Source organism: Coriobacteriia bacterium (genome assembly GCA_014859305.1).
Taxonomy (GTDB): Bacteria; Actinomycetota; Coriobacteriia; order Anaerosomatales; family Kmv31; genus Kmv31.
In genome coordinates this window covers 1-42732 of record JACUUM010000015.1, presented here as the reverse complement: position 1 = coordinate 42732, position 42732 = coordinate 1, and the positions used below count along the sequence as shown (strand labels likewise).

41 protein-coding genes and 1 riboswitch are annotated in these 42732 nt (G+C 72.2%); of the genes, 38 read left to right on the top strand and 3 right to left on the bottom strand.

Features of this window, described 5'->3' with window-relative positions; all coding sequences use genetic code 11:
- The coding region (locus IBX62_04105; protein ID MBE0476267.1) for a hypothetical protein at positions 1 to 229 on the bottom strand (229 nt) is incomplete at its 3' end.
- Here IBX62_04105 and IBX62_04100 point away from each other — a divergent pair.
- The 7 genes from IBX62_04100 (at position 228) to glpX (ending at position 9986) form a co-directional block, all read left to right on the top strand.
- The gene (locus tag IBX62_04100) at positions 228 to 2111 is read left to right on the top strand and encodes a cell wall-binding repeat-containing protein (GenBank protein ID MBE0476266.1); all 1884 of its coding nucleotides are present in this window, start codon (positions 228 to 230) and stop codon (positions 2109 to 2111) included. The genes IBX62_04105 and IBX62_04100 overlap by 2 nt on opposite strands.
- Before the next feature lie 57 nt (positions 2112 to 2168).
- Positions 2169 to 2300: riboswitch (SAM riboswitch) on the top strand.
- Positions 2301 to 2401: 101 nt separating this feature from the next.
- Entirely contained in the window at positions 2402 to 3661 is a 1260-nt protein-coding gene (locus IBX62_04095) for a methionine adenosyltransferase (GenBank protein ID MBE0476265.1), read from the top strand.
- Between the two features lie 96 nt (positions 3662 to 3757).
- The gene (priA, locus tag IBX62_04090; protein ID MBE0476264.1) at positions 3758 to 5989 is read left to right on the top strand and encodes a primosomal protein N'; all 2232 of its coding nucleotides are present in this window, start codon (positions 3758 to 3760) and stop codon (positions 5987 to 5989) included.
- Between the two features lie 96 nt (positions 5990 to 6085).
- Positions 6086 to 6595: a peptide deformylase gene (def, locus tag IBX62_04085; GenBank protein MBE0476263.1), complete on the top strand. Its 510-nt coding sequence runs from the start codon at positions 6086 to 6088 to the stop codon at positions 6593 to 6595.
- A gap of 53 nt (positions 6596 to 6648) precedes the next feature.
- On the top strand, positions 6649 to 7572 hold the full coding sequence (locus IBX62_04080) for a methionyl-tRNA formyltransferase (protein ID MBE0476262.1): 924 nt from the start codon (positions 6649 to 6651) through the stop codon (positions 7570 to 7572).
- The gene (locus IBX62_04075) at positions 7569 to 8930 is read left to right on the top strand and encodes an antitermination protein NusB (GenBank protein MBE0476261.1); all 1362 of its coding nucleotides are present in this window, start codon (positions 7569 to 7571) and stop codon (positions 8928 to 8930) included. The genes IBX62_04080 and IBX62_04075 overlap by 4 nt, the downstream gene beginning before the upstream one ends.
- Before the next feature lie 84 nt (positions 8931 to 9014).
- Complete coding sequence (gene glpX, locus IBX62_04070) at positions 9015 to 9986, top strand: class II fructose-bisphosphatase (protein MBE0476260.1); 972 nt, start codon at positions 9015 to 9017, stop codon at positions 9984 to 9986.
- Positions 9987 to 10044: 58 nt separating this feature from the next.
- Here the strand turns inward: glpX and IBX62_04065 are convergent, their stop codons facing one another.
- Complete coding sequence (locus tag IBX62_04065) at positions 10045 to 10323, bottom strand: hypothetical protein (GenBank protein MBE0476259.1); 279 nt, start codon at positions 10321 to 10323, stop codon at positions 10045 to 10047.
- A 126-nt stretch (positions 10324 to 10449) separates the two neighbouring features.
- On the opposite strand from IBX62_04065, the gene IBX62_04060 reads away from it, so the two are divergent.
- From IBX62_04060 to IBX62_04040, 5 genes are all read left to right on the top strand, one after another.
- Entirely contained in the window at positions 10450 to 11634 is a 1185-nt protein-coding gene (locus IBX62_04060; GenBank protein MBE0476258.1) for a PASTA domain-containing protein, read from the top strand.
- Positions 11631 to 12665 (top strand): peptidoglycan DD-metalloendopeptidase family protein, encoded by a 1035-nt coding sequence (locus tag IBX62_04055; protein ID MBE0476257.1) that lies wholly within the window; start codon positions 11631 to 11633, stop codon positions 12663 to 12665. Before IBX62_04060 ends, IBX62_04055 begins: the two co-directional genes overlap by 4 nt.
- Positions 12666 to 12944: 279 nt before the next feature.
- Positions 12945 to 13526 (top strand): energy-coupled thiamine transporter ThiT, encoded by a 582-nt coding sequence (thiT, locus tag IBX62_04050; GenBank protein ID MBE0476256.1) that lies wholly within the window; start codon positions 12945 to 12947, stop codon positions 13524 to 13526.
- Positions 13523 to 14197, top strand: a complete 675-nt coding sequence (locus IBX62_04045) for a thiamine diphosphokinase (protein MBE0476255.1) — start codon at positions 13523 to 13525, stop codon at positions 14195 to 14197. The genes thiT and IBX62_04045 overlap by 4 nt, the downstream gene beginning before the upstream one ends.
- A 112-nt stretch (positions 14198 to 14309) precedes the next feature.
- Positions 14310 to 16112, top strand: coding sequence for a GAF domain-containing protein (locus IBX62_04040; GenBank protein ID MBE0476254.1), 1803 nt, complete (start codon positions 14310 to 14312; stop codon positions 16110 to 16112).
- 66 nt (positions 16113 to 16178) lie between these two features.
- Here the strand turns inward: IBX62_04040 and IBX62_04035 are convergent, their stop codons facing one another.
- Positions 16179 to 16370, bottom strand: a complete 192-nt coding sequence (locus IBX62_04035) for a 50S ribosomal protein L28 (protein ID MBE0476253.1) — start codon at positions 16368 to 16370, stop codon at positions 16179 to 16181.
- 194 nt (positions 16371 to 16564) lie between these two features.
- Between IBX62_04035 and IBX62_04030 the strand changes: the two genes are divergently transcribed.
- The 26 genes from IBX62_04030 to rpsP form a co-directional block, all read left to right on the top strand.
- On the top strand, positions 16565 to 16783 hold the full coding sequence (locus tag IBX62_04030; protein ID MBE0476252.1) for a DUF1858 domain-containing protein: 219 nt from the start codon (positions 16565 to 16567) through the stop codon (positions 16781 to 16783).
- Positions 16762 to 17124, top strand: coding sequence for an Asp23/Gls24 family envelope stress response protein (locus IBX62_04025; protein MBE0476251.1), 363 nt, complete (start codon positions 16762 to 16764; stop codon positions 17122 to 17124). The genes IBX62_04030 and IBX62_04025 overlap by 22 nt, the downstream gene beginning before the upstream one ends.
- Positions 17125 to 17138: 14 nt before the next feature.
- On the top strand, positions 17139 to 18761 hold the full coding sequence (locus IBX62_04020) for a DAK2 domain-containing protein (GenBank protein ID MBE0476250.1): 1623 nt from the start codon (positions 17139 to 17141) through the stop codon (positions 18759 to 18761).
- Positions 18762 to 18798: 37 nt separating this feature from the next.
- The gene (locus IBX62_04015; GenBank protein MBE0476249.1) at positions 18799 to 19647 is read left to right on the top strand and encodes a DegV family protein; all 849 of its coding nucleotides are present in this window, start codon (positions 18799 to 18801) and stop codon (positions 19645 to 19647) included.
- 5 nt (positions 19648 to 19652) lie between these two features.
- A complete protein-coding gene (gene recG, locus IBX62_04010; GenBank protein ID MBE0476248.1) occupies positions 19653 to 21749 on the top strand; it encodes an ATP-dependent DNA helicase RecG in 2097 nt (698 codons plus the stop codon).
- Complete coding sequence (gene rsmD, locus IBX62_04005) at positions 21746 to 22330, top strand: 16S rRNA (guanine(966)-N(2))-methyltransferase RsmD (GenBank protein MBE0476247.1); 585 nt, start codon at positions 21746 to 21748, stop codon at positions 22328 to 22330. Before recG ends, rsmD begins: the two co-directional genes overlap by 4 nt.
- Positions 22327 to 22818 carry a pantetheine-phosphate adenylyltransferase gene (gene coaD / locus IBX62_04000; protein MBE0476246.1) on the top strand — a complete coding sequence of 164 codons (492 nt, stop codon included), beginning with the start codon at positions 22327 to 22329 and terminating at the stop codon, positions 22816 to 22818. The genes rsmD and coaD overlap by 4 nt, the downstream gene beginning before the upstream one ends.
- A gap of 12 nt (positions 22819 to 22830) precedes the next feature.
- Complete coding sequence (locus tag IBX62_03995) at positions 22831 to 23307, top strand: ATPase (GenBank protein ID MBE0476245.1); 477 nt, start codon at positions 22831 to 22833, stop codon at positions 23305 to 23307.
- A complete protein-coding gene (locus IBX62_03990; protein MBE0476244.1) occupies positions 23304 to 23891 on the top strand; it encodes a DUF177 domain-containing protein in 588 nt (195 codons plus the stop codon). The genes IBX62_03995 and IBX62_03990 overlap by 4 nt, the downstream gene beginning before the upstream one ends.
- 134 nt (positions 23892 to 24025) lie before the next feature.
- Positions 24026 to 24202 (top strand): 50S ribosomal protein L32, encoded by a 177-nt coding sequence (gene rpmF / locus IBX62_03985; protein ID MBE0476243.1) that lies wholly within the window; start codon positions 24026 to 24028, stop codon positions 24200 to 24202.
- A 50-nt stretch (positions 24203 to 24252) separates the two neighbouring features.
- Complete coding sequence (locus IBX62_03980; GenBank protein MBE0476242.1) at positions 24253 to 26361, top strand: acetate--CoA ligase family protein; 2109 nt, start codon at positions 24253 to 24255, stop codon at positions 26359 to 26361.
- Entirely contained in the window at positions 26358 to 27422 is a 1065-nt protein-coding gene (locus IBX62_03975) for a phosphotransacetylase family protein (GenBank protein MBE0476241.1), read from the top strand. Before IBX62_03980 ends, IBX62_03975 begins: the two co-directional genes overlap by 4 nt.
- A gap of 61 nt (positions 27423 to 27483) precedes the next feature.
- Positions 27484 to 28485 carry a phosphate acyltransferase PlsX gene (gene plsX / locus IBX62_03970; GenBank protein ID MBE0476240.1) on the top strand — a complete coding sequence of 334 codons (1002 nt, stop codon included), beginning with the start codon at positions 27484 to 27486 and terminating at the stop codon, positions 28483 to 28485.
- Between the two features lie 121 nt (positions 28486 to 28606).
- Positions 28607 to 29674: a ketoacyl-ACP synthase III gene (locus IBX62_03965; GenBank protein ID MBE0476239.1), complete on the top strand. Its 1068-nt coding sequence runs from the start codon at positions 28607 to 28609 to the stop codon at positions 29672 to 29674.
- 5 nt (positions 29675 to 29679) lie between these two features.
- The gene (gene fabK / locus IBX62_03960; GenBank protein MBE0476238.1) at positions 29680 to 30624 is read left to right on the top strand and encodes an enoyl-[acyl-carrier-protein] reductase FabK; all 945 of its coding nucleotides are present in this window, start codon (positions 29680 to 29682) and stop codon (positions 30622 to 30624) included.
- A gap of 10 nt (positions 30625 to 30634) precedes the next feature.
- Positions 30635 to 31558, top strand: a complete 924-nt coding sequence (gene fabD, locus IBX62_03955) for an ACP S-malonyltransferase (GenBank protein ID MBE0476237.1) — start codon at positions 30635 to 30637, stop codon at positions 31556 to 31558.
- On the top strand, positions 31555 to 32343 hold the full coding sequence (gene fabG, locus IBX62_03950; GenBank protein MBE0476236.1) for a 3-oxoacyl-[acyl-carrier-protein] reductase: 789 nt from the start codon (positions 31555 to 31557) through the stop codon (positions 32341 to 32343). The genes fabD and fabG overlap by 4 nt, the downstream gene beginning before the upstream one ends.
- 48 nt (positions 32344 to 32391) lie before the next feature.
- A complete protein-coding gene (acpP, locus tag IBX62_03945; protein ID MBE0476235.1) occupies positions 32392 to 32631 on the top strand; it encodes an acyl carrier protein in 240 nt (79 codons plus the stop codon).
- Between the two features lie 76 nt (positions 32632 to 32707).
- A complete protein-coding gene (locus IBX62_03940) occupies positions 32708 to 33685 on the top strand; it encodes a nitronate monooxygenase (protein MBE0476234.1) in 978 nt (325 codons plus the stop codon).
- Complete coding sequence (gene fabF, locus IBX62_03935; GenBank protein ID MBE0476233.1) at positions 33686 to 34912, top strand: beta-ketoacyl-ACP synthase II; 1227 nt, start codon at positions 33686 to 33688, stop codon at positions 34910 to 34912.
- Position 34913: 1 nt separating this feature from the next.
- Positions 34914 to 35645, top strand: a complete 732-nt coding sequence (rnc, locus tag IBX62_03930; protein MBE0476232.1) for a ribonuclease III — start codon at positions 34914 to 34916, stop codon at positions 35643 to 35645.
- A gap of 90 nt (positions 35646 to 35735) precedes the next feature.
- Positions 35736 to 39290, top strand: coding sequence for a chromosome segregation protein SMC (smc, locus tag IBX62_03925; protein MBE0476231.1), 3555 nt, complete (start codon positions 35736 to 35738; stop codon positions 39288 to 39290).
- A complete protein-coding gene (ftsY, locus tag IBX62_03920) occupies positions 39271 to 40191 on the top strand; it encodes a signal recognition particle-docking protein FtsY (GenBank protein ID MBE0476230.1) in 921 nt (306 codons plus the stop codon). The genes smc and ftsY overlap by 20 nt, the downstream gene beginning before the upstream one ends.
- A complete protein-coding gene (lepB, locus tag IBX62_03915) occupies positions 40188 to 40733 on the top strand; it encodes a signal peptidase I (GenBank protein ID MBE0476229.1) in 546 nt (181 codons plus the stop codon). The genes ftsY and lepB overlap by 4 nt, the downstream gene beginning before the upstream one ends.
- A gap of 114 nt (positions 40734 to 40847) precedes the next feature.
- Positions 40848 to 42239: a signal recognition particle protein gene (ffh, locus tag IBX62_03910; protein MBE0476228.1), complete on the top strand. Its 1392-nt coding sequence runs from the start codon at positions 40848 to 40850 to the stop codon at positions 42237 to 42239.
- A gap of 156 nt (positions 42240 to 42395) precedes the next feature.
- A partial coding sequence (gene rpsP, locus IBX62_03905) for a 30S ribosomal protein S16 (GenBank protein ID MBE0476227.1) occupies positions 42396 to 42732 on the top strand: 337 nt, incomplete at its 3' end.

Here is a 42732-nt window from a genome sequence, read left to right as displayed (position 1 = left end):
CGTCGATGCGAAGGACGAACGTCCCCTCGTGCCGCCGGGCGAACGCCCAGTTGTAGATCGCGGTACGGGCGCCGCCGATGTGCAGGTGGCCTGTGGGGCTCGGCGCGAAACGGACACGGACGGTCACTGCGGGGTCTCCTCCTCCTGTGGACGCGGCCGGTGACGCATATCCTACCCCGACATCGCGGTCGGCGGTATGATAGGGCGTCCGGCCACGGAGGGGGGACATGGGCCCGGAACCGACGCAACGACCCGTGAGGACGGCCGCGCTCGCGCTGCTCGCGGCGCTCCTCACGGTCACCCCGGCGTTCGCCGCCATGACCGCCGTCGTCTCACAGGCAGGCCCTTCGGTCACGGTACTGCTCGACCCGGCGCTTCCCGACGGTGCCGACGGGTGGTACGTCACGCCTCCCGAGTCGTGGGTGCGCGCCGACCAGGCGTGCGACCTCGGGTGGGGATGGGATGCGATCGAGTCCACCGTCACGCTGGTGGGCGGGCTGCAGGAGTACCTTTCCGACGCCCCCGAGGGCCGGCACGACCTGGTCTTCAAAGCCGTCTTGGGTTCAGGGACCTCTTACGGTACGGTGCCGCTGAAGGTGGACTCGGGCCTCCCGTCCCGGCCCGAGCTGCTCCACCGCGTAGCACTCACGCAGGGGGTCTCGCTCGCTTGGGCGCCATCCTCCGACGCCGTCTCGGGCTTGCGGCTCTACCGCGTGTACCGCAACCGCACCGACGGCACGATGACCGACGAAGACCTGATCGGCACCACCGCACTGCCCGCGTTCGTCGACACGACCTCGGGTGGGCACGACACGATCAAGCCGGATCCACCCGAACGCGTGACCGCCTGGCACGACGGGTACGAGCGTCTGCGCATCACGTGGAGCCAGGGCGCCGACCCGGTCTTCTACGCCGTCTCCGCCCTCGACGTGGCAGGTAACGCGTCCCAGCTCACGGAGCGCCTCCGCGTCCTCACGCCGCCGGAGGGCTACCTCGTGGAGCGCTCCTCGGACGGCGGGCCGGCGAGCGTCGTGGCCACGCTGCCAGGAGCGGCGGATTCCTTCGACCGAAGGGGGCCCGCCGCCTCCGACGGCGAGTCGTACTCCCTTCGCGCGATCGACGCCGCCGGCCTCGTCTCAGAGCCCACCACGGCCGCGGTCCGCCGCATCGACAGGGTCGCAGGGCGCGACCGGGTCGCCACCGCTCTGGCGGCCAGCCGCGCAGCGTTCCCTTCGGCGAGAACGGTGGTCGTGGCGAGCGCGATGGACTTCCCCGACGCGCTCTCGGCGTCCGCGCTGGCCGGCGCCGTACGGGGACCCGTCCTGCTCGTCAAGCGGGGTCCACTGCCCTCGGCCACCCTCGCGGAACTGCGGCGGCTGGGCGCCACGGAGGCGTATGTCGTCGGCGGAGCCGCGGCCGTCGAGCGGAGCACCGCGGTGTCGCTCGGGACGGCGCTGGCCGGCAAGGTCATCCGGCTGGGCGGTCGCGATCGTTACGATACCGCGCGCCTCGTCGCGGAGCGCATCCGGCGGTTGCGCGGCACGCCGCCGCGCGCCTACGTCGTCTCCGGCGTCAACTTCCCTGACGCGCTCTCCGCGGGCCCAGCGGCGTATGCGGAAGCCGCGCCTGTGCTGTACGCCAAGCCGGACTCCATCCCCTCGCCGACTCTGTCCGCCATCCGCTCCCTCGGGGTGAAGCGCACGGTCGTGCTCGGCAGCGAGCGGGCCGTGACCGGCGCCGCCGAGACGCGCCTGCCCTCACCGCGCCGCGTCGCGGGGCGCGACCGATACGAGACGTCCACACGCTTCTCGAACTGGGCCATCGCCGAGGGCATACTCGGCGCGACCCGCCCGGTCGTCGCCACGGGCGCGGCCTTCCCCGACGGCCTGACGGCGGCGCCGCTGGCCGGCGGACGCGCCAGCCCGGTCGTCCTGGAGGCCCCGGACGGCGGCAGCTTCGGAGCCCTGTGGCTCTTCACGCATGGCGACGGACTCGAAGGTGTGACGTTGATGGGCAGCGAGGCGGCCTTGCCCAAGACGGTACAGACGCACATCTGGACCCTCCTTGCCGGACCTGCCGCGGGTGCCCGCCATCTCCAGAGAGCCCCGTGACCCGCTGACGGAGAGCTCCGCCCTTGGCAGTGCGAACCGGGCGTGGTACGGTCTGCGTGCTCATCACGAGGCAGCCGCGCGAGCGGCTGCAGAGGGCAGAGGGACCGCGCCCTGTGAAGCCCCGGCAACCGGCGTGAATACGACGCACGGTGCCAAGTCGCGGCAGGCACGACGCCTGGAAGATGAGGGAATAGCTGCGCTGCCGGCACGCGCGCGAAGACCCTCGTCCGACCGGGCGAGGGTGTTTTCGTCGACGGGGGCCGCGGCTCCCTTCGGGACAAGGAGGCCCCATGCCGGAGCGAGACTACCTGTTCACCTCCGAGTCGGTGACCGAAGGTCATCCCGACAAGATGTGCGACCAGATATCGGACGCCATCCTCGACGCGATCATCGCCCGCGAGGCGAAGCTCGCCGAGGAGGGCTACGTCACCGACTCCGGCTCCGGGGCCTCCGCCGAGTACGTGCGGGTCGCTTGCGAGACGCTCGCGACCACCGGCCTCGTGGTCGTCTCGGGCGAGATCAGGACGCACGCCTACATCGACATCCCAGCGGTCGTGCGCAGCGTCGTGAAGGACATCGGCTACACGCGCGCCAAGTACGGGTTCGACTACGAGACGTGCGGGGTGATCACGGCCATCCACGAGCAGTCGCCCGACATCGCGATGGGGGTGGACCAGTCCTACGAGGTGCAGCACGGTGAGAACGGCGACCCGCTGGACCTCGAGGGCGCCGGCGACCAGGGGATGATGTTCGGCTACGCGGTCAACGAGACGAGCCAGCTCATGCCGATGCCGATATACCTCGCGCACCGCCTCGCCGAACGTCTGACCGCGGTCCGCAAGGCGGAGGTGCTGGACTACCTGCGCCCCGACGGCAAGACGCAGGTGACGGTCCGCTACGTCGACGACAGGCCCGTGTCGGTGGAGAAGATCGTGATCGCCGCCCAGCATGCCGACGGCGTGGACATCGACGGCTTGCTCAGGCCCGACCTCATAGAGAACGTGATCAGACCGGTCTTCGATCTCGAAGGCATCGCGTACAAGGACGCGAGGGTGTTCATCAACCCCACCGGCCGCTTCGTCATCGGCGGGCCCATGGGCGACACCGGGGTCACCGGGCGCAAGGTCATCGTCGACAGCTACGGTGGCACCGGGCGCCACGGCGGCGGCGCCTTCTCGGGCAAGGACTGCACGAAGGTGGACCGCTCCGGGGCATACGGCGCGCGGTGGGTGGCCAAGAACGTCGTGGCCGGGGGCCTGGCGGACCGCTGCGAGGTGCAGCTCGCCTACGCGATCGGCGTGGCGCACCCGCTCTCGGTCATGGTCGAGTGTTTCGGCACCGAGAGGGTCGCGATCGGCGCGATCGAGAAGGCCGTCGACGAGGTCTTCGACCTTCGCCCGGCCGCCATCATCCGCGACCTCGACCTGCGCCGCCCGATCTACCGCAAGACGGCCGCATACGGTCACTTCGGACGGGCCGACAAGGACTTCACGTGGGAGCGGACGGACAAGGGCGCCGCGCTGGCCGAGGCCGCCGGGCTCGCCGAGTAGGGCCGCGGGCTGCGAGCGTCGCGCGAGGCCGCCGGCTCGATGTCGGCGGCCTCCGTTATGCTGGGGGCGCTTCCCGACCCGCGCAAGGAGGTGCTCGTGCGCGTCGCGCACGTCGTCGTCGACGTCCCCGCCCGGGGGATCGACGCCCCCTTCGACTACCTCGCCGAGAGGCTCCCCGGTCTCCAGGTGGGCTCGTGCGTGCTCGTCGACTTCGCCGGGCGCCCGGCCGTGGGCTATGTCGTGGGTGGCGCCGAGGACAGCAGGCACCCCAGGCTCAAGCCGGTGCGCGCCCTGCTCGGAGGGCCGTTCTTCTCCCCTGAGCGCGCGCAGGTCGCCCGTTGGATCGCGCAGGAGTACGTCTGCCCGCTCTCCGAGGCGCTACGCCTCTTCCTGCCTCCCGGGGGCACCCCGAGGGCGGTGAAGGACGCGGCTACCGGCGCTTGGACGCTGCGGCGGCCCGAGACCGGCCCGGTGGACGACCGCTGGGTCGAGCTGACCGAAGAGGGGCGCAGTCACGTGCCCGCCGCTCGCGCCACCACTCAGCGCGCCGTGCTCGACGCGCTCTCCGCGGGCCCGGTGCGCGCCGCCGAGCTCGCCGCCGACCTCGGCGGGGTGGACGGGGCTCTGAGGCGCCTGGAGGCCGGGGGCGTGCTGCGCATCGAGCGCCGTCGGCGCTTCAGGAACACGAGCGGACCCGCGCGCGCCGCCCCCCGCCCCGAGTCCCTGACGGCCGGTCAGGAGAGCGCACTGGCCGCGGTCGAGGCGGCGCTCTCCGCCGGCGGCGGCAACGTGCTGCTCGACGGCGTCACGGGGTCGGGCAAGACGGAGGTCTACATGCGGGCTGTCGAGCGCGTGCTGGACTCCGGCGGCGGCGCGATGGTCCTCGTGCCGGAGATCTCCCTCACCCCTCAGACCGTCGGGCGCTTCCGGGCGCGTTTCGGAGGACTGGTCGCGGTCCTGCACAGCGCCCTGCCCGCCGGCGAGCGGTACGACCAGTGGGATCTCGTGCACTCCGGCGCCGCGCGCCTCGTGGTCGGAGCACGCTCCGCGGTCTTCGCGCCGGTGCCCGACCTGCGACTGATCGTCATGGACGAGGAGCACGAAGCGTCCTACAAGCAGGGTTCGGCTCCCCGCTACCACGCCCGTCAGGTCGCGCGACGGCTCGCCGAGTCGCTCGGTGCCGCCCTCGTCCTGGGTAGCGCCACGCCCTCCATCGAGACGCTCCACGCCGCCGTGGAGGAGCGTTGGATCCACGTCCCGATGCCGGAGCGCGCCACCGGCGGAGGGCTGCCGCCGGTGACGGTGGTCGACATGGGCGCCGAGTTCACCGCCGGCAACCGCTCGATGTTCTCGGCGGAGCTGCGCGGCGCGCTCGAGGCCGTGCGGGACGCGGGCGACAAGGCGGTGCTGCTGCTGAACCGCCGCGGCTTCGCCTCCTTCCTGCTGTGCCGAGAGTGCGGCTACGTGCCGGGCTGCGAGGACTGCTCCACCTCGCTCACGTACCACGAGGCCGGCTCACGCCTCCTGTGCCACCACTGCGGCGCCTCCTCGGCCGCGCCGGTCGCCTGCCCCGCGTGCGGAAGCCCGTACCTGAGGCGCTTCGGCGCGGGTACGCAGCGGGTTGAAGCGGAGCTCTCCTCGGCGCTGCCCGGGCTGCCGGTCGTGAGGATGGACGCCGACACGACGCGCGGCAAGGGTGGCCACGAGCGGCGCCTCGCCGAGTTCGAAGCCCTGCGTTCGGGCGTCCTGCTCGGAACGCAGATGATCGCCAAGGGGCTCGACTACCCCGAGGTCACGCTCGTGGGGGTCATCAGCGCCGACACGGCGCTCCGCCTCCCTGACTTCCGCGCGGCCGAACGGACCTGGCAGATGCTCGAGCAGGTCGCAGGGCGAGCGGGGCGAGGGGAGGCCGGCGGGCGGGTGATCGTCCAGACGTACTGGCCGGGCCACCCGGCGATATCGGCGGCGGTCAGGCACGACCGCGAAGCGCTCGTCGCCTCCGAGAGCGCCCTTCGCCGCGAGCTCGGATTCCCGCCCTTCGGCCGCCTCGTCAACGCGCTCGTCTCGGGCGAGAGCCTGGAGGCGGTCCGGTCGGTGGCCGAAGACCTCGCCTCGCAGCTGCGCTCGAGGATCCCTCCCGGGTGGCGCGTGCTCGGACCCGCCCCCGCCCCCCTCGCGCGCATCCAGCGCGCCCACCGCTGGCACGTCCTCCTCAAGGCACCCCCCCGCGCCCAGGTCTCGCTCCCGGTGCGCTCGGCCCTCGAGGCCCTCCGGCGGACCGAGGGCGTGACCGTCTGTGCCGACGTGGACCCGGCCGACACGACGTGAGGAACCGCGGCCGGGGCGTGTAGAATGTGTGGCCGGCGGGGTATCCCCGCAAGCACGCGCCGGCGCAGCCGGCCTGCCGACACGGACCGTGAGGCGATGAGGATACTGAGCCACCCGAACCCTGTGCTGAAGCAGCGCGCCGAGGAAGTGGACCCGCCCGGCGACGCCTCGCTGGGCGAGCTCGCGGCGGAGATGGGGCGCACGATGCGGGAAGCGCCGGGCGTCGGCCTCGCCGCGCCCCAGATCGGCGTGTTGAAGCGCGTGATCGTCTTCGACGTGGACGAACGTGTGATCGCGATGTGCAACCCGGTCGTCGTCGAGCGCTCGGAGGACCAGGAGGTCGACGAGGAGGGCTGCCTGTCGCTTCCGGGTATCACGGTGCCGGTACCGCGTTCCGTCCATGTGGCATGCGAGGGGCTGACGGTCGCAGGCAAGCCCGTCCGCATCGAGGGTCAAGGGTTGCTGGCCCGCGTGCTGCAGCACGAGATCGACCACCTCGACGGCACGCTGATCCTCGACCGGGCCTCGCCCGAGGACCGCAAGGCGGCGCTCAGGCGCTACAACGAGCTGTGCGCCTCCGCGGAGGCCCCGGCCGAAGGGACCTGATCGACACCGGGACCGGACCTGGCGGCTGGTCGAGCCGCCGGGGAAGGAGGGGGATGCGCGTCGTATTCATGGGCACTCCCGCGTTCGCTTTGCCCTCGCTGCGCGCGGTGGCCTCCCGCCACGAGGTCGCCGCTGTGTACACGCGTCCCGACAAGCCCTCGGGCCGGGGCAGGACTCCGACTCCGTCCCCGGTCAAGACCACCGCCGAGGAGCTCGGTCTCGCGGTGGTCCAGCCCCCGACGCTTCGCGACCCGGCGGAGACGGAGCGGCTCTCCGCGCTGCGCCCGGACGCCGTGTGCGTCGCCGCTTACGGGCTGCTGCTGCCGGACGAGATCCTCGCCGTGCCGCCGCTGGGCTGCGTGAACGTGCACGCGTCGCTGCTTCCCGAGTACCGGGGGGCTGCTCCGGTCCAGAGAGCGATCCTCGAGGGCGCCGAGCGGACGGGGGTCACCATCATGCGTGTGGTGAGAGAGCTCGACGCCGGTCCGTACGCCGCGCGCGTCGAGGTCCCCGTCGGGGACGCCGACGCCGCGGCGCTCTCGGGCGCGCTCGCCGAGGCCGGTGCGGCGGCGCTCGTCGCCGTGCTTGGCGAGATGGAGCGCGGGACGGTCGTGTGGGTCGCGCAAGACGAGACCCGCGCGACGTACGCCCCGAAGGTCACAGCCGAAGACGTCGCGCTCCACCCTTCGCTTCCGGTCGACGCCGCGCTGCGCCGCGTCCGCGCGTCCACCGCCAGCGCGCCGTGCCGGGCGCTCGTCGGGCAGAAGCGTGTCGTGGTGGTCGCCGCGGCGCCCTCCCCCGAGCGGCTCGCTCCGGGAGGCGTGTCCGCGACCCGGGACGGGCTGCACCTGGGGCTGGCCGACGGCGCCCTGCGGCTCGACCGCGTCCGGCCCGAGGGCCGCGGGGAGATGGACGGCGCCGCGTTCGCCCGAGGAGCGCGTTTCCCGCCGGGCGCGACCTGGGACAGCTGGGCGTGAGCGTCGCGCCGGCCCGCGCGGCCGCCCTGGAGGTCCTCGGCGAGGTCCGCCGGCGACACGGGTACGCGCCGGCGGTGCTCGAGGCCGTGCTCGACAGACGCGGCCCGGGGCCACGGGACCGCGCTCTCGCGACCCGGCTGGCGTACGGCACGCTGCAGGCCGAGGGCGTGCTCGACGAGGCCCTCGAGCGGTTCCTCGACCGTCCCGGTTCCGTCGAACCGAAGGTTCGGGACGCCCTTCGCCTGGCCGCCTACGAGCTGCTCTTCGCCCGCACGCCGCCGCGCGCCGCGGTGAACGAAGGGGTCGAGGCCGTGCGCCGCGCACGGCGGGAGGCAGCCCCCATGGCCAACGCCGTGCTGCGGCGGCTCGCGGAGGAGGCCCCGTCCTTCCCATGGGGCGACCCCGCGAGCGACGACGGGGCCCTCGCGCGCGCGACGGCGCATCCGCGCTGGCTCGTCGACTCCCTCATCGCCGACCTCGGGCGCGACACCGCGTCGCGCGTGCTCGCCGCGCACTGCGAGCCGGCGCCCCTGTACCTCGCGCACAACCCCTTCAGAGGCGGCTTCGAGGCGCTGGTCGCCTCTCTCAGCGAGGACGGCGCCGAACCCCGGGCTTGCGACCCCATGGGCTGCGTTCTTTGCGCTTCGCCGAGCCACGGGGTGCGCTCGCGCGCTCTCGCCGAGGGCCTCGCGGTCGTGATGGACGCAGCCGCCCAGGTCGCGCCGCTCGTCCTCGGCGCCCTGCCCGGAGAGGTGGTGGCCGACCTGGCCGCGGGCAGGGGAGGCAAGACCATGCTGGTTCAGGCGCACGCGGTCGCTGCGGGCGGCCGCGCCCGCCTGTTCGCGCTCGACGTCCACCCGTTCAAGGTCGAGGTGCTCCGCGGGCGGATGCGCCGGCTCGGGGTGCCCGGAGTCACGGCGCTCGTCGGGGACGCGACGGATCCCTCCTCCATAGAGGGGTTGCCGGCCGCCGGCGGACTCGACAGGGTGCTGCTGGACGCGCCGTGCAGCAACCTCGGCACGCTCAGGCGCCATCCCGAGAGGCGGTGGCGTCTGCGCCGCGACGACCTCGAGCGGCTCTCCGGGCTCCAGTCCCGGTTGCTGGCCTCGGCGGCCTCGCTTGTGCGGCCGGGCGGCGTTGTGGTGTACTCGACCTGCAGCATCTCCCGCATCGAGAACGAGGACGTCGTGGGGGCCTTCCTCGCAGGGGAGGGGAAGGGGTTCTTCGCGCGGCCGCTCGGGGGCGCCGTCCCGGCCGGGATGCGCCGGTTCGTCGCCGCGGAGGGATGGTTCCGGTCCCTTCCGGAGCGGGACGGACCGGACGGTCACTTCGTCGCCGCCCTGGAGCGCGCATCCTGACACGCCTCGGGCGCGGGTCGGGCGCCGGCGCCGGAGGCGGCCGGCAGGCCGGGCGGGTGCCCGCGGGGTCGAGGAGGGACACGCATGCGGAACACCCGGATCATCGAGATGCTCGAGGTCACCGAGTGCGCGGCGCTGGCTGCAGGACGCTGGATGGGCAAGGGTAGGAAGAACGACGCGGACCAGGCCGCGGTCGACGCCATGCGCAAGGCGCTCGCGGAGATCGACATCGACGGCGAGATCGTCATCGGCGAGGGGGAGCGCGACGAGGCGCCGATGCTCTACATCGGAGAGAAGGTCGGGCGCGACGGCGGGGAGCCCATCGACATCGCCGTGGACCCCCTCGAGGGGACCAACCTCACCGCCCACGGGCAGCCCAACTCGCTCTCGGTGCTCGCGTTCGGCCCCCGGGGCACGCTGCTGAACGCGCCCGACACCTACATGTACAAGGTGGCCACGGGACCGCGCGCGGCAGCGGGGGTGCACGTGGACGCATCGCCGGCGGAGAACGTGCGCGCGGTCGCTCGGGCCCTCGACAGACCCGTCGAGGACATCGTGGTGTGCGTGCTGGACCGCGATCGCCACGAGGACCTGATCCGCGAGATCCGAGAGAGCGGGGCGCGGATCCGGCTGATCTCCGACGGCGACGTCTTCGGATGCGTAGCCACCTGTATCGAGGGCACCGGCATCCATCTGTATCTCGGCATCGGCGCGGCCCCCGAGGGCGTCCTCGCCTGCGCCGCGATCAAGGCGATCGGCGGCGGGTTCATGGGCCGGTTCGAGTTCCGCAACGCAGACGAGCGGGCTCGCGCGGAGAAGATGTCCAAGTGCGACATCGACGGGGTCCTGGACATGGACTGCCTCGTCAACACGGATGAAGCCGCCTTCCTGGCCACAGGGGTGACGGACGGGGAGATGCTCCGGGGCGTGCGGTACTTCGGCACCGGCTCGCGCACGCACTCCCTGGCCATCGACGGCGGCAGCGGCAACGTTCGCTTCATCGAGACCGTCTACCGCCGCAAGGGCGCGGAACCGTTCTGGGTCCGGATGGACTGAGGCGTCCCGCCGCCGCGGTCGTCCGACACGCGGCGGCTCGGCTTCGTCCTCGGCGGGCCTACTCCACCGCGGATGCGGGACAGGAGGCGCACTTGTCCGAGCCGGCCTCGGCGCCGGCGCATCCGCTCTCCGCGGGGGCGGGCTCACCGGCGTCGCTCTTCCGGCGGTAGTCGGTGTTGTGGAACCCGGACCCTTTGAAGACGACGCCGACGGGGGTGAACAGCCGCTTCGCCTCGGCACCGCAGGCGGGGCAGCTCACGTCGGACGCGTCCGACACCGGCCGGACGACCTCGAACGTCTCCCGGCACGCCTTGCAGCGGTAGTCGTATGCGGGCATGTGCATGCACTCCTCACGACGGTGCGCTTCGACGGTGCCGCAGGAGACGGCACGACTGGTGAGCATACCCAGCAAGGCCGCTGCCGACAAGGGCCACCGGCCGCGGCCACTGCTATAATCCGCCACATGGGACACAGCGACTCCGCCGGGAGCGGGACGGGCGAGCACGAGACCCGGACCCCCGCCGAGGACGAGGCGCCGACGGCGCCTCGGGCCGCCGACCTCTCCAGCATACCCCCCTCGCAACGCGGGATCCGCAGGCGGCCGCTCGTGCCGCTGTGGGCCGCCGCGGTCCTCGCGGCGGCCGTCCTGGCGGCGGCGGGTGCCGTGGCGGCCTGGCAGTTCCTCGGGGGCCGGACGGTCGAGGTGCCGCCGGTCACGGGGCTGGCGTACGAGGAGGCCGCCGACCGGCTCTCCGCCGCTGGACTCACGCCCCGAAGGGGTGACGAGCGCTTCTCGCCCGAGTTCCCCGAGGGCACCGTCGTGGAACAGGTGCCCGCGGCTGGCGCGAGGCTGCGGTCGGGTGCCGAGGTCGTCCTGGTCGTCTCCGCCGGAACGGAGACGTTCCTCATGCCCGACGTGGTCGGCCGTCCGCTCGAGGACGCGCGCCGGCTCCTTACCCAGCGCGGCCTGGCCGTGCGGGTGGAGGTCGTGCAATCGGAGGCCGCCAGCGGGACTGTCGTCTCCACCGTGCCGGCCCCCGGGGCGACGGTCACCACCTCCGATGTCGTGCGGCTCACGGTGGCCGGCTCGGGGAGCGCGTCCTCGGCGCTGCTGCCCTACCGCATGGAGGGGCTCTCCTTCGCGATCGATCCGACGCCCGTGGCCACCGGTACCCTCGACGCCCCGCTCGAGGTGGCGCGCCGGCTGCGCTCCCTGCTTGAGGCCTCCGGCGCCACGGTGACCGTGACGCGATCGCTCGCCGACCCGGAGCCCTCGGCGCGCGCCCGCGCTCGAACCGCCGCCGAGGCCACCCCCACCGCGCTGGTCGGACTCGGAGTCGCAGCCCGAGGGGAGGGCGGCGTCGCCGTGATCCTTCCGCCGGCGGCCGAGGGGCGCTCCGCCTTCCAGTCCGACTCGGAGGCTCTCGCCCAGCGCATGGCGGCCGAGCTGCGGGGCGAGCGCAGGGTCGTGACGGTCCTGACCGAGAGGGACGCGGTGATATCCCGCGTCCCCGCCCCCGGCGCGCGGGTCCGCCTCGGCTCCGCGGGCTCGCGCGAGGATGAGCTCGCCTTCCGCGACCCGCGCTGGACCGACGAGATCGCCCGGGCCGTCTACCGTGCCTTGGGGGAGGTGTTCGTACGCCGATGAGCCTCCGGTGCCGACCCCCCTCGTCTCGCCTGCGCGCTCGTCTCGCGCTCGCGGTCTGCATGCTGCCGGCCGTCGCGCTCGCGGTCGCCATCCCTGCGGGAGCCGCCCCTGCGACGGACAAGGCACGCGACGAGTTGCGGGTCCTGCAGGCCGAGGTGCGCAAGGCCGGCCGCGAGTACGACCGTGCGTTCTGGCGCCTCGACGAGGCGCATGTACGCGAGGCCCGTGTCGAGAAGAGGCTCGAGAACACGACCGAGGAGCTCAAGCATGCCCGAAGGGTCCTCGGCGAGCGGGTGGGTGCCATGTACCGCAACCAGGGCCCGGGGCTCATCGCCGTGCTACTCGCCTCGGAGGACTTCTCCGACCTGGTCAGCCGCATGCAGTTCTTCCAGCGCATCGGCACGGCCGACGCCGCGGCGATCGAGGAGGTCGCCGCATTGCAGGCGCGGCTCGAGCGTGAGCGCAGGGAGCTCGAGCGGGAGACCGACTCCCGGCGCGACGCGGCGCGACGGCTGCGTTCGGAGCGCGACCGCCTGGAAGAGCGCCTGAGCTCGAAGCAAGCGGAGTACGACAGGCTGATGCGCAAGGCGCGTGCGTCCTCGGTCTCCCGCGGCGCCGCGCGCGGCCCCGCAGGGCCCAACGGGATGGTCTTCCCCGTGCAGGGCCCGCACTACTACTCGGACACCTGGGGCGCCTCCCGCTCCGGCGGCAGGCGCCGCCACCAGGGCACCGACATCATGGCCCCTGCCGGGACCCCGTGCGTCGCCGTGCTTTCGGGGTCCGTCTCGGCGCGCGCCAGCGGACTGGGGGGCCTGTCGATCCACTTGACCGCGGACAACGGCTGGCGCTTCTACTACGCGCACCTGAGCCGGTACGCCGTCACCTCGGGAAGGGTCTCGGCAGGCCAGACGATCGGATACGTCGGATCCACCGGCAACGCGTCGAGAGGAGCGCCGCACCTTCACTTCGAGATCCACCCGAACGGCGGGGCGCCCGTCAACCCGTATCCGTACCTGCGCGCCATGCAGTAGACGTCTTCGGCGGCGGGCGCTCGTCCCCTCCGCCCGGACCCGCGGCGTGTCGGCGCATACCCTTGCCCCGAGGTGTCGCTTGTGACACCATGCCTCACACGACAAACCGTATCGGGAGCTGCGCAGGCGGCTGAGAGGCGGTCGTTCCGCGACCGCGACCGAGACGACGGCGCCGGTAATGCGGGGCCGCATCACGGCTGAGGGGCTCATCCCCTCATCTCCCACCTTCGGCTCCCCCGACCGGTTCGCCCGCGGGCGGCGCCGGGAAGGGAGGACGTCATGGCAGGCATGCGTACCAGGATGTTCGTGGAGGCGGCGCTCACGCTCGCGCTGGCGGCGGTGCTGAACCGCCTGCCCGTTTTCCAGATGCCCTTCGGCGGCAGCGCCTCGCTGGACATGCTGCCGCTCGTGGTCTTCGCGGTCCGCAACGGCCTCCTGCCGGGCCTCACCGCCGGGGCGGCCTTCGGCTTCATCGACTACATGATGGAACCGTACTTCGTCCACTGGATCCAGGTCGGGCTCGACTACCCCGTCGCCTTCGGCCTGGTGGGACTCGCCGGCTTCGGAGCGTGGGCGTGGAGGGAAGGGCGCGGCGCCCGGCGGCCCGCGACGACCCTCGCATGGGTGCTCGCTGCGGCGCTCCTCGGCATCCTCGGAAGGTTCGGCGCCCACTTCGTCTCCGGGGTGGTCTTCTTCGCAGAGTACGCGCCCGAGGGGCAGCCCGTGTGGCTGTACTCGCTTCTCTACAACGCGAGCTACATCGTACCCTCGGCCGTGGCCGTCCTGGCCGCAGCCGCACTGATCCTGCCGGCCGTGGAACGCGTCGTCCCCACTTCGCCCGGCGGACCTGGGGCCCGATGAGGGCACTCGTCGTAGGAGCGGCGCCCGAGCCCGGCCGGGAGGCCTTCTACTCCGAGCTCCTCCGCGATGCCGAGCGCGTGGTGGCGGCCGACGGAGGGTCGGCTCTGGCCCTTGCGCTCGGCAGGAAGCCCGACGTCGCGGTCGGCGATTTCGACTCCTCTCCGCCGGGCACGATGGAGGCGCTGTCCGCGGCGGGGGTCCGGGTCGTCGGACACCCGTCGGTCAAGGACGAGACCGACCTGGACCTCGCGGTCTCCGTCGCGCGGGCGGACGGCGCCGCGGCGGTGACCCTCACCGCGGCGTTCTCCGCCCGCCTCGATCACACGCTCGCCGCCTTCGGCACGCTGCTGCGCGCCTCGGACCTCCTCGCCGACGTGCAGGAGCCCGGTTTCTCCGCTTGGGTCGCGGGAGGCCGCCGGCGGGTCCTCTCCCTGACGGCCCCCGCCGGCGCGACGGTCTCGGTCATCGCCCCCGGGGGTGCATCCGGCGTCACGCTCGAGGGCTTCGCGTACGCGCTGACGGACGCGTCCCTGGAACCGATGTCCTCCCTCGGAGTGAGCAACGTGACGACGGGGGAGCCGGCGATCGTGAGAGTGCGGGGAGGGTCCGTCATCGTGATCGCCAACGCAGAGGCGGGCCTCGGGAGGGTCCGGCTGTCGGAGGAGCGCTGAATGCTACCTTGGGATGATGTGACACGTGTCACACGCGCTACTCCCGACCGGTGCAAGGACGGGCCGCATTCCGGATATACTCTTCTCGAGGGGCAGGGAGGACCCGCATAGCGTGAGATCTACCCATAGACGAGTCCTCGCCGCCGCGGTCGTCGCATCCGCGACGGGCGTCGCCGCGTGGGCTCTTTCCACTCCCGAAGCCGGCTTGGCGACCGCAGCGCTCGCGTTCTCGGTCCTCGTGGCCTACCTGGCGCTCCGTGTGGGACGTGCGCGGCCGGATGTCGAGGGGTCGCGACCGGTGCCGGTGGGGCGCGTCTCGCCGGATGCCGCGGCGTCCGTGCCCGGCGCACCACCTCCGCCCGAGCGCCCCCCGAGCCCCGACATCCGGGCCCCGCGTCGCCTGGACTGCCCCGCCGTCCTGCAGGCGCTCCTCGACAACGCCCGCGCGGCCGGCCCCTCGGGCGCGGCCCACCTCTGGCTCGAGGACCCCGCCACCGACACGCTCCGGCTCGTCTCGGCCGTGGGCCCCCTGTCGCCGGCCCGGGAACCGGTACCGGTCGAGGGCGGTCCTCTCGGAGACGCCCTGGCCGGCGGCGTCGCGACGCTGGAGGAGGTCTCCCGATCCCACGACCAGCAGGGGGAGACGCGGCTATGGCGCTACGCCGTGCCTGTGCTGGCCGGCGACGCACGCGGCGTGGCGGCGATCGACTTCGCTTCCCCCGGGCCGCCCGATACCGACCTGCTCAACCGCGTGGCCGCGGTCATGCGTGGCCCGCTCGCCGGCTGCCTGGCGGTCCACCTCGCCCGGCAGCAGACGCAGACCGCCGAGATCCTCCTCGAGATGGCGCGCGAGCTCTCCCGGCTGCTCGACCCCGAGGAGGTCGTCTCCTCGGCGTTGGCCAAGGCCATGGCGCTCTCCGAGGCGATCACCGGCAGCGTGATGCTCCTCGACGAGCATACTGGCCATATGCGGATCGCCGCCGCCCGAGGCCTCCCGCGCGAAGTGGTGGAGACGACCGAGGTGTCCGAAGGCGAGGGCATCGCCGGCTGGGTCCTTGCGAGCCGGCAGCCCCTGCTCGTGGAGGACCTCCAGGGCAAGGGCCGCCATGCACGGCGGCACGGGGTGCGCTCGGCCATCTCCGTCCCGATAGCCGACGAAGACGGCATCCTCGGCGTGTTGAACGTCGGCAGCGGGACCTTCCCGGCACGGTTCACGTCGTCGCACACCGCGGCGCTCGAGGTGCTCGCACGTCAGACGGCGGCGGCGCTGCGCAACGCTCGCGCCGTCTCATGCGCACGAGAGGTGTACTTCGCCACGCTCAAGGCGCTCGCCCTGGCTCTCGAGACCAAGGACCCCTACGCCTCCGGCGCGACGGAGCGCGTGCTGCACTACGCGTCGGCGATCGGGCGGAGAATGGGCCTGGACGACTCCGAACAGCACGCGCTCGAGATCGCCGCGCTCCTGCACGACATAGGCATGAGCGCCGCAGGCGACGCGCTCATCGTGGCCGACCGGCCGCTGTCCACCGTGGAGCGCGGCATCCTCAAGATGCATCCGGTCCTGGCCGCCGAGATCCTCGAGCAGGCGCCGGCGCTGCGCGAGGTCGTCCCGATCGTCTACCACCACCACGAGTGGTACGACGGCCGCGGGTACGTGGGCGGCCTGTCGGGCGCGAGCATCCCCCTCGGGGCCCGGATCCTCGCGGCCGCCGACGCGTTCGTCGCGATGACGTCGGAGAGGCCCTACCGCCGCCGCGCGTTGTCCACCCGCGACGCGCTCGAGGAGCTCCAGGACAAGGCCGGCACGCAGTTCGACCCTGACGTCGTGGCGGTCTTCCGCGACGTCGTCGTCGGCGAGGGGGGCCACCCGCGCAACGGCGAGCCGCGGCTTCAGGGCCGCCCACGCCCCGCCTGAGGGAGTACGGCGAAGCCCTCCACAGGAGGGCTTCGGGACGGCTTCGGACTGCTCGGGGAGGCCGCCTCAGAGCGAGCGGCGCACCTTCCCGGCCTTCAGGCACTTCGTGCAGACGTTGACCCTCTTGACCGTGCCGTCGACGACCGCGCGCACCTTCTGCACGTTCGGGCGGATGACGCGGTTGGTGACGCGATGCGAATGGCTGACGTTGCGACCCGCAGAGGGGTGCTTGCCGCAGACGCTGCACACTCTCGACATGATCCCGACTCCCGTCGCTGGCGGTCGCCCGCCCGTCGGACCCTGGGCAAAGCTCAACAATACTACCACGCCCCCGGGCGTCCGGCAAGGAGCCCTCGCGAGGACGGGACGTTCGGAGCGGCGGGCCATTCCGATATACTGAGGGCGCCGCGCCGGGGCGACCGGTGACGCCGTGCGACGCGAGGAGGACGTGTATGGCGAGGTTCAGCGCCGACATGCTCATATCCGACGTTCTCGCGAGCGAGCCGCGCGCGGCTCGCGTGTTCGCCGCGCACGGCTTGCCCTGTCCTTCGTGCCTGGCCGCGGAGATGGAGACCTTGCTCGCCGTCGCATCCGTGCACGGCGTACCCGTCGAGACGCTCATCGCGGACCTCGAGGCGCTCCCGGAGGCGTGCAGGGAGGGGGAGTCGTGAGCCAGGTCCCGGGCACGATCAACATCGCGAACGACGTGCTCGCCGACCTCGCGGGCTATGCCGCCCTGGAGTGCTACGGCGTCGTGGGGATGGCCAGCCCGACGCTTCGCGACGGCGTCGCCCAGGCGCTCTCCCGAGACAAGCTGCGCAAGGGCGTGTCGGTCAAGACGCACGGTGATGCCGTCCGAATGGACCTCTACGTGATCATCGAGCACGGCACCAACCTCACCGAGGTCTCCCACAACCTCTCGGAGCGGGTGCGCTACGTGCTCACCAAGATGGCGGACGTGAAGGTCGATGCCGTCGACGTCCACGTCCAGGACGTCAAGGTGCGCAAGTAGCCGGCGGGGAGACCATGGCGACCGAGAACCCGACGCGCGATGCCGTCACCTTGGTGACCGCGGCCGTCGACGCGCTCAAGGCCCGCAAGGACGACGTCGACAAGCTCAACGTGTTCCCGGTGCCCGACGGCGACACGGGCACCAACATGTCGCTGACCATGGACGCCGTCGTGACCGAGTTGGCGAAGCTCCCGACGGAGCCGTCCCACGGCGCGGTCTGCCACGCCGTCACGCACGGGTCCCTCATGGGCGCACGCGGCAACTCGGGGGTGATCCTCAGCCAGATACTGCGCGGTCTGTGCGAGGTGGCGGGTTCGAGCGAGCGCCTGACGCCGGCGGTCGTCGCCGAGGCGCTGGAGCGCTCCGCCGTCGTGGCCTTCCAGGCAGTGCGCAAGCCCGTCGCCGGCACCATCCTCACAGCTCTGAAGGACTCCGCCACGGCGGCCCGGAGAGCCGCCGACGAGGGCCGCGACGTCGACGGGGTGCTCACGGCTGTGGTCTCCGAGGTCTTCGCCTCGGTGCGCCGAGGACCGGACCTGCTGCCGGTGCTCAAGGAGAACGGCGTCGTCGACGCGGGTGGCTTCGGGCTGGCGATCATGATGCAGGGGTTCGCCGAAGCGTGGGAGGGCCGCTCGCTCCACGCGCCGGTGGAGGAACTCGCCAGGCCGACCCCGGAGCTCGCCGTCGGCCAGGCCGAGGACTGGGACGACGAGGAGTACCTGTACTGCACCGAGTTCCTGCTCTTCGGCGACGGGCTGGATCGCGACGCCGTCCATGCGAGTGTGTCGGCCGCGGGCGGCTCGGAGCTGGTGGTGGGCGACCCGGAGACGCTCAAGGTCCACGTCCACACGGACGACCCCGCCGCCGTGCTGGCCTACGCCACCGGTCTCGGGGAGGTGGCGGACGTGCACGTCAACAACATGCGCCGCCAGTCGGCACGGCGGTCGAGGGTCCTCGCCCAGGAGGCGGCGCTCGGCCCGGCGAAGCCGATGGGGTTCGTCGCCGTGGCGGCGGGCGAGGGACTGGCCTCCATCCTCGGGAGTCTCGGCGTGGACGAGGTCGTCTCCGGGGGTCAGACGATGAACCCGTCGACGGCTGAGCTGCTCGAGGCGGCGAGGCGCGTGAACGCCGAGCACGTCGTGATCCTGCCGAACAACCGCAACATCGTCATGGCCGCCCGGCAGGTGGCCTCGCTCACCGACATCCCGGTCCACGTGGTCCCGACCATGTCGGTGCCCCAGGGGTTCGCCGCCATGATCGCGTACGACCCCTCGTCGGATCCCGACCGGATCGTGGCCGCGATGACCGACGCGGCCAAGGCCGTGCGCACCGGCGAGGTGGCGATGGCCGTCAAGGACGCCCGGGGCAAGGCCGGAGAGATACGCGCCGGACAGGTCATCGGGGTCGCCGACCACGAGGTCGAGGTCGTAGGCGACGACATCGCCGAGGTGAGCGGGCGGCTGCTGGACGTGATCGCCGGCGACGGGGAGACGCTCACGCTGCTCGCGGGGGCCGACCTGGAACCGGAGCGCCTGGAAGAGATCGCGGCGCGTCTGGCGAAGGCGCACCCGGAACTGGAGGTCGAGGCGCACATCGGCGGCCAGCCGTTGTACCCGCTGATCATGTCGGTCGAGTGAGCATCCGCCTCGAGGCCCGCACGGAAAGGAGCACGCCATGACAGTCGGTATCGTCTGCGACAGCACCGCCGACCTTCTGCCCGCCTACCACGAGGAGCACGACGTACTCATGGTGCCGCTGAAGGTCCGTTTCGGCGAGGAGGTCTTCGAGGATTGGCTGGAGCTGCACCCCGAGGAGTTCTACGAACGCCTCGCCGCCTCCCCGGAACCGTCCAAGACGTCCCAGCCCTCCCCGGCCGAGTTCGAGGCGGCCTACCGGCGACTGGCCGAGCGCGGGTGCGACTCGATCGTCTCGATCCACCTCTCGACCGCGCTGTCCGGGACGCACGAGTCCGCCGTGCTGGCGGCGGCCTCGTCCCGGGTGCCCGTCCATCTCATCGACACCAAGCTCGTCAGTCAGGGGACGGCGCTCGTGGTGCGCGCGGCTGTCAGGGCGCGCGATGCGGGAGCGACCGGCGAGGAGGTCGCCGATGCCGCACGGCGGGTCACGTCCGAGACGCGGCTGTTCTTCGTGCTGGATACCCTCGAGTACCTGGTGAAGGGCGGCCGTGCCGGGAAGGCGGCGGGACTCGCCGCCGCGCTGCTCAACATCAAGCCCGTGCTGCGCCTCGACGAGGCCGGCGAGGTCGCGCCGTTCAAGAAGGTCAAGGGCTTCCGCAAGGCGCTCTCCGAGCTCGCGGCACACGTGGCGGAGGACGCGGCGGGGCGGCCGGTCCGCCTCGGGCTCCTCCACTCCTGCGCCCCCGAGCGGGCCGAGGAGCTGCGCCAGGCGCTCCTCGGGGCCGGCGTCCGCGTGACTGAGGAGGAACCGGTCCTGGTCGGAGCGGTGATAGGCACGTACGCGGGCCCGAACGCGGCGGGCTGCGCCTACTACCCGGAGGCCTGAGGGGCTTGACGGGAGCGGGCGCACGGGCGCACGCGCTGGCCGCCTGGGAACGGCCGGCGACCGAGGTGCGCTTCGTCGATGCGGACAGGGCCGAGGCGCTCGGCCGCCTTGGCATGAGCACCGTCCGCGACCTGCTTGAGCACTACCCGTTCCGCTACCTCGACCTCACCTCCACGCCCAGGCTCGCGGCGGCGAGGCACGGCGAGGAGGTCACGGTCACGGGCCGAGTCCACGACGTGAAGCTGAAACGGCCGCGGCGGCGCCTGTCCGTGGTGGAGGTCGCGATCGTCGACGGGACCGGCGTGCTGCTCGGCGTGTGGTTCAACCAGCCCTACCTCGCGCGACGGTTCGCCGTCGGCCAGCGCGTCGCCTTCGCCGGCAGGGTCGATCTCGACTTCGGCCTCAAGCAGATCCGCAACCCCTACGTCGAGCGGCTCGACGAGGAGACGGCGACGGCCGGCCGGGTCCTCCCGGTGCACCGGGCCACGGAGGGCGTGTCCACCAACTGGATGCGGCGGCTCGTGAGAGAGGCCCTCGACGCGTTCGGCGACGTTCCCGACCCGCTGCCGGCGCACCTCAGGCTCGACCGCGACCTGGTCTCCAGGCGCGCGGCCCTCCGCGGTGTGCACTTCCCAGCCTCGCTCGCCGAGGCCGAGCACGCGCGGCGGCGGCTCGCCTACGAGGAACTGCTCGTGCTGCAGATCGGGCTCGCGCTGCGCCGCCACGCGGCGGTGGATCGTCCGGGGCACGTCCACGCCGCCGACGGCCCGCGACTGGACGCCCTGCGACAGGCCCTGCCCTTCACGCTCACCGCCGACCAGAGGCACGCGGTGGCCGACGTGCTGGCGGACATGGCCGCAGCGGCGCCGATGAACCGCATCCTGCTGGGCGACGTCGGGACGGGTAAGACCGCGGTCGCCTCCTTCGCGCTCGCCGCGGCCACCGACAGCGGGACGCAGGCGGCTATGATGGCGCCCACCGAGGTGCTCGCGGCCCAGTACGCCCGCAAGGTCGGCCCGCTGCTCGACGCGGCGGGCGCACGGTGGGCGCTGCTCACGGGCTCCACCCCTGCCGCCGAGCGCAGGGAGGTCCTCGGCCGTCTCGAGCGCGGAGAGCTCGACGTCGCGTTCGGCACGCACGCGCTCCTGGAGGAGTCCGTGACGTTCGCGCGGCTGACGCTCGCCATCGTCGACGAGCAGCACCGCTTCGGCGTCTCGCAGCGCCTCGGCCTGCGCGGCAAGGGCGAGTGGGCGGACCTGCTGGTGATGACCGCCACGCCCATCCCTCGCAGCCTCGCTCTCACGCTGTACGGCGACCTGGACGCCTCGTACCTGCGCGAGCGCCCCGCCGGCCTCGACCCCGCCGAGCACGTCACGACCGAGGTCGTGGGCAAGACAGGCCGGGAGGGCGCCTACGCCGAGGTGCGCCGCGAGGTCGCCGCGGGGCACCAGGCGTACGTCGTGTGCCCGCTGGTGGACGAGTCCGACGCGGCGGAGGCCACGGCCGCGACCGCGGAGGCCGAGCGTCTGGCCGGCGTCGTCTTCCCCGAGCTGCGCGTCGCCCTGCTGACCGGCCGGATGCGCCCGGTGGAGAAGGCCGACGTGATGGACCGCTTCCGCGCGGGGGAGGTCGACGTGCTCGTGTCGACCACCGTCATAGAGGTCGGCGTAGACGTCCCCAACGCCACCGTGATGATCGTCGAGGACGCCGAGCGGTTCGGACTCTCGCAGCTCCACCAGCTCCGGGGCCGCGTCGGCCGCGGGGCGGCCCCGGGGCGCTTCCTGCTCTTCGCCGACCCCAGGACCGAGGAGAGCCGCCGCCGCACGGAGGCGATAGCATCCACCACCGACGGCTTCGCGCTTGCCGAGGAGGACCTCCGGCTGCGAGGAGAGGGGCAGGTCCTCGGCGAGCGGCAGCACGGCATGCCCCAGCTCAAGCTCGCGTCGGTGCTGACCGACGTCGAACTGCTCGATGCCGCGCGGGCCGACGCCGCCGCCGTCGTGGGCGGCGATCCGCGACTGGGACGCCCGGAGCACCGCCCGTTGGCCGAGGAGGTCCGCGCACGCATCGAGGCGGCGTGGGAGTGGGTGAGCAGCGGATGAGGATCGTCGCGGGCCGGTGGCGGGGGCGGCGCCTGTCGGCGCCGCGGGGACGCCTCACACGCCCGACGTCAGACCGGGTGCGCGAGGCGGTGTTCTCCGTGCTCACGTCGCAGCTGGGCCCCGACCTTGCCGCCGCCGGCGTGCTGGACCTCTTCGCCGGCAGCGGCGCTCTCGGCCTCGAGGCGCTGTCCCGCGGTGCCGCGGCGGCCACCTTCGTCGAGCGCGACCCGGCGGCGCTGATGGCGCTGCTGGCCAACATCGAGGCCTTGGAGGCGGGGGGCAGGGCGCGCGTCGTGGCGGCCGACGCAGCGGCCGCGGTACGGCGGCCGCTGCCTGGGGCGCCGTACTCGTTGCTCTTCCTCGACCCGCCGTATAGGATAGAGCCCGCCGAGGTCGGGAGAGCCGTCGAGCACCTGGCGAGAGCAGGGGCTTTGAAGCGCGGCGCCGTCGCGGTGTGGGAGCACGCCGCGGAGAGGCGACCGGAGTGGCCGGGAGGGTTCGCGCCCGAGGAGCCCAGGCGCTACGGCCGGACGTCTGTCGCGATCGCCGCCTACACGGGAGGGGCAGGGACGGACTCGTGAAGCGTGCCGTGTGCCCGGGTACCTTCGACCCAGTCACCTCGGGGCACGTCGATGTCATCGAGCGGTCGTCGGCGATATTCGACGAGGTGATCGTCGCGGTCGCCTTCTCCCCGGACAAGGGCGGCGGGCCGCTGTTCGGCATCGACGAACGCGTGGCGTTCATCCAGGCGGCCGTCTCGCACCTCCCTAACGTATCGGTGCGGCCTTTTGATACTCTCTTGGTGGACCTCGCGAGGGAGCTCGAAGCGACCGCCATCGTCAAGGGATTGCGGGCGGTCACGGACTTCGAGCGGGAGTTCCAGATGGCGCAACTGAACTACCGTCTCGAGCAAGGGGTCGAGACGATGTTCATCATGGCCATACCCGAGTACATGTTCCTCAGTTCGTCGGCAGTCAAGGAGATCGCCCGCCACGGCGGACCGGTCGAGGGGCTCGTGCCCGAGGCCGTGAGAGAGGCGCTCGCCGCCCGATACGGGCGGCCTCGGTAGGAGGTAGCGAACGTGGACATCATGGCGCTCATCGACCGCATCGAGGAGATCGTCGACAACGGACGCTCGCTGCCGTTCTCCTCGGCCAAGATGGTCGACCCCGACAAGGTCTACGAGATCATCGACGAGATACGGGCGCAATTCCCCGACGAGCTCAAGCAGGCACGCTGGATCGTCAAGGAACGCCAGGAGATGCTGGAGGAGGCCGAGAAGGAGGCCAACCGCATCCTCGAGGAGGCGCGCGACCGCGCCCAAGCCATCGCGAGCGAGCAGGAGATCGTGAAGCTGGCGGAGAGCCAGGCCGCGGAGATCCTGGACAACGCCAGGTCCCGCGAGCGCGAGATCAGGCTCGGCGCTGAGGACTACGCCGACGAGATGCTCGCCAACCTCGAGGTGAACCTGGGTAAGCTCCTCACAGCCGTGCAGCGCGGCAGGGACCGCCTCCAGGGCAAGGTAGGGGGTCCCGGCGGGGGAGGCCAGCGAGGGTGACCACCGAGACATACCCTGTCGACCTCGGCGCCCTGCTCGACGAGTTGGGCGCCGAGCGCGTGATAGAGGACGAGGTCGAGCTCGCGGAGTTCACGGTGGGCGACGTCACCTTCGTCCCCGAGGGACCCGCCGCTTTCGGCGTCTCTCTCACGAACACCGGGGCGGGCGTCGTGGGTGACGGCTGGGTGCGCGAGGCGGTTCGGACCGAGTGCTCTCGATGCCTCGTGCCGTGCTCCCTGGAGCTGGCTGGGACGTTCGAGGCGTTCTACGTGCGGCCGGGACAGGAGGAGGGCATCCCCGAGGAGCAGGAGTACGAGGTCATCCGGGAGGGCCGGGTCGACCTGGGGCCGGCGCTGCGCGCCGCCCTGGCCATCGAAGCGCCCTTCGCGCCGCTCCACGACCCGGAGTGCGCGGGCATCTGCCCGACGTGCGGCGCCGACCGCAACGTCGAGACCTGCTCCTGCCCGGAGGAGGCTCGCCCCGACAACCCCTTCGCGGTGCTTCAGCGCATCCTCCCGGAGCGGCAAGGAGCGGGGGCCGGCGGCGGCGGGCAGGGAGGGACGGACGAACCGCACGGCGACTGACCCGAGCCGCATCCCGACCACGTCTCCGCTTGGTCCGGCCGCGACCGCCTGTGGTATCATCCTCGTCCGTGTCCCGACTGAAGGTCCACGCCGGCCAGAGGCCGAGCGATCCCGTGAAGAGAGGTCCGAGGATCATGCCCGTCCCCAAGAGGAAGACGTCCCGCGCCGTCCGCGACGCCCGCAGGGCCACGCACCGCCTCGAAGGTCCGGGGCTCTCGGTCTGCCCCCAGTGCCGACAGCCCAAGCTGCCCCACCGCGTCTGCCCCGAGTGCGGGTATTACAACGGCAAAGAGGTCATAGAGACCGAGTAGCGCGCTAGCGGGCGCCGCACGGCGCGGCGCAAGGGGGGGAGGCCAGGCGCGTGCTGGAGGGCTTCTTCAAGCCGCGTTCCGTCGCCGTGGTCGGTGCAGCCCGGGAAGAGGGCAAGGTCGGCCACATCGTGTTCGACAACCTCCTGTCCGCCGGCTTCATCGGGCCGGTGTATCCGGTGAACCCCCGCGCGGCCGAGATCCACGGGCACGCCACCTATCCGACACTCGCGTCGCTGCCCCGACCTCCCGACCTCGCCGTCATCGTGGTCCCGGCCGCGTCCGTGCTCAACGTGGTCGAGGAGTGCGGGCGGCTCGGAGTGCCGGCCGCCGTCGTGATCTCGGCCGGCTTCAAGGAGAGCGGGCCCGAGGGCGGCGCTCTCGAGCGCGATCTCGTCCGCGCCGCACGCGCCGGCGGGGTGCGGATCCTCGGCCCGAACTGCCTCGGCCTGATCTCGACCGCCGCTTCGCTGAACGCGTCGTTCGCCCGCGGGATGCCGCCCGCGGGCTCGATCTCCTTCATGTCGCAGTCCGGCGCCTTGGGCACGGCCATCCTGGATTGGGCCCAGGGGCGCGGCGTGGGCCTGGCCGACTTCGTCTCCCTGGGCAACAAGGCCGACCTGGACGAGACCGACCTGCTGAGGGCGTGGCGGGACGAGGAGGACACGAACGTCGTCGTCGCCTACCTGGAATCCGTGGCCGACGGGCGGTCGTTCGTGGAGGCCGCCGCCGACCTCGTCGCGGTCAAGCCGCTGCTCGCGCTCAAGTCGGGGACGTCGGACGCCGGCGCCCGCGCGGTCTCGTCGCACACCGGCAGCCTGGCCGGCTCCCGCACGGCGTACGACGCCGCCTTCCTCAAGGCGGGCGTGATCCAGGCCGGCAGCGTCCAGGAGCTGTTCGACCACGCGCTGGGCTTCGCGACCCAGCCGTTGCCGTCCTCGCGGGGCGTGGCGATCCTGACCAACGCCGGCGGCCCCGCCGTCATGGCGACGGACGCCTGCGACCGCGTCGGCGTCGCGGTCGCGTCCCTGGACCACTCGACCATCGACACGCTGCGCGCGTCCCTCCCGCCTGCCGCCGCGCTGTACAACCCCGTCGACGTGCTGGGCGACGCCGGGCCGGAGCGCTACGCGGCGGCGGCGGAGGCGCTGGTGGCCGACGACGACGTCGGCGCCCTGCTGGTCATCCTCACGCCGCAGGCGATGACGGACGCTCCGGGGACGGCACGCGCCGTGTCGCGAGTGGCACGGGAGAGCGGTATCACGACGCTGACCTGCTTCATGGGGGACCCGTCGGTGGAGGAGGCCCGTGCCCTCCTGAGGGACGCCGGTATCCCGGACTTCCCGTTCCCCGAACGCGCCGTCGCGACACTGGCCGCGATGCAGCGCTACCGCGACCACCTGGTCGAGCCGCGACCCGAGGAACCGGCGGTCGCCGGCGACAAGGAGGCCGTGCGCGCGGTGCTGTCCGGCGGCGGCACGGACGGGCACTCCTTCATCACGGGGGAGACGGCGGCGAGCGTGGCCGCCGCCTACGGCATCCCGGTCCCGGAGGGTGCGGCGGCGGCGGACGTAGGCGAGGCGACGCGCGTCGCCGAGCGCATCGGGTACCCGGTCGCGGTCAAGGTCGACAGCCCCGACATCCTCCACAAGTCGGACATCGGGGGCATCCGGCTGGGGGTGGCCGACGCGGAGGAGCTCGCGGAGGCCTACGAGGACGTCCTGGCGCGCGCACAGCGGCACATGAGGGAGGCCGTGGTGCGCGGCGTCCACGTCCAGAGGATGACCCCGCCGGGGCGCGAGGTCATCATCGGGGTCAACCGCGACCCCCAGTTCGGGCCGCTGCTCATGTTCGGCCTGGGAGGCATCTACGTGGAGGTCTTGCGCGACGTGACCTTCCGCCTCTGCCCCGTCTCGATCCGCGACGCCCACCGCATGATCAGCGAGATCCGCGCTTTCGGCCTGTTGCGTGGAGCGAGGGGAGAGCCTCCCGCGGACCTGGACGCGATCGCAGAGGCGATCGTCCGCGTCTCCGCCCTGGTCATGGACTTCCCCGAGATCGTAGAGCTCGACATCAACCCGCTCATGGCGCTCCCGAAGGGATCGGGCGCCGTCGCGGCGGACGTTCGTATCGGCGTCTCTACCGAGGAGGCGGCAGGATGAGGACCGTTATCGTCGCATCGACCAGACCCTATTCGGGCAAGAGCGGGGTGTGCCTCGCGCTCATCCGCGAGCTCTCCGACCGCGGGGAGGCTGTGGGCTACTTCAAGCCCTTCGGAACGATGCCTGTGACCGTGGACGGCACTCTCACCGACGCCGACGCCGCCTACATCAATTCCACCCTCCGTCAGCCGGCCCCGAGGGCCGACGTGTGCCCGATGGTCCGCACGCGCTCGATGATCGACGACGTCACGGAGGGCCGCGCCGGCAACGTGCCCGAGCGGGTCCGAGAGGCCTTCGACCGGTGTGCCGCCGACCGGGACGTGATGGTCGTCGAAGGCCCGTCGGACGTGTTCGAGGGCCGCGCGGTCCAGCTTTCCGCCTGCCAGCTCTCGGATCTGCTCGAAGCGCGGGTGCTGCTGATCGACAAGCCCGAGCGTGCGGACCTCCCCGACGGTGTGCTCGGAGCGCTGGACTGCCTTGGCGAGCGGCTCGGCGGCGTGCTGTACAACTGGGTGCGAGAGTCCGACATCGGCTTCTTCCGCGACCACGTCGCGCCCTTCCTCGGGTCGTGCGGCGTGCGGGTCTTCGGCGTGCTGCCGCAGGACCCGCTGCTCTCCTCGGTTCGGGTCACCGAGATAGCCGAGGACCTCGGCGCCACGGTGCTCTCCGCCGAGGACCGCCTCGAGGAGCACGTCGAGACGTTCATGGTCGGCGCGATGGGGCAGGACAAGGCGCTGCGCTTCTTCAGGCGCAGGGGCCGCAAGGCGGTCATCACGGGCGGCGACCGCGCCGACGTCCAGCTGGCCGCGCTCGAGACGTCCACCCGCTGCCTCATCCTCACCGGGAACCTGCCGCCCAGCCCGCTCGTGCTCGCCCGCGCCGAGGACCTCGGGGTACCCATGCTGCTCGTGGACATGGATACGCTCGCGGCCGTCGAACGCATGGAGCGCCTCATGGGGCGGGCTCGCCTACGCGACCCCGAGAAGGCTGGTAGAATACGCCGGATGCTCCTCGAGGGCACCCCGTTCGAAGAGATGCTCTCGGAGCTGACGCGCCCATGAGGGGGAGCCCGGCCCGGAAGGACGGCCGGTCCGCGTACCCGACGCCCTGGAGAGGGGCCCGATGACCTCAGGACGGCCGGTGACGGTCGCTGTGGACGCGGTGGGCGGCGACGAGGCCCCCGCCGCCGTCCTGGCCGGGGTCACGGACGCCCTGGAAGCCGACCCCGCCCTCACCGTCGCGCTCGTCGGGCCCGAGGGGGTCGTGGCACCGTTCGAGGACGGGAACGAGCGCCTTCTCGCGGTCGCGGCCGAAGAGGTCATCGGGATGGACGAGCAACCCGCGGCGGCGGTCCGCGCCAAGAAGGCCTCCTCCATCGTGGTGGGCTGCCGACTGGTCGCCGAGGGGGTGGCGCAGGCGTTCTTCTCTGCGGGGAACACCGGAGCCGCGATGACGGCAGCGACCCTGGTCATGGGCCGTGTCGAAGGTGTGGCCCGTCCTGCCATCGCCGCGGTGATCCCCGCGTCCGACCGCCCGGTCGTGCTGCTCGACGTCGGGGCGCAGGCCGACGCCAAGCCGGAGAACCTCGTGCAGTTCGCGCACATGGGCGCCGCGTACGCGGACATCGTCCTCGGCGCGGTCAACCCGAGGGTCGCCCTCCTCAACATCGGCGAGGAGCCGTCGAAGGGCTCTTCGCTCACGAAGGCGGCCTACGAGCTGATGAGCGCGCAGGTGCCGGGCTTCATCGGCAACGCGGAGGGGCGGGACATCCCCGCGGGGCGGGCGGACGTGATCGTCACCGATGGCTTCACCGGCAACGTGTGCCTCAAGCTCCTCGAGGGGCTCGCCAAGTCGCTCCTGTCGCAGGTGCGCGACGCTATGACGGCCAACCTGCCCGGCAAGGTGGCGGCGAGCGTGCTGAAGCCCTCGCTGCGGCGGCTCAAGGAGCGCATCGACCCGGACACCTACGGCGGCGCCCCGCTGCTCGGGGTCGCCGGCGTGTGCATAATCGGCCACGGGAGCTCAGGGCCCAGAGCCGTCTCCTCGGCGTTGCGCGTCGCCGCCCAGGCGGTTCGAGGGGACCTCCCCGGCCGCATCTCCGAGGCCGTCTCCGAAGCCGGCTGAGCACGCGCCGCCGCTTCCTTTGCCCGCCTGGGACGAACGTGTACACTACACGGAACCTCGTGCCCCACGGCCGCCCCGCCGCCCGTCGGGCGACCCGTCGCGGAGGAGAGACGCGCATCCAGTGACGCACGCCGCAATCATCGGTGTGGGCTCATACCTGCCATCCCGCCGGCTCACCAACGCGGACCTGGAGCGCATGGTCGAGACCTCCGACGAGTGGATCGTGACCCGGACCGGCATCCGGGAACGGCGCCTCGCCGAGGAGGGGCAGGCGACCAGCGACCTGGCCGCCGAGGCGGGCACCGCCGCGCTGGCCGATGCCGGCGTGTCCCCCGACGAGGTCGACCTGCTCGTCGTCGGCACCTCCAGCCCCGACATGGTGTTCCCCTCCAGCGCGTGCCTCGCCCAGGTCAAGATGGGTCTACGCTGCGCCGCGCTCGACGTCAACGCCGCCTGCACCGGATTCGTCTACGCGCTGCACCACGGCACGGCCGCCATCGAGTCGGGCCGAGCGCGCACGGTGCTCGTGGTGGGCGCCGACGCCCTCACGCGCCACTTGGACTTCGACGACCGCTCCACCTGCGTGCTCTTCGGTGACGGCGCTGGAGCGGTGGTGCTGCGCGCGTCGGAGGAGCCCGGTGTGCTGGGCATCGCGCTCGGCGCCGACGGAGGCGGCGCCGAGATGCTCAAGATCCCCGCGGGGGGTTCCGCTTTGCCGTGCACGACCGAGCGTTGCGAGCAGGGGCTCCAGTACGTCAAGATGGCCGGGAACGAGGTCTTCAAGTTCGCCGTGCGCGTGATCCCGAAGGTCACCAACGAGGCGCTCGCGGCCTCGGGGCTCAGTCCCGCCGACATGCGGTGGCTCATCCCGCACCAGGCCAACCAGCGCATCCTCGACACCGTGGCCGAGCGTCTCGGCGTCCCCTCCGCCTGCGTCTTCTCCAACGTCTCGATGCTCGGCAACACGTCGGCGGCCTCGATACCTCTGGCTATCGACGAACTGTATACTGGCGGCGACCTTGTGCCTGGGGACGTCCTCGCGCTGGTCGGCTTCGGGGCCGGCGTGACCTGGGGAGCGGCGGTCGTCCGATGGACGAGGGGCGCCTCGGCTCGGTCGGCCGTGTCGGTGCTGAACGGGGCCGATGCCGCCTCCCACCCGGTCAAGGGATCACCGAGCAAGGAGGCATAGACCGGATGGCCCTCACCACGCGGCTCACGAGGCTCCTCGGGATCGAGCACCCGATCATCCAGGGCGGGATGGCCTGGACGGCCACGGCCGAGCTGTCCGCCGCCGTGAGCGAAGCCGGGGGCCTGGGGATCATCGGCGCCGGCCATATGCCCACCGAGTTGCTGCGCGAGCAGCTGCGCACGGCGAAGGCGCTCACGTCCAAGCCCTTCGGGGTGAACCTCATGCTCCTGACGCCGCACATCGACGAGCTCGTCCGGCTGGTGCTGGACGAGCGCGTGCCCGTTGTGACCACCGGCGCCGGCAACCCCGGCCCCTACATGCCGGCCCTGAAGGAGGCGGGCATAAAGGTCCTGCCGATCGCGCCGTCCGTGGCACTCGCCAGGCGGCTCGAGCGGATGGGCGCGGACGCGATCATCGGCGAGGGCATGGAGGCCGGCGGGCACATCGGAGAGCTCACCACGATGGTCCTGACCCCGCAGCTCGCCGATGCCGTGGAGGTCCCCGTCGTCGCCGCCGGCGGCATCGCCGACGGGCGCGGCATCGCGGCGGCTTTCGCGCTGGGAGCGGAGGGCGTGCAGGTGGGCACGCGCTTCATGTGCGCAGCAGAGTGCACCATCCACGCGTCTGTGAAGGAGCGCGTGATCAAGGCGAAGGACCGCGACACGGTGGTCACCGGGTACTCGACGGGGCACCCGGTGCGCGTGATCAAGAACAGGCTCTCGCGCATGATCGAAGAGCTCGACCGCTCCAACAAGCCGGAGGAGATCGAGGAGCTGGGCACGGGCAAGCTCGCACTGTGCATGCGCGAGGGCGACCTGGAGATGGGCAGCATCATGGCGGGACAGTGCGCAGCGATGGTGGACCGCGTGCAGCCCGCCGCGGAGATCGTCCGCGAGATGCTGGCGGAAGCCGAGGTCGTGATGGGTCGCCTCGGCGGCTCTGCGCGCTGAGGGGGCGCGGATGCCTCCTCGCGACGTCGCCTTCGTCTTCCCCGGACAAGGCTCCCAGCGGCGGGGCATGCTCGACGCCCTTCCGCCCGTGGACGCTCTCGACAGGCTGCTCGACGCCGCGGAGGCACTCACGGGGCTGGAGCTGCGCGCCGTGGCGCTCCTCGGGAGCGAGGAGGACCTGGCGGACACGCGCGTGGCGCAGCCGCTGCTCTATCTCGCCGACTGGGCGTGGGGTGCCGCGCTCCTCGAGGCCAACGTGACCCCGGCGGCACTGGCCGGCCACAGCCTCGGGGAACTGGCCGCCCTCGCGCTCGCCGGTGTCTACTCCGTGGAGGCGGGGCTCCAGCTCGTGGCGGAGCGCTCGCGTCTCATGGCTGCCGCCGCAGCCGGGTCGGCCGGGGGGATGGCGGCCGTCCTCGGGATGGAGGCCGAGACGGTCGCGTACGCCGTCGCCGACATCCCCGGGGTCTGGGTCGCCAACGACAACGCTCCGGGGCAGGTCGTGCTCTCCGGCACGCACGAGGGCCTCGAGGCCGCCACGAAGGGGCTCACCGAGGCGGGAGCGCGCAAGGTCGTGCCCCTCAAGGTCGCCGGGGCGTTCCACTCGCCGCTCATGCAGCCCGCGGGTGACGCGTTCGCCGAGGTCCTGGCCGCCACTTCCTTCGCAGACGCGCTCTGGCCGGTCGTGCAGAACGCCGACCCTGTGCCGACACGCGACGGGACCGAGATACGAGCGCGTCTCGCCGAGCAGATCACCGCCCCCGTGCACTGGACGGACACGATGGCGGCTCTGCGGCGGGCCGGCGCGGCCGTGCTGGTCGAGGCGGGGCCCGGTGGGGTACTGAAGGGCCTCGCCCGACGCGTCGAGGGCCTGGAGGCCGTGTCCGTCGAGGACGGCGGTCTGGAGGCGGTCGTGGCCAAGGTGGGAGCATGAGCGAGGGGGCGAAGGCAGTGGGAGGATCCCTGGAGGGCAGGGTCGCGTTGGTGACGGGCGCCTCCGGCGGCATCGGCGCCGCCGTCGCGTCCGCGCTCGCCCGTGAGGGCGCGGCCGTGGCGCTGCACTACGGCTCCAATCGCGGCGCGGTCGAGGAGCTTGCCGCCGCGATCGGCCGCGAGACCGGAGGCAAGACCTCGGCGCGCCTCCATGCCCTGCAGGCCGACATCTCGGATCCCGCCCAGTGCGCAGAGCTGGTCGAGGGGACGGTCTCGACCTTCGGGCGCATCGACGTGCTCGTCAACAACGCGGGCGTCACGCGCGACGGGCTGCTCGTGCGCATGAGCGACGACGACTGGGACGTGGTGCTGGACACGAACCTCCGCGGCGCGTTCGCCTGCACCCGAGCGGCCGCGCGGCACATGATGAAGGCGCGTGCAGGAAGCATCGTCAACGTCTCGTCGGTCGTAGGCGTCGTCGGCAACGCCGGACAGGCGAACTACGCCGCCTCCAAGGCGGGTCTGATAGGGCTGACCAAGTCCGTCGCCCGGGAGCTCGCCCCCCGGGGCGTCCGCTGCAACGCCGTGGCTCCCGGCTTCATCGCGACGCCGATGACCGACTCGCTGCCCGACAAGGTCAAGGACGCGGCCCTGGCCGGAGTGGCCATGCGCCGCTTCGGCTCGCCGGACGAGGTGGCCGCCGCCGTCGCCTTCCTCGCCTCCGACGCGGCGGCCTACGTGACGGGGCAGGTCCTCGCTGTCGACGGGGGGATGACGTTCGCGTAGTATCGCTATCCGACCCTGGCGGGGCGGGAGAGGAGGTGTATGTGGCGCATGGATCGTGAGGAGATCATGGACAAGGTGCGAGACGTCGTCACCGAGCAGCTCAACGTGGAGGAGGACGACGTCACCGAGGACGCGGCCTTCATCGACGACCTCGGGGCGGACTCGCTCGACATCGTCGAGCTCGTCATGGCGCTCGAGGAGACCTTCGGCATCTCCATCCCCGACGAGGAGGCCGAGAACATCAAGACCGTCGGCGACGCGGTGGACTACATCCAGGCCAACGCGTAGCGCGCATGCCGGCTTGAAGGCCGGCCGGGTGCACGAGCCCGGCCGGCCGAACGACCCCGGGGAGGACGACGCCCGCGTGGAGATGCCATCCCTGACGATCGGAGAGCTCACCGCCCGCCTGCCGATAGTGCAGGGCGGCATGGCGGTACGCATCTCGATGGCGCCCCTGGCCTCCGCCGTCGCCGAGGCGGGCGGGATCGGGCTGATCGCCGGTTCCGGGCTGGAACCCGACGAGCTGGGCGCCGAGGTCCGCTCGGCGCGAGAGGCCAGCCAGGGCATCGTCGGCGTCAACGTCATGGTCGCGGTCCGCAAGTTCAAGGACCTCGTCCAGCGCGCCATCGCCGAGGGGGCGCAGCTCGTGGTCGCCGGTGCGGGGTTCTCCCGCGATGTGTTCGAATGGGGCCGCTCGGCGGGCGTACCCGTCGTCCCCATCGTCGGATCCGAACGGGTCGCGAAGCTGGCGCAGCGCTTCGGAGCTTCCGCGGTGGTCGTCGAGGGGGTGGAGGCGGGAGGCCACCTCGGCACCAGCGAGCCCCTGAGGGAACTCCTGCCCAGGATCGTCGAGGCCGTCCGGATCCCGGTGATCGGGGCGGGAGGCATCGTCACCGGCGCCGACATCAAGGAGACGCTCGACCTCGGCGCCGCGGGGGTGCAGATCGGGTCGCGGTTCGCCGCGACAGTGGAGTCCTCGGCGTCGGAGGCGTTCAAGCGCATGTACGTGGAGGCAGGCGAGGACGACATCGTCCTCGTGAAGAGTCCCGTGGGGCTTCCCGGCCGAGCGCTGCGCAACCCCTTCATCGAAGGTCTCGAACGGGACGAGTACCCGAGGATCGAGCGGTGCGTCGCCTGCCTCAAGGAGTGCGGCAAGGACTACTGCATCATCGACCGGCTGGTCCGCGCCCAGAAGGGCGACGTGACGACCGGGCTGGTCTTCGCCGGGTCCTCGGCGGCGCGCGTGCGCGACGTGCCGCCCGTCTCGGAGCTGATGGAGCGCCTCGTCTCCGAGTACGGCGAGGCGTGCGCCGCGGAGGCGACCGCGGGAGGGGAGGCGTAGGTGAGGCGCGTGGCCGTCACGGGCCTGGGGGCCGTCAGCCCCGTCGGCGTGGGCGTCGAGAGCATGTGGACGTCGCTGGTCGCCGGGCACTCCGGGATCCACCCGCTCACGCACTTCGACGTCTCCGAGTACACCACGCGCTTCGGCGGGTACATCGACGACTTCGACCCCTCCGAGGTGGTCGACCGCAAGGAACAGCGGCGCATGTCACGTTTCCAGCAGTTCGCCATGGTCGCCGCAGACGAAGCCATCCGCGACGCCGGGCTGGATACGCCCTTCGCCGAACCGGAACGGGTCGGCGTGATCGTCGGGTCCGGCATCGGCGGGCTCATGACGCTGGAGGAGCAGCACAGCGTCCTCATCGAGCGGGGTCCCTCCCGCGTCACCCCCATGCTCGTCCCGATGATGATCGTGGACCTCGCCGCGGGGCAGATCTCGATACGGTGGGGCGCCAAGGGCGTCAACTACGCCCCGGTCTCGGCCTGCTCCACGTCCAACCACGCGTTCGGCGAGGCTGCCGAGGCGATCCGTCGAGGAGCCGCGGACGTGGTGATCGCCGGCGGGTTCGACTCAGGGATCACGCCGCTCGGGCTCGCGGGCTTCTGCGCAGCGCGCGCTCTCTCCACGCGGAACGAGGACCCGGCCGGCGCCTCTCGTCCGTTCGACGCCGGCCGCGACGGCTTCGTGATGGGCGAGGGGGGCGGGGTGCTCGTACTGGAGGAGCTCGAGCATGCGCGCGCACGCGGCGCCAAGCTCCGGGCCGAGGTCCTCGGCTATGCGGCGACCGCGGACGCCTACCACATCACGGCACCGGCGCCGGACGGCGACGGTGCCGTGCGCTCCATGCGCGGCGCCCTGGAACAGGCCGGGCTGGCCCCCGGCGACATCGGCTACATCAACGCCCACGGAACGTCCACGGAACAGGGCGACGTCGGGGAGACCAACGCGATCAAGGCGGTCTTCGGCACCCACGCGCCACCCATCTCGTCCACCAAGTCGATGACGGGCCACCTGCTCGGAGGCGCCGGGGCGATCGAGGCGGTCGCTTCGGTCCTGGCGATCGAGCGCGGCGTCCTGCCCCCCACCATCAACCTCACCGACCCGGACCCCGCCTGCGACCTCGACTACGTCGCCAACACGGCACGCGGCACGCGCGTCTCGGCGGTCATGAGCAACTCCTTCGGTTTCGGCGGGCACAACGCCACGATCGTCCTCTCCCGGATGTGAGGTGAGCCGCGTGCCTGCCCGCGAACGTAGCGTCCGACCGGCCGAGGAGGTCGCGATCCGGCAGGCGGAGGCCGTCATCGGTCACGTCTTCGCCGACCCGGCGCTGCTGGCCACCGCGCTCACTCATCCGTCGCACGTCTCGGACCCCGTCGAAGCGATGGCCTTCCAGCGTCTCGAGTTCCTCGGCGACTCGGTGCTGGACCTCGTGGTGGTCGAGGAGCTGTTCCGTCGCTTCCCCGACGCGCCGGAGGGCGACCTCACGAAGCTGAAGGTGACGCTGGTCAGCGGCCCCACGCTCTCGCAGGTCATGCGCGAGACGGACCTGGGGGAGCTCGTCGTGCTCGGCGTCTCGGAGATGCGCACGGAGGGCCGCGGGATGACCTCGGCCCTGGCGGACTGCTTCGAGGCGGTCATCGCGGCGCTGTACCTGGATGCAGGGCTGGCCGCCGTGAAGGCGTTCGTGCTGCCCGCGCTGTCCTCGCGCGTGGAAGCGGGACCCGAGGGAGCCGGCGTCGAGCACCCCAAATCCGCGCTGCAGGAGCTCGCGCAGGCCACGCGTCGCGCTCCCGTCTACGAGACCCTCGCCGAAGAGGGCCCGCCGCACGAACGATGGTTCACCGTGCGGGTGCTGCTCGACGGCGAGGCGCTCGGGGAGGGCGGTGGGCGCTCGAAGAAGGAAGCCGAGATGAACGCCGCGGCGGCCGCTCTGGAGCGCCTGCGTGAGCGCGGGTGAGGTGGTAGAATCCTCCTCGCGCGGAGGCCGCTCGCCCGCAGGCACGCCGTGCGAGACCCGCAGACGGCATCGTCCCCGGGAGAGGTCCGCGTGCACCTGAAGTCCCTCACACTCAAGGGGTTCAAGTCCTTCGCGGACCGCAGCAAGCTCGCCCTGGAGCCCGGCGTGACGGTCGTCGTCGGTCCGAACGGTTCGGGCAAGTCGAACATCTCCGACGCGGTCCTGTGGGTGCTGGGCGAACAGTCCGCCAAGTCGCTGCGCGGCACCTCGATGGAGGACGTGATCTTCGCCGGCTCCTCGGCCAGGCAGGCGGTGGGCGTGGCCGAGGTCGACCTCGTGCTGGACAACGCGGACCACGCTCTCCCACTGGAGTTCGCCGAGGTCACGATCACCCGGCGCATGTTCCGCAACGGCGAGAGCGAGTACCTGCTCAACGGCACGCCGTCCCGCCTCATGGACATCCACGACCTCCTGCACGATTCCGGCCTCGGCCGCGACACCCACTCGATCATCAGCCAGGGACGCCTGGAGGAGGTGCTCAACTCGCGGCCCGAGGACCGCCGGACACTCATCGAAGAAGCCGCCGGCGTGCTGAAGCACAAGAAGCGCAAGGAACGCGCGCTCCGCAAGCTCTCCGCGACGGATGCGCACGTGATGCGGGCCAAGGACGTCCTGGTGGAGATAGAGCGGCAGTTGCGGCCGCTCGAGCGCCAGGCGTCGCGCGCGACCGAGCACGCCGAGCTCGCCGAGGAGCTCGGCGAGCTCGAGGTCGCCCTCGCCGTCGACGAGCTGCGCGCGCTGCAGGCGCGCTGGGACGGGGTCCTGAAGCGCGAGAGGGAGGCGGACGCGGCCGTCGAGCTCGCCCGCTACCGGCTCATCGAGAAGGAGCGCGAACTCGAGAAGTTCCAGTCGCTGCTGGAGGAGAAGGGGCTGTTCGTCGGCGACCTCTCCGAGCAGCGGCGGCGCCTGCAGTCGGTCCTGGAGCGCCTGAACTCCGGACTGCTGCTGCTCGAGGAGAAGGGCAAGCACCTCGTCGAGCGCCTCTCCGAACTGCGCCAGAAGCTCCACCATTCCCAGTCGCGCTCGACCGCCCGGTCCTCGGAGCTCGAACGCCTCACCGAGGAGCGGTCCGCGGCCGACGCGCGGCTCAAGGCGCTGTACACGGCGCTGTCCGAGGTGCGGCGCGAGGCCGAGGCCGTCAAGAAGGAGCGGCTCGCGGCTGAGGAGGCCCTCAACGCGGTCAACGGCGAGCTGCGCCGCACGCGCAAGGAGGTCGACGACGCACGAGCCGATCTCGCGAAGCTGGAGCAGGCCCTGTCCGCATACGGCCTCGAGGACCGGCTGCTCGTCGAGCGCGGCGAGGCGGTGCGCTCGCAGAGGTCCTCGACCGCGGCGGCGCTGTCGGGCCGTCGCGGCAAGCTCGAGCAGACCGAGGCGGCGCTGGCGCGAACCCGCAAGGAATCGGCTCTGGCGGCCTCGGACGTGGACAGGCGGGTGCGCGTGCTCGAAGCGCGCCGCCGCGACCTCGAGGAGCGCCGCGAGCGGCTGGCCGAGGTGCGTGCCGAGGTGCGTGCCCTCGAGGAGGTCGACCGCGCCTTCGCCACCGCTTCTCCCGCCATGGCCTGGGCGCTGTCGAAGCAGCGCGAGATACCCGGCTTCCTCGGGCCGCTGGCCGAGCTCATCAGCGCGGAGGAGCCGCACGAGCGGCTCGTCGAGCAGGCGCTCGGCCCCGACCTGTTCTGCCTCGTGGTGGAGGACCGGTCCTCGGCGGCCGAGCTGGCCGGGATGCTCAGGGCGAACGACGCCGGCGACGTCTCGATACTGCCGCTGGCCGGTCTCGTGCCCCTGTGTCCCGAAGGCGCCGGCGAGCCCCTCGCCGCCGCGGTCTCCTGCGATGCCCGGATGCGTCCCGCCGTGGAGGCGCTCCTCGGCGACGTCTTCGTCCTGCCCACCCTGGCCGACTCCCTCTCGGCCGCGCAGGAGCGGCCCGGACCGCGGTACGCCTCCGCCGACGGCGCACTGGTCTTCCCGTCGGGGAAGGTCGCCCTCGCGCCCGCCGGCGACAGCAGCACCGGGGTGCTCACGCGTAAGCGGCGCATCAACGAGCTCAGGGACGAGTCGGCCGCCGTCGAGGCGGCCGTGGGCGAGGCCGAGGCCGTGGCCGCCGCCGCCGAGGAGGCGCTCGACGCGGCGCAGCAGGACGCCCTCGAGCTCGGCCAGCGTCTCGCGGCCCTGACGGGCGAGCGCGACTCGCTCCGTGACGACGTCGGCCGCGTCGAGCAGGCCCTCACCGGCCTCGACGCAGAAGCCCGGTCGGTGGCGGACCGGCTCGCCGCCCTGCGCTCGCGCTCAGCGAAGGAGGCGCCGGGCAAGGCCGCCCTCGCCGAGAGGATCGCCTCGGCGGAGGCTCGCATCGAGGAGCTGGAGGAGCAGTCCGTCCGACGGCGCGACGAGCGCGACGGCCGCTTCAGGGAGGAGGCGGCCATCGCGACGAAGCTCTCGAGCTGCCAGGTCGACATCGCCACGGTCTCGGAGCGCGAGGTGCACCTGAAGCGCCAGGTGGCGACGATAACGGCCGAGCTCGCGGAGCTCGCCGCCACCGCAGGGCAGTCCCGCCGTACGGAGGAGGGGCTCGAACTGCTGCGGGAGCGCATCCAGCCCGTGCACGACCTCTACGCCGCGCTGCTGCAGCGGGCGGAGCACTGGGCGCTGAAGCTGCGCGACCGGGCCCGCTTCGAGCAGGCCGACTCCGAGTCGCTGCGCGAGACGATCCATTCGGCCCAGGAGGCGGTGAAGGCGGTCCAGGCCGAGATCGACGAGGCCTCGGGCGCGATGAACCGCGTACAGGTGGAGAAGGGCCAGCTCGAGGTGCAGGTGACGGCGGCGGTCGGCCGGATCGTGGACGGCCTCGGCGTTCCGCTGGAGCGGGCGCTGGCCGCCGAGCCGCTCGAGGACAGGGCGCTGACGCTGGATGCCGCACACCGGCTGCGGAAGCGCATCGCCAACCTCGGGCCGGTGAACGCCGTGGCGGTGGAGGAGTACGAGACCCTCAAGGGGCGGCGGGAGTTCATCGCCTCGCAGGTCGAGGACCTGGTCGCGAGCCGCCAGGCGCTCCAGCGCGTCGTCGGCGCCATCGACCGGAAGGTCCGAGACCTCTTCCTGGCGACCTTCGAGGAGGTCGACCGCAACTTCCAGGAGGTCTTCGCAGCGCTCTTCCCCGGCGGGCGCGCCTCCCTTCACCTCACCGAACCCGACGACCCCGAGACCACCGGCGTCGAGGTCGTCGCGCAGCCGGTGGGTAAGAAGCTCGCCAAGATGTCGCTGCTCTCCGGCGGCGAGAAGTCGCTCACCGCGCTGGCGCTGCTGTTCGCCGTCTACCGGACCCGCCCCTGCCCTTTCTACATCCTGGACGAGGTCGAGGCGGCGCTCGACGACACGAACCTGCGCCGCTTCATCGCGTTCGTGGACGGGATGCGCTCGATGACCCAGGTCGTCATCGTCACGCATCAGAGGCGGACGATGGAGATGGCCGACGTGCTCTACGGTGTCTCGATGCAAGCCGACGGCGTGAGCAAGGTCGTCAGCCAGAAACTCGACCGCACTCGTTCGGTGGAGGAATCGACGGATGAACCGGCCGTGGTTTAGGCGCGTTGCCGAGGGGCTGACGCGCACCCGCGACCAGCTCTCCGGTCAGTTCAACGTGCTCCTGCGACGCGGCCCCGACCTCGACGAGGAGTTCTGGAGCGACCTCGAGGACGTCCTCATCGGCGCCGACATGGGAGTGAGCGCCGTCGGCGAGATGGTCGACGAGCTGCGGGACCAGGCCGCGCGTCACGCGCTGCCCGACGCGGAGTCGGTCATCACCCACCTCGCCGGCGAGATCGCAGGCGAGCTGGACGTGCCGGGCCAGGACTTCCTCTCCGCCGGCGAGCCCGTGGTGGTGCTCGTCGTCGGCGTGAACGGCACCGGCAAGACGACGACCGTGGGCAAGCTCGCCCACCAGGCCGCGGGCGAGGGCAGAAGCGTCCTGGTCGGCTCGGCCGACACCTTCAGGGCAGCCGCGATCGAACAGCTCGACGTCTGGGCGGACCGCGCCGGGGTGCCGGTCGTGCGTGCCGGGCGCGGAGCCGACCCCGCGGCTGTCGCGTTCGACACCGTGTCGCGCGCCAACGCCGAGCGCCCGGACCTGACACTGGTCGACACCGCGGGCAGGCTGCACACCTCCGCCGACCTCATGGCCGAGCTCCAGAAGGTCCAGCGGGTCGCGGCCTCCAGGAGCGACCTGCCCGTGAGGACGCTGCTCGTGATGGATGCCACGACCGGGCAGAACGGTCTCGCCCAGGCGCGCCGCTTCCACGAGGCGCTCGGGGTCGACGGCATCGCGCTCACCAAGCTGGACGGGACCGCCAAGGGGGGCATCGCCGTGGCGATCGCGCGCGATCTCGCGCTCCCGATCCTGCGCGTCGGCGTAGGGGAGGGCCCGGACGACCTCCGGCCGTTCTCCGCGGTGGAGTTCGCCGCCGCCCTGACCGCGCCGCCGGCGTGACCCGCTACCGCTCGTTCCGTCTCGGCCCGGAGCCCGAGGGCAGCCGCAAGGCTTGGCTGCTCTTCCCGCTCCTCGGGCTCTTCGTCGCCACGGTCCTGCTGTTCTTCGTCGTGTTCCGGCCTGGCGCCGTGGAAGGCTCCTCCATGGAGCCGGCGCTGCACGCCCAGGAGCGCTTCCTCGGCACCCGCGACTACTCGGCCCCGAGCAGGGGCGACGTGGTCGTCTTCGACGTCAGGGACCCTGACGACCGGAGCGTACAGCTCGTGAAGCGCGTCGTCGCGATCCCCGGCGACACCGTCTACGCGGAAGGGGACGCGGTCTGGGTCAACGGCGAGCGCGACCCCACGCACGGGGTCGACTCCGGCGAGCGGGAGCCCGTCTTCGGACCCCTCACCCTGGACGGGGAGCACGTCTTCGTGGCGGGGGACAACCGTCCTCTCGCACTGGACAGCCGCCGGTTCGGCCCGGTGCCGCGCGCGTCGATCCGGAGCCGTGTCATCGCCGTCTTCTGGCCGCCGCACCGAGTGCGCCTCGTCCGGTGACGCCCGCGACTACGACGGCGCGTTGACGGCCTCGCCGGTCCGGGCATAGCCTGAAGGACCGCGCTCCCGGAGCGCTGCGGTGCCGCCGGGACCCGACACGACACGAGGGAGTCGATGTTCCAGAACCTGACCGACCGGCTGCAGACCGTCTTCTCGAAGCTGACGGGCAAGGGGCGCCTGAGCGAGGCCGACGTCGACGCGGCGATGCGCGAGGTGCGACTCGCACTGCTCGAGGCCGACGTCAACTTCAAAGTCGTGAAGGAGTTCGTCGCCCGCGTGCGGGAGCGCGCGGTGGGCGCCGAGGTCTCCAAGAGCCTCAGTCCGGGGCAGACCGTCGTACGCATAGTCCTGGAGGAGCTCACCGCGCTGATGGGCGGCACGGAGTCACGGCTCGTGCTTTCCGGCCGCCAGCCCAGCGTGGTCATGCTGGTCGGACTGCAGGGCTCGGGCAAGACGACGATGGCCGCCAAACTCGCCAGGCACCTGGCCGGCGAGGGCAAGCGGCCCATGCTCGTCGCCTGTGATGTCTACAGGCCGGCGGCGATCGAGCAGCTCGAGACCCTCGGAGCCGAGATCGGAGTCCCCGTCTACCGCGGAGAGGGCGACGATCCGGTGAGGATCGCGCGGGAGGGGGTCCGCGCAGCGGCCTCGTCGGCCCGCGACGTCGCGGTCGTGGACACCGCGGGGCGGTTGCACGTCGACGAGGACATGATGGCCGAGGCGGCCGCCATCCGCGACGCGCTACGGCCGGACCAGGTCCTCATGGTCGTGGACGCGATGACCGGACAGGACGCGGTGAATGCGGCACAGTCCTTCGCGCAGCGGGTGGACCTCGACGGGGTCGTGATGAGCAAGCTCGACGGCGACGCCCGCGGCGGCGCCGCCCTGTCGGTGAAGGCGGTCACCGGTAAGCCGGTCAAGTTCGCCAGCGTCGGCGAGCGGCTCGACGCGCTCGAGGTCTTCCATCCCGACAGGATGGCGAAACGCATCCTCGGGATGGGGGACGTCGTCTCCCTCATCGAGCGCGCGCAGGAGAGCATCGACGAGCACGCGGCCGCCGACACGGAGGCGCGCCTCCGTGCGGGCTCCTTCACGCTCGAGGACTTCCACGACCAGCTGCGCCAGGTCCGCAAGATGGGCTCCATGCGGGAGATCCTCGGCATGCTGCCGGGCGGGGCCAAGCTCCCGGACGCCCAGGTCGACGAGCGGGCGCTGGACCGGACGGCCGCGATCATCCAGTCGATGACCCCCGCCGAGCGCGCGAAGCCCGAGGTCATCAACGGCTCCCGCCGCGAGCGCATCGCTCGCGGCTCCGGCGTCACGGTCTTCGACGTCAACCAGCTGCTCAAGCAGTTCTCGCAGGCACGGAAGATGATGAAGCAGCTCGTGGCGATGCAGGGCGGGGGGAAGGGCAAGCGGAAGGGCAAGGGCAAGAAGGGGCGGTTCGGCATGCCGGGACCCTTCCCGGGTGGCGGTTTCCCGCCCGGCGGGTTCCCGGGGGTGTGACGTCGCACGAAGCCGGAGCCCTCGTGCGTTCCGCGACGGCGCTGCACACGCCACCGGGCGTCTTTGCCGTGCATCCGGCGTTGTCGTAACATAGGCAGTCGCGTTTCGCGAAACCAGCGGCGGCGACAGCCCGACCGCGCATACGGAGGTGGAGACTTGGCAGTCAAGATCCGACTGGCCCGCGCCGGCGCCAAGAACGCGCCGTTCTACCGCGTCGTGGCCGCCGATTCGCGCTCCCCGCGCGACGGCCGCTTCATCGAGATCCTCGGCAGGTACAACCCGCGTACCGAGCCGTCGACGATCGAGATCGACCTTCAGAGGGTGGATGCGTGGCTCGCGAAGGGCGCCACGCCCAGCGAGACCGTGGCGAAGCTGATCGAGATCTCGCGCCGCCCGGAGCCGGAGGCCGCCCCCGCGGCCGAGAAGAGGCCGTCGAAGAAGGCACGGGCCAAGGCCGAGGAAGCCGCACCCGAGGAGCCCGCCGCCGAGGAGC

Excerpts from the sequence above, each read along its gene's own strand:
- IBX62_04015 (MBE0476249.1), top strand. The coding sequence starts at position 18,799 with ATGACAGTCGGTATCGTCTGCGACAGCACCGCCGACCTTCTGCCCGCC.
- rsmD (MBE0476247.1), top strand. The coding sequence starts at position 21,746 with ATGAGGATCGTCGCGGGCCGGTGGCGGGGGCGGCGCCTGTCGGCGCCG.
- glpX (MBE0476260.1), top strand. The coding sequence starts at position 9,015 with ATGCGGAACACCCGGATCATCGAGATGCTCGAGGTCACCGAGTGCGCG.
- fabG (MBE0476236.1), top strand. The coding sequence starts at position 31,555 with ATGAGCGAGGGGGCGAAGGCAGTGGGAGGATCCCTGGAGGGCAGGGTC.
- rpmF (MBE0476243.1), top strand. The coding sequence starts at position 24,026 with ATGCCCGTCCCCAAGAGGAAGACGTCCCGCGCCGTCCGCGACGCCCGC.
- IBX62_04060 (MBE0476258.1), top strand. The coding sequence starts at position 10,450 with ATGGGACACAGCGACTCCGCCGGGAGCGGGACGGGCGAGCACGAGACC.
- IBX62_04095 (MBE0476265.1), top strand. The coding sequence starts at position 2,402 with ATGCCGGAGCGAGACTACCTGTTCACCTCCGAGTCGGTGACCGAAGGT.
- plsX (MBE0476240.1), top strand. The coding sequence starts at position 27,484 with ATGACCTCAGGACGGCCGGTGACGGTCGCTGTGGACGCGGTGGGCGGC.
- IBX62_04035 (MBE0476253.1), bottom strand. The coding sequence starts at position 16,370 with ATGTCGAGAGTGTGCAGCGTCTGCGGCAAGCACCCCTCTGCGGGTCGC.
- def (MBE0476263.1), top strand. The coding sequence starts at position 6,086 with ATGAGGATACTGAGCCACCCGAACCCTGTGCTGAAGCAGCGCGCCGAG.
- fabK (MBE0476238.1), top strand. The coding sequence starts at position 29,680 with ATGGCCCTCACCACGCGGCTCACGAGGCTCCTCGGGATCGAGCACCCG.
- IBX62_04045 (MBE0476255.1), top strand. The coding sequence starts at position 13,523 with ATGAGGGCACTCGTCGTAGGAGCGGCGCCCGAGCCCGGCCGGGAGGCC.
- acpP (MBE0476235.1), top strand. The coding sequence starts at position 32,392 with ATGGATCGTGAGGAGATCATGGACAAGGTGCGAGACGTCGTCACCGAG.
- IBX62_04065 (MBE0476259.1), bottom strand. The coding sequence starts at position 10,323 with ATGCCCGCATACGACTACCGCTGCAAGGCGTGCCGGGAGACGTTCGAG.
- IBX62_04020 (MBE0476250.1), top strand. The coding sequence starts at position 17,139 with ATGGCGACCGAGAACCCGACGCGCGATGCCGTCACCTTGGTGACCGCG.
- IBX62_04080 (MBE0476262.1), top strand. The coding sequence starts at position 6,649 with ATGCGCGTCGTATTCATGGGCACTCCCGCGTTCGCTTTGCCCTCGCTG.
- IBX62_04100 (MBE0476266.1), top strand. The coding sequence starts at position 228 with ATGGGCCCGGAACCGACGCAACGACCCGTGAGGACGGCCGCGCTCGCG.
- IBX62_04055 (MBE0476257.1), top strand. The coding sequence starts at position 11,631 with ATGAGCCTCCGGTGCCGACCCCCCTCGTCTCGCCTGCGCGCTCGTCTC.
- ftsY (MBE0476230.1), top strand. The coding sequence starts at position 39,271 with ATGAACCGGCCGTGGTTTAGGCGCGTTGCCGAGGGGCTGACGCGCACC.
- IBX62_04030 (MBE0476252.1), top strand. The coding sequence starts at position 16,565 with ATGGCGAGGTTCAGCGCCGACATGCTCATATCCGACGTTCTCGCGAGC.
- thiT (MBE0476256.1), top strand. The coding sequence starts at position 12,945 with ATGGCAGGCATGCGTACCAGGATGTTCGTGGAGGCGGCGCTCACGCTC.
- fabD (MBE0476237.1), top strand. The coding sequence starts at position 30,635 with ATGCCTCCTCGCGACGTCGCCTTCGTCTTCCCCGGACAAGGCTCCCAG.
- IBX62_03975 (MBE0476241.1), top strand. The coding sequence starts at position 26,358 with ATGAGGACCGTTATCGTCGCATCGACCAGACCCTATTCGGGCAAGAGC.
- ffh (MBE0476228.1), top strand. The coding sequence starts at position 40,848 with ATGTTCCAGAACCTGACCGACCGGCTGCAGACCGTCTTCTCGAAGCTG.